55 protein-coding genes (2 of these 55 running past the window's edge) are annotated in these 57399 nt (G+C 67.0%); 30 read left to right on the top strand and 25 right to left on the bottom strand.

Going from position 1 to position 57399, the window contains the following annotated elements; all coding sequences use genetic code 11:
* A protein-coding gene (locus tag DMB37_RS37830) for a long-chain fatty acid--CoA ligase (protein ID WP_240771978.1) crosses the window boundary here: on the bottom strand, positions 1 to 1345 show its 5' portion. It extends 347 nt beyond the left edge of the window; only the first 1345 of its 1692 coding nucleotides appear in the window; it begins with the start codon at positions 1343 to 1345; its stop codon lies beyond the left edge, outside the window.
* Positions 1346 to 1433: 88 nt separating this feature from the next.
* Entirely contained in the window at positions 1434 to 2366 is a 933-nt protein-coding gene (locus DMB37_RS37825; protein ID WP_135236813.1) for a LysR family transcriptional regulator, read from the bottom strand.
* 356 nt (positions 2367 to 2722) lie between these two features.
* On the opposite strand from DMB37_RS37825, the gene DMB37_RS37820 reads away from it, so the two are divergent.
* The 6 genes from DMB37_RS37820 (at position 2723) to DMB37_RS37795 (ending at position 8893) form a co-directional block, all read left to right on the top strand.
* Positions 2723 to 3847: a BTAD domain-containing putative transcriptional regulator gene (locus DMB37_RS37820; RefSeq protein WP_135236812.1), complete on the top strand. Its 1125-nt coding sequence runs from the start codon at positions 2723 to 2725 to the stop codon at positions 3845 to 3847.
* A 98-nt stretch (positions 3848 to 3945) separates the two neighbouring features.
* Complete coding sequence (locus tag DMB37_RS37815) at positions 3946 to 4650, top strand: hypothetical protein (RefSeq protein ID WP_135236811.1); 705 nt, start codon at positions 3946 to 3948, stop codon at positions 4648 to 4650.
* Between the two features lie 124 nt (positions 4651 to 4774).
* Positions 4775 to 5008, top strand: coding sequence for a hypothetical protein (locus DMB37_RS37810; RefSeq protein WP_135236810.1), 234 nt, complete (start codon positions 4775 to 4777; stop codon positions 5006 to 5008).
* 773 nt (positions 5009 to 5781) lie between these two features.
* Complete coding sequence (locus tag DMB37_RS37805; protein WP_135236809.1) at positions 5782 to 7269, top strand: HNH endonuclease signature motif containing protein; 1488 nt, start codon at positions 5782 to 5784, stop codon at positions 7267 to 7269.
* Positions 7270 to 7578: 309 nt separating this feature from the next.
* Positions 7579 to 8247, top strand: a complete 669-nt coding sequence (locus DMB37_RS37800; RefSeq protein WP_370465438.1) for a class I SAM-dependent methyltransferase — start codon at positions 7579 to 7581, stop codon at positions 8245 to 8247.
* 346 nt (positions 8248 to 8593) lie between these two features.
* Positions 8594 to 8893, top strand: coding sequence for a hypothetical protein (locus DMB37_RS37795; RefSeq protein ID WP_135236808.1), 300 nt, complete (start codon positions 8594 to 8596; stop codon positions 8891 to 8893).
* 289 nt (positions 8894 to 9182) lie between these two features.
* On the opposite strand, the gene DMB37_RS37790 is transcribed toward DMB37_RS37795, so the two are convergent.
* The gene (locus tag DMB37_RS37790) at positions 9183 to 10442 is read right to left on the bottom strand and encodes a CdaR family transcriptional regulator (protein WP_135236807.1); all 1260 of its coding nucleotides are present in this window, start codon (positions 10440 to 10442) and stop codon (positions 9183 to 9185) included.
* A gap of 127 nt (positions 10443 to 10569) precedes the next feature.
* Between DMB37_RS37790 and pruA the strand changes: the two genes are divergently transcribed.
* The 7 genes from pruA (at position 10570) to DMB37_RS37755 (ending at position 18400) form a co-directional block, all read left to right on the top strand.
* On the top strand, positions 10570 to 12207 hold the full coding sequence (pruA, locus tag DMB37_RS37785) for an L-glutamate gamma-semialdehyde dehydrogenase (RefSeq protein ID WP_135236806.1): 1638 nt from the start codon (positions 10570 to 10572) through the stop codon (positions 12205 to 12207).
* On the top strand, positions 12207 to 13175 hold the full coding sequence (locus tag DMB37_RS37780; RefSeq protein WP_135236805.1) for a proline dehydrogenase family protein: 969 nt from the start codon (positions 12207 to 12209) through the stop codon (positions 13173 to 13175). The genes pruA and DMB37_RS37780 overlap by 1 nt, the downstream gene beginning before the upstream one ends.
* Positions 13176 to 13340: 165 nt before the next feature.
* Positions 13341 to 14777: an amino acid permease gene (locus tag DMB37_RS37775; protein ID WP_135236804.1), complete on the top strand. Its 1437-nt coding sequence runs from the start codon at positions 13341 to 13343 to the stop codon at positions 14775 to 14777.
* Between the two features lie 109 nt (positions 14778 to 14886).
* Positions 14887 to 15696 carry an NAD(P)-dependent oxidoreductase gene (locus DMB37_RS37770; protein WP_135236803.1) on the top strand — a complete coding sequence of 270 codons (810 nt, stop codon included), beginning with the start codon at positions 14887 to 14889 and terminating at the stop codon, positions 15694 to 15696.
* A gap of 192 nt (positions 15697 to 15888) precedes the next feature.
* Positions 15889 to 17283, top strand: a complete 1395-nt coding sequence (locus tag DMB37_RS37765) for an amidase (RefSeq protein WP_135236802.1) — start codon at positions 15889 to 15891, stop codon at positions 17281 to 17283.
* 29 nt (positions 17284 to 17312) lie between these two features.
* On the top strand, positions 17313 to 17795 hold the full coding sequence (locus tag DMB37_RS37760; protein ID WP_370465275.1) for a pyridoxamine 5'-phosphate oxidase family protein: 483 nt from the start codon (positions 17313 to 17315) through the stop codon (positions 17793 to 17795).
* Positions 17796 to 17875: 80 nt separating this feature from the next.
* On the top strand, positions 17876 to 18400 hold the full coding sequence (locus tag DMB37_RS37755; RefSeq protein ID WP_135236800.1) for an Lrp/AsnC family transcriptional regulator: 525 nt from the start codon (positions 17876 to 17878) through the stop codon (positions 18398 to 18400).
* A 43-nt stretch (positions 18401 to 18443) separates the two neighbouring features.
* Here the strand turns inward: DMB37_RS37755 and ald are convergent, their stop codons facing one another.
* The gene (ald, locus tag DMB37_RS37750; RefSeq protein ID WP_107656112.1) at positions 18444 to 19550 is read right to left on the bottom strand and encodes an alanine dehydrogenase; all 1107 of its coding nucleotides are present in this window, start codon (positions 19548 to 19550) and stop codon (positions 18444 to 18446) included.
* A 416-nt stretch (positions 19551 to 19966) separates the two neighbouring features.
* On the opposite strand from ald, the gene DMB37_RS37745 reads away from it, so the two are divergent.
* The 4 genes from DMB37_RS37745 to DMB37_RS37730 all read left to right on the top strand — a co-directional run bounded on the left by DMB37_RS37745 (position 19967) and on the right by DMB37_RS37730 (position 23004).
* Positions 19967 to 20608 carry a GntR family transcriptional regulator gene (locus DMB37_RS37745; RefSeq protein WP_135236799.1) on the top strand — a complete coding sequence of 214 codons (642 nt, stop codon included), beginning with the start codon at positions 19967 to 19969 and terminating at the stop codon, positions 20606 to 20608.
* On the top strand, positions 20608 to 21831 hold the full coding sequence (locus tag DMB37_RS37740) for an MFS transporter (protein ID WP_135236798.1): 1224 nt from the start codon (positions 20608 to 20610) through the stop codon (positions 21829 to 21831). The genes DMB37_RS37745 and DMB37_RS37740 overlap by 1 nt, the downstream gene beginning before the upstream one ends.
* 377 nt (positions 21832 to 22208) lie before the next feature.
* Positions 22209 to 22583: an RNHCP domain-containing protein gene (locus tag DMB37_RS37735; RefSeq protein ID WP_107656109.1), complete on the top strand. Its 375-nt coding sequence runs from the start codon at positions 22209 to 22211 to the stop codon at positions 22581 to 22583.
* Positions 22584 to 22593: 10 nt separating this feature from the next.
* Complete coding sequence (locus DMB37_RS37730; protein WP_107656108.1) at positions 22594 to 23004, top strand: RNHCP domain-containing protein; 411 nt, start codon at positions 22594 to 22596, stop codon at positions 23002 to 23004.
* A gap of 57 nt (positions 23005 to 23061) precedes the next feature.
* Here the strand turns inward: DMB37_RS37730 and DMB37_RS37725 are convergent, their stop codons facing one another.
* The 3 genes from DMB37_RS37725 to DMB37_RS37715 form a co-directional block, all read right to left on the bottom strand.
* Positions 23062 to 23934: a hypothetical protein gene (locus DMB37_RS37725; protein WP_135236797.1), complete on the bottom strand. Its 873-nt coding sequence runs from the start codon at positions 23932 to 23934 to the stop codon at positions 23062 to 23064.
* Positions 23935 to 24086: 152 nt separating this feature from the next.
* Positions 24087 to 25457 (bottom strand): HAMP domain-containing sensor histidine kinase, encoded by a 1371-nt coding sequence (locus tag DMB37_RS37720; RefSeq protein ID WP_206055113.1) that lies wholly within the window; start codon positions 25455 to 25457, stop codon positions 24087 to 24089.
* Positions 25454 to 26125: a response regulator transcription factor gene (locus DMB37_RS37715; RefSeq protein WP_135236796.1), complete on the bottom strand. Its 672-nt coding sequence runs from the start codon at positions 26123 to 26125 to the stop codon at positions 25454 to 25456. The genes DMB37_RS37720 and DMB37_RS37715 overlap by 4 nt, the downstream gene beginning before the upstream one ends.
* Positions 26126 to 26215: 90 nt before the next feature.
* Here DMB37_RS37715 and DMB37_RS37710 point away from each other — a divergent pair, with 90 nt between their 5' ends.
* Entirely contained in the window at positions 26216 to 28177 is a 1962-nt protein-coding gene (locus DMB37_RS37710) for a glycoside hydrolase (protein WP_135236795.1), read from the top strand.
* Between the two features lie 56 nt (positions 28178 to 28233).
* Here the strand turns inward: DMB37_RS37710 and DMB37_RS37705 are convergent, their stop codons facing one another.
* The 4 genes from DMB37_RS37705 to DMB37_RS37690 all read right to left on the bottom strand — a co-directional run bounded on the left by DMB37_RS37705 (position 28234) and on the right by DMB37_RS37690 (position 33475).
* Positions 28234 to 29499, bottom strand: coding sequence for a cytochrome P450 (locus tag DMB37_RS37705; protein WP_135236794.1), 1266 nt, complete (start codon positions 29497 to 29499; stop codon positions 28234 to 28236).
* A 109-nt stretch (positions 29500 to 29608) separates the two neighbouring features.
* A complete protein-coding gene (locus DMB37_RS37700; RefSeq protein WP_240771964.1) occupies positions 29609 to 30988 on the bottom strand; it encodes an FAD-dependent monooxygenase in 1380 nt (459 codons plus the stop codon).
* Positions 30985 to 32205, bottom strand: coding sequence for a cytochrome P450 (locus DMB37_RS37695; protein WP_135236793.1), 1221 nt, complete (start codon positions 32203 to 32205; stop codon positions 30985 to 30987). Before DMB37_RS37695 ends, DMB37_RS37700 begins: the two co-directional genes overlap by 4 nt.
* A 31-nt stretch (positions 32206 to 32236) precedes the next feature.
* Positions 32237 to 33475 carry a cytochrome P450 gene (locus tag DMB37_RS37690; RefSeq protein WP_135236792.1) on the bottom strand — a complete coding sequence of 413 codons (1239 nt, stop codon included), beginning with the start codon at positions 33473 to 33475 and terminating at the stop codon, positions 32237 to 32239.
* A 268-nt stretch (positions 33476 to 33743) separates the two neighbouring features.
* Between DMB37_RS37690 and DMB37_RS37685 the strand changes: the two genes are divergently transcribed.
* The 6 genes from DMB37_RS37685 to DMB37_RS37660 are packed head-to-tail and all read left to right on the top strand — an operon-like array spanning position 33744 to position 38769.
* Positions 33744 to 35411: a fatty acyl-AMP ligase gene (locus tag DMB37_RS37685; protein WP_135236791.1), complete on the top strand. Its 1668-nt coding sequence runs from the start codon at positions 33744 to 33746 to the stop codon at positions 35409 to 35411.
* 40 nt (positions 35412 to 35451) lie between these two features.
* Positions 35452 to 36240 (top strand): ferritin-like domain-containing protein, encoded by a 789-nt coding sequence (locus DMB37_RS37680; RefSeq protein ID WP_135236790.1) that lies wholly within the window; start codon positions 35452 to 35454, stop codon positions 36238 to 36240.
* A gap of 4 nt (positions 36241 to 36244) precedes the next feature.
* Positions 36245 to 36826, top strand: a complete 582-nt coding sequence (locus DMB37_RS37675) for a PaaI family thioesterase (protein WP_240771962.1) — start codon at positions 36245 to 36247, stop codon at positions 36824 to 36826.
* Positions 36823 to 37080 carry an acyl carrier protein gene (locus tag DMB37_RS37670; protein ID WP_135236789.1) on the top strand — a complete coding sequence of 86 codons (258 nt, stop codon included), beginning with the start codon at positions 36823 to 36825 and terminating at the stop codon, positions 37078 to 37080. Before DMB37_RS37675 ends, DMB37_RS37670 begins: the two co-directional genes overlap by 4 nt.
* The gene (locus DMB37_RS37665; RefSeq protein ID WP_135236788.1) at positions 37077 to 37910 is read left to right on the top strand and encodes a cyclopropane-fatty-acyl-phospholipid synthase family protein; all 834 of its coding nucleotides are present in this window, start codon (positions 37077 to 37079) and stop codon (positions 37908 to 37910) included. Before DMB37_RS37670 ends, DMB37_RS37665 begins: the two co-directional genes overlap by 4 nt.
* A 16-nt stretch (positions 37911 to 37926) precedes the next feature.
* Positions 37927 to 38769, top strand: a complete 843-nt coding sequence (locus tag DMB37_RS37660) for an acyl-ACP desaturase (RefSeq protein WP_135236787.1) — start codon at positions 37927 to 37929, stop codon at positions 38767 to 38769.
* A 63-nt stretch (positions 38770 to 38832) separates the two neighbouring features.
* On the opposite strand, the gene DMB37_RS37655 is transcribed toward DMB37_RS37660, so the two are convergent.
* From DMB37_RS37655 to DMB37_RS37635, 6 genes are all read right to left on the bottom strand, one after another.
* The gene (locus DMB37_RS37655) at positions 38833 to 39342 is read right to left on the bottom strand and encodes a PaaI family thioesterase (protein WP_135236786.1); all 510 of its coding nucleotides are present in this window, start codon (positions 39340 to 39342) and stop codon (positions 38833 to 38835) included.
* A gap of 135 nt (positions 39343 to 39477) precedes the next feature.
* Positions 39478 to 40605: an acyl-CoA dehydrogenase family protein gene (locus DMB37_RS37650; protein ID WP_135236785.1), complete on the bottom strand. Its 1128-nt coding sequence runs from the start codon at positions 40603 to 40605 to the stop codon at positions 39478 to 39480.
* Between the two features lie 148 nt (positions 40606 to 40753).
* Entirely contained in the window at positions 40754 to 42031 is a 1278-nt protein-coding gene (locus DMB37_RS37645; RefSeq protein ID WP_167769199.1) for an ABC transporter permease, read from the bottom strand.
* A 307-nt stretch (positions 42032 to 42338) separates the two neighbouring features.
* On the bottom strand, positions 42339 to 43028 hold the full coding sequence (locus tag DMB37_RS41785; protein WP_255508337.1) for a cation:proton antiporter: 690 nt from the start codon (positions 43026 to 43028) through the stop codon (positions 42339 to 42341).
* Positions 42995 to 43912: a sodium:proton antiporter gene (locus tag DMB37_RS41780; RefSeq protein ID WP_255508335.1), complete on the bottom strand. Its 918-nt coding sequence runs from the start codon at positions 43910 to 43912 to the stop codon at positions 42995 to 42997. The genes DMB37_RS41785 and DMB37_RS41780 overlap by 34 nt, the downstream gene beginning before the upstream one ends.
* A 78-nt stretch (positions 43913 to 43990) precedes the next feature.
* Positions 43991 to 44845, bottom strand: a complete 855-nt coding sequence (locus DMB37_RS37635) for an alpha/beta fold hydrolase (RefSeq protein ID WP_240771960.1) — start codon at positions 44843 to 44845, stop codon at positions 43991 to 43993.
* Between the two features lie 131 nt (positions 44846 to 44976).
* Here DMB37_RS37635 and DMB37_RS37630 point away from each other — a divergent pair, with 131 nt between their 5' ends.
* Both DMB37_RS37630 and DMB37_RS37625 read left to right on the top strand, forming a co-directional pair.
* Positions 44977 to 45894 (top strand): AraC family transcriptional regulator, encoded by a 918-nt coding sequence (locus DMB37_RS37630; RefSeq protein WP_135236784.1) that lies wholly within the window; start codon positions 44977 to 44979, stop codon positions 45892 to 45894.
* 281 nt (positions 45895 to 46175) lie between these two features.
* On the top strand, positions 46176 to 47303 hold the full coding sequence (locus DMB37_RS37625; RefSeq protein ID WP_135236783.1) for a glutamate--cysteine ligase: 1128 nt from the start codon (positions 46176 to 46178) through the stop codon (positions 47301 to 47303).
* Here the strand turns inward: DMB37_RS37625 and DMB37_RS37620 are convergent.
* The gene (locus tag DMB37_RS37620; protein WP_135236782.1) at positions 47290 to 47664 is read right to left on the bottom strand and encodes a VOC family protein; all 375 of its coding nucleotides are present in this window, start codon (positions 47662 to 47664) and stop codon (positions 47290 to 47292) included. The genes DMB37_RS37625 and DMB37_RS37620 overlap by 14 nt on opposite strands.
* 196 nt (positions 47665 to 47860) lie before the next feature.
* Here DMB37_RS37620 and DMB37_RS37615 point away from each other — a divergent pair, with 196 nt between their 5' ends.
* Positions 47861 to 48673: an SAM-dependent methyltransferase gene (locus DMB37_RS37615; protein WP_135236781.1), complete on the top strand. Its 813-nt coding sequence runs from the start codon at positions 47861 to 47863 to the stop codon at positions 48671 to 48673.
* Positions 48674 to 48798: 125 nt separating this feature from the next.
* Here the strand turns inward: DMB37_RS37615 and DMB37_RS37610 are convergent, their stop codons facing one another.
* From DMB37_RS37610 to DMB37_RS37585, 6 genes are read right to left on the bottom strand one after another with little or no spacing between them, the layout of a single operon-like run.
* The gene (locus DMB37_RS37610; RefSeq protein ID WP_135236780.1) at positions 48799 to 50028 is read right to left on the bottom strand and encodes a cytochrome P450; all 1230 of its coding nucleotides are present in this window, start codon (positions 50026 to 50028) and stop codon (positions 48799 to 48801) included.
* A 10-nt stretch (positions 50029 to 50038) separates the two neighbouring features.
* Complete coding sequence (locus tag DMB37_RS37605) at positions 50039 to 51280, bottom strand: cytochrome P450 (RefSeq protein ID WP_135236779.1); 1242 nt, start codon at positions 51278 to 51280, stop codon at positions 50039 to 50041.
* Complete coding sequence (locus DMB37_RS37600; RefSeq protein WP_107656088.1) at positions 51277 to 51882, bottom strand: ATP/GTP-binding protein; 606 nt, start codon at positions 51880 to 51882, stop codon at positions 51277 to 51279. The genes DMB37_RS37605 and DMB37_RS37600 overlap by 4 nt, the downstream gene beginning before the upstream one ends.
* On the bottom strand, positions 51857 to 52210 hold the full coding sequence (locus DMB37_RS37595) for a DUF742 domain-containing protein (protein ID WP_135236778.1): 354 nt from the start codon (positions 52208 to 52210) through the stop codon (positions 51857 to 51859). Before DMB37_RS37595 ends, DMB37_RS37600 begins: the two co-directional genes overlap by 26 nt.
* Complete coding sequence (locus DMB37_RS37590; RefSeq protein ID WP_135236777.1) at positions 52207 to 52632, bottom strand: roadblock/LC7 domain-containing protein; 426 nt, start codon at positions 52630 to 52632, stop codon at positions 52207 to 52209. The genes DMB37_RS37595 and DMB37_RS37590 overlap by 4 nt, the downstream gene beginning before the upstream one ends.
* The gene (locus DMB37_RS37585; RefSeq protein WP_370465273.1) at positions 52632 to 54023 is read right to left on the bottom strand and encodes a sensor histidine kinase; all 1392 of its coding nucleotides are present in this window, start codon (positions 54021 to 54023) and stop codon (positions 52632 to 52634) included. The genes DMB37_RS37590 and DMB37_RS37585 overlap by 1 nt, the downstream gene beginning before the upstream one ends.
* A 678-nt stretch (positions 54024 to 54701) precedes the next feature.
* On the opposite strand from DMB37_RS37585, the gene DMB37_RS37580 reads away from it, so the two are divergent.
* Complete coding sequence (locus tag DMB37_RS37580; RefSeq protein WP_135236775.1) at positions 54702 to 55133, top strand: SRPBCC family protein; 432 nt, start codon at positions 54702 to 54704, stop codon at positions 55131 to 55133.
* A gap of 28 nt (positions 55134 to 55161) precedes the next feature.
* Here the strand turns inward: DMB37_RS37580 and DMB37_RS37575 are convergent, their stop codons facing one another.
* The gene (locus DMB37_RS37575; protein WP_135236774.1) at positions 55162 to 56076 is read right to left on the bottom strand and encodes a LysR family transcriptional regulator; all 915 of its coding nucleotides are present in this window, start codon (positions 56074 to 56076) and stop codon (positions 55162 to 55164) included.
* A gap of 143 nt (positions 56077 to 56219) precedes the next feature.
* Here DMB37_RS37575 and DMB37_RS37570 point away from each other — a divergent pair, with 143 nt between their 5' ends.
* Together DMB37_RS37570 and DMB37_RS37565 are read left to right on the top strand one after the other, a co-directional pair.
* On the top strand, positions 56220 to 57326 hold the full coding sequence (locus DMB37_RS37570; protein WP_135236773.1) for a tartrate dehydrogenase: 1107 nt from the start codon (positions 56220 to 56222) through the stop codon (positions 57324 to 57326).
* Positions 57323 to 57399, top strand: the start of a protein-coding gene (locus tag DMB37_RS37565) for a 2-hydroxycarboxylate transporter family protein (protein ID WP_135236772.1). The gene runs 1222 nt beyond the window's last position; 77 of the gene's 1299 nt are visible here — the first part of the coding sequence; its start codon is at positions 57323 to 57325; the stop codon falls past the right edge of the window. Before DMB37_RS37570 ends, DMB37_RS37565 begins: the two co-directional genes overlap by 4 nt.

Here is a 57399-nt window from a genome sequence, read left to right as displayed (position 1 = left end):
GCGGTGCGGGCGCGACGTTCTTGCCGCCGGAGGTCACCAGGATCTCCTTCTTGCGGCCGGTGATGCGCAGGTGACCTTCGGCGTCGAGTTCACCGATGTCGCCGGTGTGCAGCCAGCCTTGCGCGTCGACGACGGACTGGCCGGCCGCCGCGCCCCAATAACCCGGCGAGACGTGCGGGCCGGCCACCAGCACCTCACCGTCGGTATCGGCGATCGCCACGGACGTGCCGGGGATCGGCCTGCCCACCGTGCCGAGGCGGTTGGTCTCCGGTGCGCTGACGGTCACGGCGGTCGCCGCCTCGGTGAGGCCGTAGCAGTTCAGCAGCAGCACACCGAAGCCCGCGTAGAAGCCGGTGGTCGAATCGTCGAGCGACGCGCCACCGGAGATGACGTGGCGCAGCCTGCCGCCGAGTGCGGCCGCGACCGGATGGTCGGACGGCTCGGGGGTGCCCTGCCCGCGCAGGACATCCAGGCCGCGCGCCACGGCCTCCTGCTCCTCGGTGCCGGACAGCATGGTGCGGCAGTATTTGCGAATCTTCTCCAGCCCGAACGGAATCAGCGCCAGGAAGGTCGGGCGCAGCGTCGGCAGCACCGGGACCAGGTCGGGAATGCCGGGCAACAGGTGGGTGCGGCTGCCGCCCGCCAGGCAGGCGAACAGGATGGTCTGGCCGAACACGTGCGACAGCGGGAGGGCCAGCACGGTCGTCCCGTCGAACATGGCGCCGGTCTGGCGCACCGTGTTGACCGAGGAGACGAACATGTTGCGGTGGGTGATCAGGCAACCCTTGGACACCCCGGTGGTGCCGCTGGTGTAGACGATCATGGCCAGGTCGTCGGCGCGCACCACGGCGATGCGGTCGGCGAGACCGGGGTCTACCGCACCAGCGGCCCAGGTGGCGAGTTGTGCGAACGTCCACACCTCCCCCGCGCCGGCCGCTTTCAGTCGCACGGCGTCCGTCTCGTCCTCGGCGGCGAAGAACGCGCTGCCGCTGTCGGTGAGGATGTGCTCGATCTGGGCCGCTGAGGAGGTCGGGTAGACCGGAACCACGACGGCGCCGAGTGCGAGCAGCGCGCCATCGAGCAGCGCCCACTCCAGGCTGGTGCGGCCGAGGATCGCGACCCGATCCCCCGCCGCCACGCCGCGCGCCGCCAGCGCCGAGGCCAACGCGCGGGATTGCCGGTCGACATCGGCACAGGTGAGTTGCGTTCCGTCGGCGCCGCACAGCGAAAGTCGTTGCGGGTGTTCGGCGGCCGCACCGGAAATCACCGAGTACAAACTCGCGTCGTCCGGAAGGTCGATTCCATTCTCGGTGCTGGACACCGCGGTGACAGACAGTGTGTTCACAATGTTGAATTGTGGTCGCCCGCACCGAATTACCGTCCGGACGATATCGTGGTTCCTACCGCGCGAATGTCATGGTCTATCGACGAGACTAGGCCGACAACGCGCGGGCAATATCGATGCGTGCCGGTTCCGGGGATTCCACACACTCCAGGAAAAGCGAGACCGCCGGATTCGTCTCGTCCGCACGCCACACCGCGAACAAATCCAAGGTGGGTACCGGATCGAGCAGTTTGACCGCCACCGAGCTGCTGCCCGGCGCACCCATACCCATCGAAATCGCCCGGGGCAGCGAAGCGAAGCCGACCAGCGGGCGCACCGAAACCATGTGCGCGGTCGCGCCGGGATCGTCCGCGGTCTGCGCGACCGAGAGGGTGATCCTGGTGTCCGCGGCCGCGCGGAAGATCGAGTCGTACATGGCCGGACACTGTTCGCGAGCGAACAGCACACACTCCTGGCCTTCCAGTTCGGCGAACGGCACGCCGGGCCGGTCGGCCCACCTATGCCGTCGGCCGACGACGGCCACCAGCGGGACCCGGTGCAGCAGCCGGCGATACCGGAAATCCGTGGTGCTCGGGTGGCCGTACACCAGTGCCAGGTCGAGTGAGCCGTCGGCGAGCGCGGCGAGCTGCGGCCCGGTGCGCTTCTCCCACAGCGACACCCCGATGTCGGGGTGTTGCTCGGTCATCTTGATCAACGCTTCCGGCAGCACGTGTCTGCTGGCAGGCAGGTTGTAACCGATGTTCAGGGTGCCCGCTCGCCCCTCCGCGGTCGCCTTGGCGACCTGGGCTGCCCGGTCCATCTGGGCCACGATGATCCGGGCTTGACTCTCGAATTCCCGTCCCGCCGGGGTCAGCTTGACCTCGTGCGAGTTGCGTGCGACCAGTTGCACGCCCAACGACTTCTCCAGCTTCTGCAGCTGGGCACTGAGACTGGGCTGAGTGAGGTGCAAGCGCTGCGCTGCGCGGCCGAAATGTAGCTCTTCGGCAATCGTGATGAATGAAACCAGATGTCGGAACTCCATGCCGCCGGCTCCTTTTCCGCGTACCCCGAAAGGTAAGCGGCGTCGGGTAACCCCGGATGAACCGCGATCGCACAGATGTTGCCGGGACCGTTGCGGGCAGGTGAACCGACCCCGGTCGCGAGGCAGGGTGTGCTATCGCGAATCCCGTGACCATCCAGCATCCCCGATCGGACACCTGAGAGCAAGCCCCCGATGCTCCAGGTGGTGCCGGAAAACGTTGCGGGCCAGGCATAACACCGCGCACGGACGGGTGTCGGGACGCGCGTTTCTTGCGTGATTGCCGCTCTGATTGTCGGGTTGGCTCGGTACGCTCACAGGCGACGTGTGGACGGTGTCACGTCGTGAGGAGTGCCGCTATGCCCGAAACTCGCGCGCGGTTCGGCGTGCTCGGCGCGGTGGAGCTGACGATCGACGGTGTCGGACAGTCCCTCGGTGGTCCGAAACAGCGGGCAGTACTGGCGTATCTGGTGTGTAACGCGAATCGGCCGGTGTCGGTGGAGTCGCTGGCGCAGGCGGTATGGGAGGACAACCCGCCGCCGGACATCAGGGTGAGTCTGCATACGATCGTGTCGAATCTGCGGAAGCCGTTGCGCGACAACGGACTCGACGCGCGCGCGATCCTTGCTCAGGTGGGTGCGGGCTATCGGGTCGCGGTAGCCGACGGCGCCAGTGATGTGCAGCGGTTCCGGGTGCGCAAGGAGGCGGGCGTGCGGGCGCTGAGTGCGGGACGTTTCCGGGCTGCCAGCGAGTTGCTGTCCAGCGCGCTCGGCCAGTGGCGCGGACCGGTGCTGGCGGATCTGCGCGGGCTCGGCTTCGCCGATTCCTATGCGGCGGCGCTCGACAACGATCGGCTCAGTGCCATCGAAGCGCGGGCAGAGGCCGATATCGCGGAGGGGCGAGCGGAAGCCGTTGTCTCCGAGCTCGCGCTGCTGGCGGCGGAGTATCCGCTGCGCGAACCGCTGTGGGAGCAGCTGATCACCGCGTTGTATGTGGACGGCCGTCAGTCCGACGCGCTCGACGCGGCGCGGCGGTTGCGGGCCACGCTCGCCGACGAGCTCGGCATCGACCCCAGCCTGCCGATCCGGGAGCTGGAGGGGCGCATTCTCCGGCAGGAACCCGTGGATATTCGCGCGAAGGCGGCCGTTGCATCGTTGCGTGCGACGACGATCGTCGACCAGAGCTCCGGCGGGCCGACGGCACTGTTGCGCGAACGCTCCGGTGACACCTTCGCGATCATGGGCACGATCACCCGGATCGGGCGGCTGCCGGACAACGACATCGTGCTCGAACACGGCAAGGTCAGCAGGCACCACGCGGCGATCCTGCACAACGGGCTCACCTATGTGATCAAGGATCTGCTGTCCTCGAACGGAGTATTCGTCGACGGCATGCGCATCGTGGACAGCGTCGCGCTCACCGATGGTTCGGTGATCCGGATCGGCGATTACGCGCTGACCTTCACGCTGGTGCCGACGGACTGAGGTCGGCCGTTGGTGCGTCGTTAGTGGGCCGTTGGTACGTGCGGCGACAGTGGTTCTCAGCCGAAACCGGCTGGTCAATGCCTGAAAGGACCACAGATATGCTCCGCACCTCCGTACCTCGCCCCCTGCGCGTACTGCCCATCGCGCTGGGAATCGCGGCGGTGGCCGGTTTCGGCGCCCTCCTCCCGGCGCCGGCGTCCGCGCTGCCCTACGGGCCCTACACCTGCCAGCAAGGATTCGTCTGGCGGGATGCCTACAGCGGCGACACTGTGTGCGTGCGCCCCGGCGACCGGGACACCGCGCACGCCGAGAACGCTCAGGCCGCTGCCCGGCGTTCGCCGAACGGTGGCGCTTATGGTCCGGACACCTGCAAACAAGGGTTCGTTTGGCGCGAGACACGGCCTGCCGACCACGTCTGCGTGACACCCGATCGCCGAGACCGCGCCAGGGCCCAGAACAGCGAGGGCGTACAGCATTTCGCCGACGCGTCGCAGTTGCCCGTTGGCAAGGTGCACGTGCGTACGCAGAAGCATCAGCTCGGCGGCTGGCTCTTCGTGGACAAGGCCAGCGGGCTGTCGCCGAACGCTCGCCTGGAGTTCTATGCGGCGGGAGTGAACACCAATGGTCTGCGGGCGCTCGGCAACCGGCAGGCCGATGGAAACGGCAACTTGGCCAGGGAAACCGCCGCGTTGGCCGATGTACGCTGCCAGATCCCGCGGGATCGTGCGGCGACGGTGGTCGTCGTCGACACTCGGACCGGGATTGCAACGTCGGCTGGTACGACCTACGCGTTCAGCTGCTGAATTCGGTTGTTGCGCAACTGATGTGATGGCCTGCGGGTTTGGACCGCGGGCCATACGCCGGGTTGTAGCTCAGCGGCGTGGCGTGGTGGGTTGGGTCGTTTGCGTTGGTCGGGTGGGACTAGTTGTGACAGTGGATGTTCGGGACGGACTGGGCGTTGTCGAGGTCGTCGTCGCCGTGGGGTGGCAGGTTACGTTCCGGCTAGTTGTCGGTGTCGTCGAGCGGCTGGACCCGATCGACTGCTTCGTAGTAAATCTTGTTGTCGTGGTCGATGTTCGGGGCGTAGTGGTGGCCGATGCTGATGGCGTGGGGCGCTGTGTGGTCGACTGGGGTGAGGTGGACCGGCAAACCTCCGGCTGACGGGAAGTCGATGAGGTGGACAGCGGTGGGCACGTGACGCAGGGGACCGGCCTGCCTTGGATATCGATCGTCACCTCGATCGACAGCTCCAGGGGGCTTCTCGGGAATTCCGTTGTGGTCGTGGGCGTCTGAGTCTCTGTCGTGGTCGAAGAGGGTGGATCGGTGGTGGTCGGCACCTCTGCTGTGGACGCAGCGTCCAGCGGATCGGTGGACGTCGCCACAGGATCGATGGGTGGCGCAGGGTCCACGGGCTCGATGGGCGTCGAGTCCACCGGTTCGATCGGCGCGGAGTCCAGCGGATCTGTCGACGGTATGGAATCCAGCGGCTCGATGGGTGGGTCGAGGGCCAGCGGGTCTTCTTCGGCTGTGCCCGTGCCGGTTTCGCCGAGGTCGCCGCTGTCGGTACCCAGGTCGGTTTGCGGGAGTTCGACCGATTGATCAAGCGTCGGATCAGGCAGGGTGACGGTGAGCGAGGAATCCTCCGGCGTATCCGGTCGCGCTGTGGTCTGCGCCGCCGAACCCGAGATCATCAAACCGGCGGCTAGTACCAAAGATCCAGTAATCGGACCGGACCTTCGCATCGTCCGTGCTGTCTGCCACCACTTTCCGAACATCCCTCGAAGCATGGCACGACAGGCCTCTACCGTTGCTCCCCAGTCGAAATGGGGAATAGGTCGCCGACGCCGGGATGTTCACACACATTTTGTGAAAACCCGCAGATCAGATGGGGTTTTCTCTGGAAATCGTTGGCTCGGGTCGATAGGGTCTAGTACATGAGTTCGAGCGGTGGAGAGCATCAGGGACGGGTCGCTGATCCGCTACTGGGTGCTGTTGCTGATCTTCTCGAACGGCCGTTGACCGCTATGCCGGACGACAAGATCATCGAGTTGTTGCGTGATGTCGAGCAGGCCACTCGGAAGCTGGTGGCAGTCGGGCATCGGCTGATCGTGGAAGCCTCGGACCGAAACCTGCCCAACCAGACGGGAACCGGCACCGCTAAGAAGTTCCTGATGCACACGCTGCGCCTGTCGAACGCCGAAGCGGGCGCGCGGGTTGCTGCGGCATTGTCGCTGGGTTCGTGGCATGACATGGCGGGCGAGGTGCGGGCACCGCGCTTACCACACACCGCATCCGCGCAAGTCGATGGTGAGATCTCGGCTGACCATGCGCGTCAGATCGCAGCGGTGATGAAGCGCGTGCCGGGTTCGACGGCGAATGCGGAATTCGAAGCTGCAGAACAACTTCTGGCAGACTTCGCTCGGACTGGGTCGCCCGATGACATCGCCAAGGTGGGTGAGGCCGTTCTTGCCTATCTGGACCCGGACGGGGTACGCACCGACGATACCGACCGGGCCCGCATGCGGGGGATCACCATCGGCCGTCAGCGTGCGGACGGGATGTCGCCGATCAAGGGTGAAATAACCCCGACGCTGCGTGCACTGCTGGACCCCTGCCTGGCGAAACTTGCCCGACCCGGCATGAACAACCCCGATGATCCCGAAAGTCTCTCGGGGGAAGACGGGTTCGTGGATCAAGATCAACTTGCTGCCGCCGCTCGGCGCGACGCACGCAGCGCTGCGCAACGCACCCATGACGGGTTTCTCGCGTTGCTGCGGCACTGTGTCGCACCGGAGAAGCTGGGATCACATCGCGGACTTCCGGTTTCGACGATCTTGACGATGAGCATCGCGGATGTCGAGAAAGCCGCCGGGGTCGCGACCACCGCGACCGGCGGCATGGTTCCGATCAGCGATGCGCTGAAACTGGCTGCGGAGTCGGAGCCGTTCTTGATGGTGTTCGACACCGACGGTCTGCCGTTGCATCTAGGACGCACCAAACGTTTGGCTTCTGCCGCACAGCGATTGGCGTTGATCGCTGCCGTACGCGGCTGCTCGCGTCCCGGTTGTGATGCGCCCGCGAGTGTGTGCGCCATTCACCACGTCACGGACTGGAACAAGGGTGGGCCGACCGATATCGGCAACGAGACGCTGGCTTGTGACCAGTGCCATGCGTTGGTTCATGACGGGCCGGGCGGTTGGAAAACAGTTGTCCTCGGACCGGAATCGACGCACCCGGGGCGGGTCGCGTGGATCGGTCCACCACACATCAATCCCAGTGGACAGCCACAAATCAACAATCGTCACCGCCCGGGCGAACTCCTCGCCGAAGCGCTCTCGCGTATCCATGAGCGAAAACAGCACGAGAAGAACGACAAGCATGAGCGGACGCGACAAGGGCAGCGGTTGATCGGCGCTGCGTGAGCCACTCGGGGCTGGCGTCAATGGGACGCCAGCCGGGACGGCCGTGCCGTCATGGCGGCCCGGCTGGGACCCACAATAACCGACCCCTACCTGGCTACAGCGCAAGCTATTTCGGCACTGTGCTCCACAGGCCTGCAGGTTCTATCCCGTCGTATTCGACGAGCATCAGGGTTGCCGACGGCCTGTCATTATGATCCTATGTCTTCGGATATGCCGTGCGATCCGGCTCTGTCGTCCAGTACAGCTCTATCATCCGATCCAGTTGCGCATGCCCGCCACACCCGTGCGGAGTACGACCGCTTGGCGCCGGTGTGGTCATCCGCGACCGACGCGGGGCCCTTCAACGGAGGACTGGAACGGCCGGTTGTCCGTGAATTGGTGCCCACCCCTTTGGACGGAGCGGCGGTACTCGACGCCGGCTGTGGCTCCGGCGCACAATGCGAGTGGCTGCTCGATGCTGGTGCGGAAGCGACCGGAGTCGACGTAAGTCCACGAATGCTCAAAGAGTCCGAGCGGCGGTGCGCAGGGCGTGGGGGGCGCTTCTTTGTGGCTGATCTGGCCGAACCCCTTCCGGTCGACCCGAATTCCTTCGATGGAATCACATGCTCGCTCACGCTGCACTACCTGCGGGATTGGACGATTCCGCTGCGATCGTTCGCGGCTGCACTACGTCCGGGAGGTTGGGTGGTGCTGTCCTCAGATCATCCGTTCGGGCCGCCGCTACCGACCCAACATGGCGGGTATTTCGATACCGAACTCGTCAGCGATACCTGGACCAAGATCGGCGTCGAAGTCACCCAATATTTCTGGCGCCGCCCGCTGTCTGCCGTCGTCACGGACTTCAGCCGCGCCGGTTTTGTCGTCGACCGAATAGCCGAACCTCAACCGAGCAGCGAGGCGCTCGAGCGCTGGCCCGACGAACTCGCTGGACTCGTCGGAGTGCCGACCTTCATCGTGTATCGCTTGCTGAAGGCCTGACACAGCAGTGAAACACGTCAAAACTCTTGCGACCTATCCGTATCGGCGCAAGTTCTGCCGGTAACTCACAAGCGCAGTTTTCGTGTTTCGCAGGTCGGCCTCCGCTTTCGCCAACTGTTCCTGCGCATGTTGGCTGTCGAGACGGTTCCGCGCTGCGCCTGAACCCGCTGTCGTCTATTCACCCGAGTCTGGCAACCAGCAGGTACGGTGTCTGTCCCCTGAACATTCGACGTGCGACAGACCGACTCCGCGACGGTCATGCACTGAACGAGAAGCGAGCTCACGGTCGCGTGGACGCGGGCGATAGGGCCGGGTAGGGTCTCCCCATTCTGATGAGGAGATCGTGATGAAAAGCATTGCCCTGCTGGCCGTCGGGGTTGCGCTGGCGTTGTCGGCGTGTAGTTCTACGACAAGCACGGATGCCGCGCCGACGACCGCGATGAACGACGTCGTGCGGGGTAAGACGTGCGAGAACTACCTGCCGGTGTTGAGCAAGTTGAGGGCCGCCAGCGAGGAGTCCGCGAACAGGACGGCAGAGGACACGATCGCGCTACTCCCCCAGTCCCCGCAATGGTCGACTCTCAGCGAGGCGGACCGCCAGGCGACCATTGCCGGAATCCGGGACGCGGCCAAGGGAAAGTGCTAGTTCCTCCGATCTGACCGCCCAGTGAATGAATGCCGATTTCGCTTCTCCGGAAGCAGTATTCGCAGGGCCGCTAGTGCGCGGCGGCCACGCTCGGCATCGCTGGTACAGACGGCCGCACTGCTGACGAACTCCAGTCGCTCGTTGTGCGGCAGGCCGTGCTCGTGCGCGAACGAACGGTGCGTCAGCGCTCGATCGAGCAACTCCGCGTCCAGCGAAACTCCCAGCACGGCCTCGAAATACTCCCCCCTTGGCCATGCGCGGCAACTCGCGCATTTCGAATCACCTCCGATCAGCGAGTCGAAGACCCGCCTTCGCGACCGTGTTCACGGCGGTGCAGGGCGAGCTGAATTTCCAGCAGTAGCCGGTCGGCGGGGTCGGTGAGGTCGATGCGGAGGATTTCCTCGACGCGACGAATGCGGTAGCGCAACGTGTTCGGATGGACTTGGAGTGCGGTGGCTGCGTTGCGGACGTCGCCGTGTTCGCGCAGGTAGATGTCGACGCTTTCGCGCAAGCTCGCGGAATGCTTACGGTCATACTCGGATAGGGTGCGCAAGCGCGGGTCATGCAGCTCGGAGCGGGTACCGACGAGGTCGAGGATTTCGCCGAGCAGCACTGCGGTGCGAGATTCGGCGAGGGTGGTGACCCGACCGCGGGGGTATGTGGCGATGGTGCTGTCGAGGACCCGGTCGACCTCGCGCCTGGCCCCGGCGACGCTGCTCAGGTCGGCCACCGGGCAGGCGATGGCCGCGCGAAGCGCCAGCCCCCGTTTGGATTCGAGCTGCTCGACCAGCTGGCGCGTCCAAGCCGTAACGGCGTGTGCGGCTTTGTAACTGGGCAACAGCACATACACCCGTTCGCCGAGGGTGGCCGTCACCGAGTCGTTGCGAAATGAGCTGGCGCGCAGGCGAAGCATGCTGCCCAGTGCGGAAGGCTCAGTGGCGAGCGCGCTTTCGGTGGCGGTGAGCGCGAAGCCGACCACCGCGGCAGGCCCGGTCATCGGAAGGTTCAGCGCACCCGCCACGGACGCGACATCGACGGACCCGCCCTCACCGAAAAGCCGTTGCACGAGCAGCGCTTCGGTGGACGGCGCGTCGAGGCTGCGCGAAATGAGGCGGCCTGCGATGGCCGAGGCACCGCGCAGAATCTCCGCCGCGTCCGGCTTGAACGGCCGAGCACCCTGCTGCAGCCAGATAGTGCCGAGCACCCGCGGCGCACGCGCGGCTCCGTCGGCGGGATGCCGGATGCTCACCGCGAGCCTGCGCTTGATGTTCAGTTCCTGGTGCTCCGGCACATCGATGACCTCGTCGGTCCGCCGCAGCCGGTCGAACACTCCCCACTTCCGCAGGACCGCCAAGTATTCGCGCGGCCCTTCCCTACCCAAGATCGACATCACCCGCAATTGATCGGCCGCCTCATCGGAGGCCGAATACGCCAGCACATGAGACTGCGGGTCTTCGATCGACACCATGCCACCCGCGTTCTGGGCAACGATCTGCGCCAAACCGAACAGGTCGATGTCCGCGGCAACAAGCCCACTATCAACAGCCACGTCTACGCCTTTCGGCCAACTCGACAACACACTCATCCCATCTTTGTCCTTTCGGCCCATTTCCCGGGCACTTTTCCGGTGTTGACTTCGGCTGACCTCACAAGTGCCACATCCAGCAGGAGGAACCATGGACGCCATCGTGTCCACACCGCGGCCGGTGAACGAGCCGGTCGGCACCTTCGCCCCCGGTAGTGCGGAACGTACACGGTTGCAGGCGAAACTGGCCGAACTCGGCGCGACCCAGACCGAGGTGCACCACGTAATCGGCGGTGAGCACCGGCGCAGCTCGGGCAAGACGATCAAGGTTGTGCAGCCGCACAAGCACGCCGCCGTGCTCGGCACCCTCACCACCGCGAAGCCCAGCGACGTCGAGGACGCCATCGCCGCGGCCACCGCCGCCGCCCCCGCCTGGCGCGCGCTGTCGTTCGAGGATCGGGCCGCGGTGTTCCTGCGGGCCGCGGATCTGCTGGCCGGACCGTGGCGCGAAACCATCGCCGCCGCAACCATGCTCGGCCAGTCGAAGACGGCGTACCAAGCCGAGATCGACAGCCCGTGCGAGCTCGTCGACTTCTGGCGCTTCAACGTGCATTTCGCGCGCCAGATCCTCACCGACCAGCCGATCTCCTCCCCCGGCGTGTGGAACAAGGTCGAATACCGCCCGCTGGACGGCTTCGTCTACGCGATCACCCCGTTCAACTTCACCGCCATCGCGGGCAACCTGCCGACCGCGCCCGCGCTGATGGGCAACACCGTGGTCTGGAAGCCGGCGATGACCCAGTCGGTCGCCGCGTACTGGACGATGAAGCTGCTCGAAGCCGCCGGCCTGCCGCCCGGTGTGATCAACCTGGTGAACGGTGCAGGCCCGAAGGTCTCGGACGTGGCCCTTGCGGACCGTCGACTGGCCGGCATCCACTTCACCGGCTCCACCGCGACGTTCCAGCACCTGTGGCGCTCGGTCGCCGCGAACATCGCCGACTACAACGCCTACCCGCGCCTGGTCGGCGAGACCGGCGGCAAGGACTTCGTCGTCGCACACAGCTCCGCCGATCCCGACGTGCTGACCACCGCCCTGATCCGCGGGGCGTTCGACTACCAGGGCCAGAAGTGCTCGGCCGCTTCCCGCGCGTTCATCCCGAAGTCGGTGTGGGCCAGGATGGGCCGCGATTTCCTCGACAAGGTCGCCACCCTGAGCTACGGCGACGTCACCGATTTCAGCCACTACGGCGGCGCACTGATCGACAAGCGCGCCTTCGACAAGAACGCCGAGGCCATCGCCCGCGCCAAGGCCACGCCGGGCCTGTCGATCGCCGCAGGCGGACACGCCGACGATTCGGTCGGCTACTTCGTCGACCCGACCGTCCTGCTCGGCGAGGACCCCACCGACGAGGCGTTCCACACCGAGTACTTCGGCCCGATCCTGTCCGTGCACGTCTATGACGACTCGGTCCGCGGCTCCTTCGAGCAGACCCTCGACCTCGTTGACAAGGGCTCGCCCTACGCGCTGACCGGCGCGATCATCGCCGACGACCGCGCGGCGATCGCCACCGCCACCGAGGGCCTGCGCTTCGCGGCGGGCAACTTCTACATCAACGACAAGCCCACCGGCGCCGTCGTCGGCCAGCAGCCGTTCGGCGGGTCGCGCGCCTCCGGCACCAATGACAAGGCAGGCTCGGCGCAGAACCTGCTGCGCTGGACCTCCGCCCGCACCATCAAGGAGACGTTCGTCCCGGCCACTGATCACCGCTACCCGCACCAGGAGCTCTGATGGCCTTCTCCGCTCTGCTGCGGCCCGCCATGCTGGCCGCGTCCCGTTCGCCGCGCATGGAGCGCACCATCACCAGGATGCCGACGACCAAGAAGCTGGTCGACCGGTTCGTCGCGGGCGACTCCGCGGACCAGGCGGTGGCCGCGGTCGAAACCTTGCTGGGCTCCGGCCGCTACGTCACCATCGACTATCTCGGTGAGGACACCACCGAGATCGAGCAGGCCCGCACCACGGTCACGCACTACCTGCACATGCTGTCCGCACTGGCGCGCCTCGATGTCACCGCGAACACGGAATCTGTTCGGCCGCTGGAGGTTTCGCTCAAGCTGTCCGCGCTCGGCCAGTCTCTGTCCCGGGACGGGCACGCGATCGCGCTGGAGCACGCGCACCGGATCTGCGCGGCGGCCCAGGAGGCCGGCGTCTGGGTGAACGTCGACGCCGAGGACCACACGACCACCGACTCCACCCTCGGCATCGTGAGTGCACTGCGTGCCGACTTCCCCACTCTCGGCACGGTCCTGCAGGCCTACCTGCGCCGCACCGAGGGTGACTGCCGCGACCTCTCGGGCCCCGGCTCCCGAATCCGGCTGTGCAAAGGCGCCTACAAGGAGCCGGCCTCCGTCGCGTTCCAGAGCCGGGCCGACGTCGACGAATCCTACCTGCGCTGCCTGCGCCTGCTGATGCTCGGCGACGGCTACCCGATGGTCGCCACGCACGACCCGGCACTCATCGAGGCCGCGCGCAACTGCGTCGAGACAACGCATCGCAAACCCGACGAGTTCGAGTTCCAGATGCTGTACGGCATCCGCGACGCCGAGCAGCGCAGGCTGGTCGACGAGGGCAACCATCTGCGCGTCTACGTGCCCTACGGCGACCAGTGGTACGGCTACTTCATGCGCAGACTGGCCGAGCGTCCGGCCAATGTCGCGTTCTTCTTGCGCTCGCTGAAACCCGGTAGCCAGCGCTGACGGGCGGCGCGGTCGCACCGCGCCCGTCCGGTTGGCCAACCACGCTGAACAATATTTGGCCAACTCGCCGATCACAGTCGCGCTGTGGTCGTATTTAGTAACCACAGCTCGAAGTGTGATCTGCGTTACGCATCGTTGCGGAGCGCGGAGGACGAAAGGAAGCACATGTCCATTGCGGAGTTGCGCAGTCAAATGCTGCGCCGCAAACCCATGGGGCAGATCGATGACGACAGCCCCGCCGATGAGCAGCTGGCCCGGTCGCTCGGCCTGTGGCAGCTCACGGCGATCGGCGTCGGCGGCATCATCGGCGCCGGTATCTTCACCCTCGCCGGCGCGGTCGCCAACTCCGTCACCGGTCCCTCGGTGCTGATCTCGTTCCTGATCGCCGGTGTCGCCAGCGCCGCCGCCGCGCTCTGTTACGCCGAGTTCGCCGGCATGGTGCCGAAGGCGGGTTCCGCCTATACCTACGGCTACGTGTCACTGGGCGAGCTCGCGGGCTGGTTCATCGGCTGGGATCTGTTGCTGGAGTACATCGCCGTGGCGGCGGTGGTCGCCATCGGCGTCTCCGGCTACTTCAAGTTCCTGCTCGAGCAGGTGAACATCGATCTGCCCAACTGGATGCTGGGCGCCAGCGGCACCGGTGACGGCCATGTGGTCGACGTGTTCGCAATGCTGTTCTGCCTCGGTACCGCGTGGCTACTGTCGCGCGGTATCCGCAGCGTCGGCCGGTTCGAGGCCGTCGCGGTGGCCATCAAGGTCGCCCTGGTCGTGCTGATCATCGTGCTCGGTGTCTTCCACATCGACAGCTCGAACTACACCCCGTACTTCCCGTTCGGTGGCGCCGCGGTGTGGACCGGCGCGGCCACCGTGTTCTTCGCCGTGTTCGGCTACGACGCGATGAGCACCGCCGCCGAGGAGTCGACGGACGGCAAGAAGCACCTGCCGAAGGCCATTCTCTACTCGCTGGCCATCGCGATGGTGCTGTACGTGCTGGCCACGCTGGTGCTCACCGGTATGCAGAAGTACACCGAGATCAGCCCGACGAGCGGTTTCTCCACCGCCTTCGAGTCGGTCGGCATGCCCGGCATCGCCAACATCATCGCGATCGGCGCCATCGTCGGCATCGTCACCGTGGTGCTCACCTTCATGCTCGGCGTCACCCGCGTCTGGTACGCGATGAGCAGGGACGGGCTGCTGCCCGAGTGGTTCGCCAAGACGCATCCGGTCCGCAAGGTGCCCACCAGGGTGACTTGGATCGTCGGCATCGGCGCCGCGGTGATGGCCGGCCTGCTGGATATCACCGTGGTCGCCGAGCTCACCAACATCGGCATCCTGATGGCCTTCATCGTCGTCTCGATCGCCGTGATCGTGCTGCGGCGCACCAGGCCCGATGAGCCGCGCGAGTTCAAGCTGCCGCTCATGCCGGTGGTCCCGCTGATCGGCATCGGCTTCTCGCTGTACCTGATCTGGTCGCTGCCGTGGGAGACCTGGGCGCGGTTCGCGGTCTGGCTGGTCGTCGGACTCGCCGTGTACTTCGCCTACTCGCGCACCCACTCCAAGCTGGAGCGCACGGGTTCGGCGGAGACGGCCGAGGTGCTCTGAAGGAACTCCGAGGGGCACCGACGCCAGCTCCTCGGGCCGGTTGGGTGGGTTGGCCGTATGGCCACCCACCCAGCTGGTTTCTCGGCGACGTATCGGACGGAGGTACCGCTTGAGTTCGCAGAGGATTCTCGTCACCGGTGCGGGTGGCGGTATCGGCACTCTGCTGCGATCGCGCCTACGTCGCCCCGATCGCATTCTGCGCCTCTTGGATCTAACCGAACTCCTTACTCCCGCACCGGAAGAGCGAGTGGAGATCGTCACCGGATCGCTCACCGACGCCGACACCATGGCCGCCGCCTGCAGTGACGTCGACGCGATCATCCATCTCGGCGGGATCAGCCGCGAGGACAGCTGGGAACGCGTGCTCGCGGCGAATGTCGATGGCACGCATACGGTTCTGGAAGCCGCACGAAAAGCGGGTATCTCCCGCATCGTGCTGGCCTCCAGCAATCACGCGGTGGGCTACCGTGTAGTCGGCGAGGCAGGCCCGGACGGTATTGCCGGCGAGGCCCCACCGCGGCCGGACACCTATTACGGATTCAGCAAAGCGGCGATCGAGGCACTGGGCAGCCTCTATCACTCGCGGTTCGGCATGGATGTGCTGTGCATCCGGATCGGGTCGTGCTTCGAGCGGCCGCATGATGTGCGCGGACTGTCGCTGTGGCTGTCTCCCGACGACTGCGCCCGATTGTTCGAGGCGTGCTTGAGCGCGAACAGCCCCGGCTTCCGGGTGCTGTGGGGCGTCTCGAAGAATTCGCGCGCGGTCGTTTCCCTGCGCGAGGCCGAGGAGCTCGGCTACCGCAGTCTCGACGATGCCGAAAAGGTCGCTCCGGAAATCCTCGCCGCGGGTGCGACCGCGCCGCAACACATCGGCGGCGCCTTTCTGGAAACCCCACTCGGCATACCGAATCCCCCCTGACCTGGCTTTCCGTCGCTGGTCCAGCTACCGATCCGGCATCTCACGCACCCAATTCGCCGAAACACTGAACTCTTTGTGATTCGCATCCGTATTGATTGCGAAATGGTCATACGACTATCTACTGTCGGGGCTGCAACACGACGGCTCGGTCGTGCTGGTCACGCGCGGCGTGACCGAGAGGAGCGGTGGCAGATGGATCTCCAGGACGTCGTATCCGCAGGCGTGCTCGAACAGCGCACGCTCCTGGAGCAAGGCGCACTGTCCACGCATGAACTCGTCACCGCCACGCTGGACGCCATCGACGCGGCCGCGGACCTCAATGCTTTCACCCACGTCCGCCACGAACAGGCGCGCGCCGAGGCGATCGAGCGGGACCGGGAGCGCGCCGCAGGCGCCGTCGGCCCGCTACACGGCATACCTATCGCGATCAAAGACGAGATCGACGTCGCAGGTTCGGTGACCTCCTTCGGCACCCGGGCCAACTCGACCCCGGTGCAGGCCGACGCCGAAGTCGTGCGCCGGTTGCGGGCCGCAGGTGCCGTCATCGTCGGTAAAACCGCGATGCCCGAGTTCGGCCAGTGGCCGTTCACCGAGTCGAGTACATACGGCGTGACCCGCAATCCGTGGGATCGAACCCGGACCCCCGGCGGCTCCAGCGGTGGCTCCGCCGCGGCGGTCGCGGCGGGCCTGGTTCCGGTCGCGATCGGCAGTGACGGCGGCGGCTCCATCCGCATCCCGTCGGCCTGCTGTGGGCTCTTCGGCCTCAAAACTCAGCGCGGACGCGTGCCGGTCGCCCCCTTCGAGCATCTCTGGTGGGCGTTGGGCGTGACCGGGCCGTTGACCCGTGGCGTGCTCGACTCCGCGGTCGTCAACGACGTGATCCGCGGCAACACACCCGGCGACCGGTTCACCGCCCCGGACCCGGTGATGTCGTTCGAACAGGCCGCGCGGCAAACCACCACCGGTCTGCGGATCGGGTACAGCACGAAATCGCCTTCCCCACTGGCGAAGCCGGACCCGGAACATGTACGCGCGGTCCTCGATACCGCGAGACTCCTTGCCGATCTCGGTCATTCCGTCTTCGAGGTGGACCCGCACTATCCGGAGTCCCTGCACGCCTTCTTTCCGCAGTTCTTCGGTGGGGTCCGTGCCGAAATCGACCATGTCGAGCATCCGGAGCTGCTCGAACGCCGCACCCGCCAGACCGTCACGCTGGGTACCTGGGCCCGGCGGCCCGTCGTGGAATGGGCGATCCGGCAGGGAGACGCCTTGGCGCACAAGGTCGATCGCGTCTTCGCCGACTGCGACCTGCTGCTCACCCCCACCCTCGCGGGCCGCCCGCCGCGCATCGGCGTGCTCGACGGTGCGAATACGGTTCGGGCGCAACTGCGGTCCATCCCAATGGTGGCCTACACGGCGCTGTGGAACGTGACGGGTCACCCGGCGGCGTCCCTGCCCGCAGGTGTCGGCACGGACGGCTTGCCGCTGGCGGTTCAGCTGATCGGCCCGAGCAACGGCGAAACGACCATCCTCACGGTCGCCGCTCAGCTCGAACAGGCTCGGCCACATCCCCATCCGCTGGGCTGAAACCCGGTTCGGCGGCTATGGTGGCCGATGTGACCGAATTGGGCGATATCGCACCGGCTTTCGTGGAGATCGCGCACAGCATCGTTTGGTGCACCGTGTCCACGACCGATCCAGCCGGGCGGCCGCGCAGCCGCGTCCTGCATCCGATCTGGGAGTGGGACGGCCAGGAGCTGACCGGCTGGATCTTCACTGGTCAGACCCCCGCCAAGCTGGCCCACCTCGCGCATAGCCCGTATGTGTCGTGCAACTACTGGGTCCCGACGCACGACACCTGCCTGGCGGAGTGCGCCGCCGAATGGGTGGGCGACCTCGAGACGAAGACCAGATTGTGGGAGCTCTTCCGCAGCACACCCCCGCCGCTCGGCTACGACCCGGGCGGCATCGGCGTTCCCGGCTGGAACGGGCCGGATTCACCCGGTGTCAGCCTGTTGCGCCTACGCCCGTGGCGCCTACGCGTGCTGCCCGGAAAAGACTTCTTCAACGGCCTCCCCGCCACCTCGTGGCGCGAGTGAGCACAGTAACATTTCAGATTTATCGAAGATAATTCAGGACTAAGGCAGGATTTACGAACAAGATTCTGTACCGTCGAGGAATGCGGAAGAATGATTCATCAGGCGGCTCGACTCCACCCGCACCGCCGATCCACCCGCCCGCCGGTGTTCCGATCGATGATATCGACCGGATCCTGCTCGACCAGCTCGCGCGCGACGGCCGGATGACGAACAACGCGCTCGCCGCCGCGGCAGGCATCGCGCCGTCCACCTGTCTCGGCCGAGTGCGCGCCCTGGTGGAGCGCGGCGTCATTCGCGGGTTCCATGCCGACATCGATCCGGCGGCGCTCGGCCGCAGCCTGCAGGCCATGATCGCGGTGCGGCTGCGAGCCAGCGCCCGCCAGCACCTGGCCCAGTTCGGCGAGCAGATGTCGGAGTTCGAGGAGGTGCTCAACGTGTACTTCATCGCGGGCGCCGACGACTACCTGATCCATGTCGCCACCTCGCACACCGACGAGCTGCGCCGGTTCGTGCTGAACAACCTGAGCGAGCATCCGGCGGTCGCATCCACCGAGACGATCCTCATCTTCGAGCACATGCGGCCGCGGACGAACACCACGACATGACAGGGGCGGCCGACCCACCGGTCGGCCGCCCCTGCGAAACGTGTTACGCAACCAGGCTTTCGGCCGCGTAACCGTGCGCGGCCGCGACGGAAGCGGACAGCAGCACACCACCATGCGTACTGAGACCGCTCGCCAGGCCCTGATCCGCCGCCACCGCCTCGCGCCAGCCGTGCTCGGCCAGCGAAACAACGTACGGCAGAGTGGCATTGGTGAGTGCGACGGTCGAGGTGTACGGCACCGCGCCGGGCATGTTGGCGACGCAGTAGAACACCGACTCGTGCACCCGGTAGGTCGGGTCCGCGTGCGTGGTCGGGCGCGAGTCGGCGAAGCAGCCGCCCTGGTCGATGGCGATGTCGACGAGCACCGAGCCCGGCTTCATCTGCGCGACCAGATCATTGGACACCAGCGTCGGCGCCTTCGCACCGGGCACCAGCACCGCGCCGATCACCAGATCGGCTTCGCGCACGGCCTTTTCGACCTCGAGCCGGTTGGACATGATGGTCCGCACCTGACCCTTGTACTGCGCGTCGATCTCGCGCAGCCGGGCGATGTTCAGGTCGAGCACGGTCACCTCGGCGCGCATGCCGTGCGCGATGGCGATCGAGTTGCCGCCCGCGACACCCGCGCCGATCACCACCACGCTGGCAGGCGGGGTGCCGGGCACGCCGCCCATCAGCACGCCGCGGCCACCGCCGTTGCGCATCAGGTGGTAGGCGCCCGCCTGCGGCGCCAGCCGGCCCGCAACCTCGCTCATCGGGGCGAGCAGCGGCAGCGATCCGTCCCGGCCGGTGACCGTTTCGTAGGCGATCGAGGTGATGCCCGAGCTCAGCAGCGCGTCGGTGCACTCCTTGGAGGCCGCGAGGTGCAGGTAGGTGAACAGCACCTGACCTTCCCGCATGCGTGAATACTCCTCGGCCACCGGCTCTTTCACCTTGAGCACCAGTTCGGCGGTGCCCCAGACCTCGTCGGCGGAGTTCAGCACCCGCGCGCCTGCGACGGTGTATGCCTCGTCCTCGAACGCCGACCCGCGACCGGCACCGGTCTCGATGTACACCTCGTGCCCGCGGGAGACGAGCTCGTGCACACCGGCCGGGGTAATCGCAACCCGATACTCGTGGTTCTTGACCTCGCGGGGGACCCCGATCTTCACCTGCGCTCCTGAATGTCGATGGATGTCGATAGTCGATCCGCATAATATGGACCGTTACAGGTCAAATTATGAAGATCATGCAAGATCAGGTCTAGATATATGAAGATAATTCTTCGAACTGGCTCATGCGCGGTTGAATCCTCGGAACAGGTCCGGACTGACGGCCCTCGCCCGCAAGATGTTCGACCAGCTGGCCGCAGCCCCAGCCAACTGAAGGTTCGCCGCGCACCTCCCGCCGGCCTCACACAAGTCCCTCAGCCTCACGCACGGCCCCTCGGCCCTTACACCCCCTCGAACCTCGCGCACGTATTCGCTGGCCAGTTCGACCGCACATCCGTCGCTGCCGAATGCGCGCAACCGCAGCGGTAACAAACCTCACAGTCGGTTCGCGATGAACCCTACCTAAGATACAACTTGTGTCTAAGACGTATTCATCAGCTGAGCATGCCTACCGCGAGGTCAAGGAACGCATCCTGACCGGCGGTTTGTCCGGTGGCGAACTCATCAGCGAAGGCGAGATAGCCGCCGAGCTCGGCACGTCGCGGACCCCCGTGCGCGAGGCCTTCCTGCGGCTGGAAACCGAAGGCTGGATGAAGCTCTACCCCAAGCGCGGCGCGCTGGTGGTGCCGATACCGCCCGACGAGGCCGAGCACGTCGCCTACGCCCGCTATGTCGTCGAGGCGGCCGCAGTCCGTGCGCTGGCCGGCACCGACCGGACGGCACTGACGTCGCTGTTCCGATCGTCGCTCGACCGGCAGCGCGAACTGGCCGCGGCAGGCGACCTCGACCAGTTCGCCTTGGTGGACACCGACTTCCATCGCTCGTATGTGATCGCGGCGGGCAACCCACTGCTGGCAAGCTTCTACGACTCGTTGCGCGAGCGGCAGCGCCGAATGAACAGCGTCGCACTGCGCCGCGGCCCGATCGACATCGACCGGATCATCGAGCAGCACGCACACCTGGCCGGTCTGATCGAAGCCGGCGAGGTCGACCGCTTCGCCACCGCACTGGCCGAGCACCTCTCCGGCGTGCACCAGCTAGAGCTACGGGGGCTGTGATGACGACGCTGACCACCGCGCTCCGGCCCACCCTCACCGAGCCCGCAACGAGGGCGTGGTGGGGTGTCGCCGCCGCGATGTTCGCCATCGCCTGGGGCGGCAACGAATTCACCCCGCTGCTGGTGATGTACAAGGACCACGGCCTGCCGGTCACGACGGTGGATCTGCTGCTGTTCTATTACGTCCTCGGCATCGTGCCCGCGCTGCTGATCGGCGGGCCGCTGTCGGACCGGTACGGCCGCCGCGCGTTGCTGCGTCCGGCCCCGCTGATCAGCGCGGCGGGCTCGCTACTGCTCGCCTTCGGATCCGCTTCTGTGCCTGCACTTTCCGCCGGCCGGGTGCTGTGCGGGATGGCGCTCGGACTGGCCATGGCGGTCGGCAGCAGCTGGCTGAAAGAACTCGCGCAACCACCGTTCGGTCCTGCACTGCCCGGCGGCACCGGGGCGCGTCGCTCGGCCATGAGCCTCACCGGCGGCTTCGCGGTCGGCGCCGGCTTCGCTGGAGTGCTCGCACAGTGGGCGCCGTGGCCCAACACCCTCGCCTATCTGATCAACGTCGCGCTGTGCCTGGTCGCCGCGCTGTGGGTGGCGCGGGCACCGGAAACGGTAGTCCCCCAGGAGAACCCGGGTCGCCTGCGCGATGACCTGAAGGTGCCCGCAGCCGGGCACCGCCGATTCCGCTGTGTCGCACTGCCGGTCGCGCTGTGGTTGTTCACCTCCGCCGGCACGGCGTACGCGGTCATGCCGACACTGATGGCGCCGCATATCCACGGCGCACCGATCGCATTCTCGGCACTCGTCGGAGTCATCACGCTCAGTTGCGGTTTCACGATCCAGTCCGTGGCCCGACGAATCGACAAACCCGGCACCGCACGCGCAGCGGTCGTCTCACTGGCCTTCGTCACCTGCGGAATGATCACGGCGGCTTGGGCTTCCGGCGCACTGACGCTGTGGGCGACCCTGGCAACGGCCGTCGTACTCGGCGCGGGTTACGGCATCGGCCTGGTCGCCGGACTCCAGGAGATCGAACGCATCGCCACCCCAGCCGATCTGGCCGGACTGACCGCAGTGTTCTACTCGGTGAGCTATCTGGGCTTCGGCGTGCCCGCCCTACTGTCGTTCCTGCACGAGGACGTGGGTTTCAGCTACCCCTCGATGTTCGCGGTGGCGGCGCTCGCGGCAGCAGGCAGCCTGACGCTCGTCATCCGGAACTACCGCGCTTGAACCCCAGGCGACCTCCCTATAGGTAGGCCCATACCCGCCCCGTCGCCGCGCACGGTCGCCGGGCGGTCGGCCGCGATCGCCATCACCGACAAGACAGCGAGGCCGCCAGCAAAATCAGTGGCGACCGCGACCGACCCGTTGCTACGGTTGCCGCCGCGCTGGTAGAGCGCCCGAGAGATCGGTTTGCCCGGGCCGACGGCCCACGGAAGAAAGAGTGTTTATGACCCGGACCGCGCCGAGCGCGCCTCACCGCGTGGCGCCGAGCCGCACCGGTTCCGCCCACGCCCGCACAGCCAACCGCCGCTGAATATTTTCCGAGGCGCGCTCGGCCTGCTCCTGCTGTCACTGCATCAAGCCCTCAGCAAAGGAGTATCCGGGTGTCAGACAACACCTCTCACGGTCCCAGCGCATCGCTGCGTACCGACACCTTCACCTGCGTGCGCTGCGGCCTCGTCGTGGCCACGCTCGCGCCGGACAACAGCTGGCGTAACCACTGCCCGAGCTGCCTCAACTCACGGCACACCCACGACCACGTCGAGGGTGGCACCTCCGACTGCCGCGCCAGAATGGCGCCGCTGTCGATTGCCGTGCTGCGCACCGGCGAATGGGCCGTGGTGCACCGCTGCACCCGCTGCCACGAGCTGGCGCTGCACCCCGTGTGCGGCGACGACAACCAGCTCATCCTGATGCGCATGGCGGTCCGCCCGCTCGCCGAACCTCCGTTCCCCCTCGAAGTTTTCGGCGATCTGTAGGGGGTGCGGCATGCCACGAAGAAAACCGGCGGTCCGCCGTCCACAACGCACCAAGGACGTATTGCACGGTCGCGCAGGCGAATCCGGCGACGCGTTCCGCTGCGTCGGCTGCCGCATGGACGTGCCCGTCACCGCGCCGGGCACCGCCCACCGCAACCACTGCCCGCACTGCTTGTCCAGCCGCCACGTGGACCGACGCGTCCCCGGCGACCGAGCCGAGCAGTGCCGTGGCCGGATGGAGGCGGTGAGCATGTCCGCCCGCGACAACGGCGAATGGCAGCTGGTCCACCAGTGTCTCGCCTGCGGGGCACTGAAAGCGAACCGCATCGCAGGCGACGACAACGCCCTCGCCCTGATGCGAATCGCATTGCGCCCGTTGGCCGATCCACGCATCGGCCACCGAGCGCTGCTCGCGCTGTGAACCAGCCCGGTGCCTGCCGATCGCCCGGTAGGCACCGGAACAGCGCGGCACGCCCGGCTACTCGCCGTCGCTCATCGACCCGGCTTCGGCCTCTTGGTTGTCGGCTTGGACCGCACGCCGCACCTGGGCGGCCTCCGCGTCGAGCGCCGCGGCCTGCAGGTACGCGGCGGTGGTTTCGGCGAGCAGAGTCGTCCACCGGGCGAGACGTTCGGTGCGGCGCAGAACTTCACGCTCGGCAGTGGCCAGTGCCGCGTCGTCCCCGCCTGCCTCCGCCTCCACTGCGGCTGCGTGCGCCGCACGCAGCTTCTCCTCGGCACGGAATCGGAGTTCGCGGCAGTGGTCGGGATCGAAGACCTCGGCGCGAATGTCGGCGGCTTCGCCTTCCAGTTCGGCGATTCGAGTCAGCCGCGGGTCGGTCTGATCGATCGTTTCGTCCGGAATCCATTCCTCTTCGGTGGATTCCCATGGCAGGTCGAAGGTTTCGTCGCTCAGCGCTTTACGCTGGAGAAAGCGCCGGTGGTCTTCTTCGGCCCACTCCAGGTATTCGCGGTACTCCGTCATGTCCTTGTCGGTGATCGGCCGATGCCGCGGATGGGCCGTCATGGATATCGCGACGCTGCCGTCGGCATAGCGCAGCAGCACGGTGACCACGGTGACCGGGCGCGGTTCCGGGTTCCCGTCGACGCGCGCCATCATCACCTCGTACCGGTGTTCCTCCACCACCGTGTCGCAGGCTTGCTCGAACAGTCCGCACGCGACCTCGTAGTACTGCCCCGCGGTGCTCCCGGTCAGCGGATGCGGTTCGCCTAGTCGGCTCTCCCCCGAATCAACGGTGACCCCGTCATGGACGATCTCCCAGGTGTAGCGCTCCGAGAGCTCATCCGCGGCCGCACCGGCCGGCGCTTCAGGGGTATCGGTGACGTCGTGCACAGTCCGCTCCCATCTCGTGGCGAACAGCGGACGCGGCCCGGCTCGGAAACGCCGCTCCCGCTGGCGGTTGCACGCCTATATTTCTCCTTCCGAGCCCAGCACGCCAGCGGCAAATCTGGGGATTTCCGAAGGAACGGAAATACTCCGGTGGCTCAGTCCGCCGACGGAAAGGTGAGCCGGAACAGCGCGCCACCGCCCGGAGCGGATTCGGCGGCGATATCGGCCCCGTGCAGAGCCGCTACCTGTTGGACAATGGCCAGGCCGAGACCGTGCCCGGGTTTCGCCCGCGCGGCGGTGGAGCGATAGAAGCGATCGAAGATGTGCGGGAAATCTTCCGGCGGTATCCCCGGCCCGTGGTCGCGGACAGTCAATGCGTTGTGCCGCAACACAATGCGGACAACACCTCGCGGTGGACTGAATTTGGCGGCATTGTCGAGCAGGTTGGTGATGGCGCGGACGAGCCGAGCGTGCACGCCGCTGATCGTGACGGGCTGGAGCTCGGCCTCGAATGTCAGTGTCGGCCAGTGCCGCTCAGCGGCGCGCAGGCAGTCCGCCACCAGCAGGTCGAGCCGTAGATCTTCGAAAGATTCCGGCGCGGCGGCCGGATCGTCGGCGCGCGCGAGGTCGATGAGATCGGTGACCAGACCGGAGAGTTCCTCGGACTGAATGCGCAAGGCGGACACTGTTTCGTCGAGTTGTTCACCACTGAGGCGAGCGGCCCGGCGCAGCAGATCGATATTGGTGCGCAATGCCGTCAGCGGTGTGCGCAGTTCGTGCGAAGCGTCGGCGATCAAACGGTGCTGGGCCGCACGGGAGTTCCGCTCGGCGGTCAGCGCCTGATCGAGCTCGTCGAGCATAGTGTTGAAACTGCTTGCCAGGCTGCGCAATTCGCCGGGCCCGGTGACGGTGATGTGCTGGCGCGGATCCCTGGTCCGCGCGATCCGTTCGGCAGCCCTGGTCAGCGTGGTGACCGGCGCGACGGCGCGACGGGCGACAGCGAACCCGACTCCGATGGCGAGCAACGTCCCGGCCGCCGCCGCGGCCAGCAGGGCGTAGGCGACACGGCGAAGGCTGGTGTCCACGGGATCAGCGCGCTGCGCGATCTGCACCGCACTACCGGAACGCAATGGCGCGGTGTACATCCGGAGCGGATATCCATCCAGCCGGATATCGCTGAAGTACGCCGGTCGCGTGCCTGCCGCCACCGCCGCGGTAGCGGCATCGACCGGCAGCGGCTGGTTCGGGTCGTGCTCGGATTCGATCCGCCCGTCCGCACCCACCACCTGCACACAGCTCGGCGCGGTCAGATACCGGCACGGCCCGGACGCGGTGGCCACTTCGGGGTCGGTGGCCACCGTGCGGCTGATACGGGTCGCTTCCCGGCGCAGTCCGAGGTCGAGTGAACGGTCGAGTTCGTGCGCGACCACGGCGTAGGCCGCCACCCCCATCCCCGCCAGCGCGCACGCGATCGCGACCACGCAGAACAGCGCGACGCGGGCGCGTAGCGAACCAGGCAGCCTCACGGCGGAGCCAGCCGATAGCCGATACCGCGCAGGGTGTGGATCAGCCGGGGTTCGTTGTCGGCCTCCAGCTTGCGCCGCAGATACCGTATGTAGACCTCGAGCGAGTTCGACGTCGAGCCCACCCCGGTCCCCCAGACGCGTTCGATGAGCGTCTCCCGCGGCAGCGCCTGGCCTTCATTGCGCAACAGCACCTCCAGCAGCGCGAACTCGGTGCGGCTGAGTTCCACGAGCCGGGCACCCCGTCGAACCTCGTGCGCGGTGGTGTCCATCACCAAATCAGCGCAGGACAGCACGGCACCGTCATCGGGGTAGGTGCGCCGAACCAACGCGCGGACCCTGGCCAGCAGTTCATCCAGGTCGAAGGGCTTCACCAGGTAGTCGTCCGCGCCTGCATCGAGTCCGTCCACCCGATCGGCGACCGCATCGCGAGCGGTGAGCATCAAGATCGGCGTGCGATCCCCGCGCGCCCGCAACTGCCTGCACGCGGTCAGTCCGTCCATGAACGGCATCAGCACATCCAGCAGCACGACCTCCGGCTGCCACCGCTGGATCTCGGCGAGCGCGGCCGCACCGTCCCCCGCGGCGCGGGTCTCATAACCCTCGCTGTCCATCGCGCGCACCAGCGCCGCCCGGACCGCGTCCTCGTCGTCCACCACCAACACGCGCATCTTCCGGATACTACGGATCGGATCCGCGCAGGCCGGGGACCCTCATGTCGTCTCATCCAACTCTCATCCGGCTTCGGCAACGTGCCGGGCATGAGACGCCGGAGCATCGAACACACCTACCGAGGTATCGCCTTCACCACCGTGCTACTGATCGCGGGCCTCACTATCACCGCCTGCGACAGCAACCCCGACAGCACGCGACCACAGCAACGCGGCGATCACGTACTCGTGCCGATCGCCGGCGGCCGGGCGGACGTGGACACCGCATCACTGGCGATCACCGGACTCGTCGACGACGGCGCGCGCATCACCATCTCCGAAGGCGCGCCCGGCCTAGGCGCCGCAGGTCCGATCCGGATCACCGGCGACCTGGCCACCTGGACCTACCCCGACAAGGGCTTGACCGCCTCCGCCGACGCCGCCGGCGGCCGCCTCCGCGTCGTCCTGCACAGCGACCGCGACGAGCGCCTGGCCTGGCCGGTCACCGGCACCGACCCCGCCGCGGCCGCGCTCCAGCTCCCCCGCGGCGAGGGACTGTCGCTCCCCGTCGACGACCCGTTCTGGAACTCCCCCGACGCCACCCTCGTCGACAACCCCCTCGACCTGACCTCCGGACTGACCATGCCGTTCTGGGGCTACCGCATCGGCGACCGCGGCGTCAGCTACCTCGCCCCCACCGACATCGGCACCACCTTGACGGTCAACTCAGTCGGCGGGAAACTTCACGCAACAGCCGAACACGACTTCACGGCCAGAGCCGATACCCGCGACTACACAGTCACTTTCGCGCTGACCGACGCGTCACCCGTCGCCGCGGCCAAGGACTACCGCGCCTGGCTCATGCAACACGGCCAGTTCCGTTCCCTGACCGACAAGATCCGGCAGAACCCCGCGATCTCCCAGCTCCTCGGCGCTTTCCACGCCTACCTCTGGGGCGACGGCCGCACCCCCGACGCGATCCGCACGATGCGCGACCTCGGCTTGACCCGCATGTGGCTCGGCTACGACGCGGGCGACGACCCGATGACCCGCGCGGCCATCGACGCCGCGAAACAGGCCGGATATCTTGCCGGACCCTACGATTCGTACGCCAATGCCCAAGACCCGGCCACCGCCGACAACCCGAGCTCCCGCTGGCCCGACCCGATATGGCCGACCGGCTGCGTGCACGACGTGGACGGCAAGCCGCGCACCGGCTTCGGCAATCGCGGCTGCTACCTGAGTTCCCAAGCCCTGGCACAGCATCCGCGCCTGCTCGACGACAGGTACGCGAGCATCACCGCCAACGGCGCGAACACCTACTTCCTCGACGTCGACGCCGCAGGCGAGTTCTTCGACGACTACAGCCCCGACCACCCGATGAACCAGCAGCAGGACCGCACCAACCGGCTCGCCCGCATGCGCGCCCTGGCCGAGGACCGCAAGCAGGTGCTCGGCTCGGAATCGGCGGGCGCGTGGGCGAACACGGTGCTCGCCTACAACCACGGCTCCCAAACGCCGGTCTCGGATCTGCTGTGGAAGGCGGAGCGAGACAAGGAAACCTGGGGCGGCTGGGCACCGGCACGCGCCCCACGCAACTTCTTCCAACCCGCTGAACTACCCGCAGCAGTAGCGAAGGCCATGTTCGACCCGGCCTACCGAGTCCCGCTCTACGAAACCGTGCTGCACGACTCGGTGATCAACCTAGACCGCTGGGAGTTGCCGTACTACAAACTGCCGCAACAACAAACAATGCGGGCGCTGACTTCGATCTTGAACAACACCCCGCTGAACCTCGTACTGGACCAGGAACAACTCACCACCCACGGCGTCGAGATCGCCCGCCTGCAACAGTATTTCGCACCGCTGCACGAAGCAGCCGGCACCGCACCGATGACCGAATTCCAGTGGCTCACCGCAGATCATCTGGTGCAACGCAGCACATTCGGTGACGGCACACTGACGGTCACCGCCAACTTCGGTACGCACACCTACGCAGACCTTCCCGCAGGCTGTGTCGACGCGAAGCTCGAGACCGACAACGCACCGAAGCGACTCTGCCCCGGGGCATGAGCGAGCGAACCCGGTGCCCCTCCGGCACCGGGTCTCGCATCTCGACCAGAGACCGACTAGACAGGCGTGACTCGCGTCGGCAAGGACTCCAGCCCTCGGATCACGACATTCGGTTTGTACGGCGGTGTGTCGGTCAGCACCTCGATATCCCGCACCTTGCGCAGCAACACCTCGAGCAGCACCTCCATCTCCAGCAGGGCCAGCGGCGCGCCCAGGCAGTAGTGGATGCCGAGGCTGAACCCGAGGTGCTTCTTGGCCGGATTCATCGGATCGGAGTACCGCGCCACGTCCACCCGATCCGGGTCGGTGTACGCGTCATCGTCGCGATTGGCCGAATTGATCAGCACCACCACGCCATCCCCCGGCGCGAAGTCGTGGCCGGCCACCGTGATCGGCTTGGTCGCGGCCCGGGTGGTGATCTGCACCGACGGCTCGAGCCGGAGCAGTTCGTCCGGCGCCGCGGCGCACAGGTCGGGACGCGCACGCAACGCGGCGATCTGATCTTGATTGCGCATCAGCTGCAGCATGCCGGTGCCGATCAGATTCGCGGTGGTCTCGTGCCCGGCCACGAACGTGGTGATACAGGTGGCCAGCAACTCCTGCTCGGTGAGCACATCGCCACGGTCCTCGACCTGCGACAGCACGCTGAGCAGATCATCCTTCGGGTCCTTGCGCCGCTCGTTGAGCAACTCCCGGAAGTAACCCATGAATCCGCGCGAGGCAGCGCTGCGGGCCTGCAACGCTTCCTGGGGCAGCGTGTAGTCGTGATCGAACCCGCGCGCCAGATCCTGCGACCACTGGTGCACCTGGTCGTAGGCCTCCGGCGGAACACCGATCAGCTCGCACGCGATGATCAGCGGCAACGGGTAGGCAATGAACTCGACCAAGTCGAATTCACCTGCCTCCAAAGCCTTGTCGACGAGTTGCTCGGTGAGCTCCTCGATGCGCGGCCGCAGCCTGGTCACCATGCGCGGAGTGAAGCCCTTGGTCACCAGATTGCGCAGCCGGGTGTGGTCCGGCGGCTCCATCCAGAGGAACGAGGTGGGCAGTTCCTCGGGTGCGTCTTCGGGCGACACCGTCGGGTGCATCATCGCGGCCTCTTCCGCGTGGCTCCATGCGGTGGTCGACAGCACCGCGACGCAGTCCTCGTAGCGGGTCAGCAGGTGATGGCCGAGCGGGGTCTGGTGCAGTCGCCCCGCCTCGCGCAGCACCCGCGCGGGCGTATATGGGTCGGCTCGGCCTTCCGGGCCGAACAAGTGAGCGATCGCGGTCTGTACGGAATCCTGTTCCGCGACAGCCGTGCTCGCGTGCGACGAATCCATGTCGAGTGGTCCCTCCTGTACGGTGCACCGACCAGGTGCCGCCGGTCGTTCGGAATGCGTCAGCGTTCGGAATGGATAGGGAGGTGCCTGCCCGCGACGATGCGGTGCGTCACCTCGTCGGCTCGATGAGGATCGGGGAACGGTCGGCGAACGTCTGCCCGCCAAGTTCGGCGACGGCGGCAGCTTTGCCGTTGCCGCGCAGGATGATTCGACGCAACATGCGTGGATGCAGCAGCGCGGTCGACGGCTCGACCAGGTTGGCCACGCGCAGAAACGTCCGCGCGACCAGCGGATCGACATGCGCGGCGCGGTGCACTCGCGCCACGTAAGCATTGGTGAGGCGGGTCCGTAGTGTGCGCGGACCGAGCACACCGGGGTGGCTCAGATCCGCGCCCGCGGCGAGCTGCCAGGCGACGTCCACCACTTTGCCTGCGGCGCAATAGAACCTGGCAGGCAACTCGTCCGCCTCGGCGCCATCGGCGAGGCAATCACGCAGAGCGAGCGCCTGCTGGGCTGCCACCGCCATTCCTTGGGCATACAGCGGATTGAAACTGCACAGTGCGTCACCGAGCACCAGAAACCCCGCAGGCACTGCGCCGAGCCGCTCGAACCGGCGCCGCACCGGCGCCCGAAAGCGATGCGGCACCGCATCATCGAGCGGCTCGGACGACGTCACGAGGTCGTGAATATCCGGCGCCGCAATGCTGCGCGCGAACGCCGCGAACCCCTCCTGATCGGTCGGCGGATGGTCGCCGAGCATCCCGGCCAGCGTGACGTGCCAGCGGTCGCCCTCGACCCGAACCGCCCCGCCGCCACGGCCATTCGCGCCGGTAGAGATGATCACCGACGAATGACCGTCCAGTTGCCCCGGCGTGCGCCGGAACATCCGCGACGAGTACCCCAGGTCAACCTCGATCCGCTCCTCCGCCGGTGCCTGCGCGCCTAAGGCGGTCAGCCACATCGGCGCCCGCGAGCCGCGCCCGGTCGCGTCGACTGTCAGATCCGCCGCGTGCGGCTGCGCGCCGTACGCACCGGAGACCGTCACCCCGCGCACCCGATCGGCATCGCCGACCAGCCCACCGGCCACCCCTTCGCACAGCCGAACGCCGGGCGTGGCCAGCGTGCGTTGCCGCAGCACGGATTCCAGTAGCGGCCTGGTCGCAATCACCGAGGTCAGTCCCGTCGATGTCGGCGCGACCCGCAATCCGCCGACATACCAGCGAGTTCCGACCAGCGCCTCCGCGGTGGTCGCGCCCCGCCCGGCCAGCTCGGAGGTGAATCCCGGATACAGCTGTTCGATGATGGTGCGCCCACGATCGAGCAGACCGTGCAGGTGCCGCGCCTGCGGCACACCACGTCGAACGCCCGCCCCCTCGACGCTGTCCCGCTCGACGATGGTCACCTGCGCGAAATGCTCGGAAAGCACACGAGCGGCCAGCAATCCGGCGATGCCCGCGCCGAGCACGACCGCGTGCCGTCCCTCGGTCACAGCGTCACCGGCAGCGCCATGATGCCGCGGTGGATCAGGCTCGGCTGGTATTCGACCAGCTCGGTGGCCAACGTCAGCTTCGGCGCCTCCGCGAGCAACTGGCCGATCGCTGCCTCGGCTTCGATCCGCGCGAGCGGCGCGCCGACGCAGTAGTGGATACCGAGGCTGAACCCGAGATGCTTACGAGCGGGCCGGTTTCCGACGTATCGGGTGACGTCGAAGGTGTCGGCGTCGGGAAAGACCCGCTCGTCCCGGCTGGCCGACGCGGTCAGTACGACCACGCCATCGCCCCGCTGGAACCGATGCTCGCCGACCATGGTGTCCGCCAGCGCGACCCGGATGGTGAACTGCGTCGGCGCGTCGTAGCGCAGCATCTCCTCCAGCGCGGGCCCGATCAGCGCCGGGTTGTCCCGAAGCAGCGCAAGCTGTTCCGTGTTACGCAGCAGCGCGAGCATGCCGTTGCCGATCAGATTGATCGAGGTCTCCATGCCCGCGACCAGCGTGAGCAGCGCGATGCCGATCACCTCGGGATCGGTCAGCTGCCCGGCCGCGCTCGCCGCGACCAAGGTACCGAGCAGATCCGAAGTCGGCTTCGCCTTCTTCTGCTGGATCAGCCGCGCGAAGTAACCCATGCACTCCATCGCCGCGGTGCCGCGCGCGGCCACCTCGTCCGCGCCGAGTAGCGAATCCGGGTCGCTGCCCCGGGCGATCGCCAACTGCCACTGCCGGAACAGCGCACCGTCGGCCGGGTCGGCGCCGAGCAGCCGCACCGGGACCATCGCCACGGCCAATGGCACGGCCAGGTCGTTCAGCACATCGAGCTCGCCGCGCCGCGCCGCCGCCGCGATCAGATCGTGCACCACCTGCCCGGCCAGCGGCACCATCTCCGCCATCACCCGAGGCGTGAACGCTTTGGCCACCAGCTTGCGATAGCGACCGTGTTCGGGCGGATCCATCCGGACGAACGAGCCGGGGATCGCGGCGGTGGTGTCGCGGAACGGGCTGATGCCCGCCGCGTACCCGTGCCCCCAGTCGGCGCCGGTCAGGATCGCGGCACACTCCTCGTAGCGGGTGACCAACGTGACCGGAACATCCCCGAAGGCATAGGGGAACAACGGCGCGGCGTCCCGCACCCGGCGATAGGCCGGATACGGGTCGGCCCGCTCGCTCGGCTCGAAGGCGTCGAAGGTGACATCGGCGGGAACAGCAGTGCTCATCGTGGCTCCTGTATCAGTGCGCGGCCGTGTCTCATCTGCCCTCCAGCCGGACGCGAAGCTGTGACATGCCGCGCACGACCACGTTCGGCCGGTACGGCGGTTCTTCGAGCAAGGTCATGACGCCGACTCGCTCGGTGAGCGCGCGCAGCACCACCTGCATCTCCAGCCGGGCCAGCGGCGCACCCAGGCAGTAATGCAGGCCTAGGCCGAACGACAAGTGCCGCTCCGACTTTCGGCCGCGCGCGTACCGCGCGATATCGAAGCGGTCGGCCTCGGCGAACGCCAGCGGATCCCGGTTGGCCGAGGCGAGCAGCACGATCACCGCGTCCCCCGGCGCGAAAGTGCGGCCGGCGAGAGTGATCTCGTCGTGTGCGGTTCTGGTGGTGAGGTGCACCGGCGCGTCGTAACGCAGCACCTCGTCCACCGCGGGCTCGCACAGTTCTGGATAGGCCCGCAGCCGCTCGAACTCGTCGGGGTTGCGGATCAGCGCGAGCACCCCGTTGCCGATCAGGTTCACCGTTGTCTCGTGCCCGGCCACCACCAGGATCAGCAGCGTGCCGAGCAATTCGGTGGACGTCAGCTGAGCGCCCCCGTCGTCGGCCTGCACCAGCGCCGTGATCAGGTCCGCGCGCGGGGCTTTGCGCCGCTCCTCCACCAATTCGCCGAAGAAGTCCAGGAAGGCGTACACGGCGGCCGTCCGCGCGGCCAGCTCGTCCGGCGAAAGCAGCACGTCCGGATCGAGACCACGCGCAATACTCGTGGAGATCTCCCGCACATGCTCATGCGCTTCCGCAGGCACGCCGAGCAGCTCGCACACCATGGTCAGCGGCAGCGGATAGGCCAGCGCGTCCAGCAGATCGACGTCCCGCTCGGCGAGCATCTTCGCCATCAGGTCCTCGACCAACTGCTCCGCCCGCTCCCGCATCCCGCTGATGGTCCGCGCGGTGAACGCCTTGCTCACCAGCCCGCGCAGCCGGGTGTGGTCCGGCGGCTCCATCCACAGGAACGACCCGGGTAGCTCGACATCGCTGTCGCCGTGCAGCAGTTGCGGCTCCTCCGCGTGGCTCCAACGCGGGTCCTGCATGATCGCCTGCGCCTCATGGTGGCGGGTCACCAGCTGCATGTCGTGCGGGCCCGGCACGAACGGACCCGCGCCGCGCAGCACCTCGTAGCTGCCATACGGGTTGTGCCGCAGGTGCGGTGCGACGCTCTCGATGACCGCCAGCTGGACCGGGGTCAATTCCTCGACCGCCGAATGGTCGGAACTCACCGGCAACTCCTGGATAGCTGGATAACTGAACAGAAAGGAACGATGCCGGCAAAAATCGGCGGCACGTGATTCCTGGCTGTGCAAGTAATTTCGCGTCCATCGTCGGCCTTCCCGACACCCTGAAGCCGCGGCGATCACCCGTTCCTATCGAGCAATAGTCGAAATCCTTTATCGTGCACTGTGATTGGTTGATCGCGCTTCTTTATCGAACACCGCAATTCACAATGAGTTCAAGGCGCCGTCACAATGCGCTGTTGTCGTGGCAGTCATGAATTCTGCGGAATCGGTCGAAACCCTGCACGGCCGCATGGCCGAGATCGCGGCCGGACACCCTGGCGTGCCCGCCACGTTCTGGTCGGTGTCGGAGACCGTGGATTATGCCGAGCTCGACCGGCGCTCGCGCACGGCCGCAGCCACACTGGTTCGCCGCGGCGTCTCGCGTGGCGAGCCGGTGGGCATCCTGTGCCCCAACGCGCCCGAGTTCCTGACCAGCCTGTTCGGGATCGCTGCGGCAGGCGGCGCGGCCACTCCCCTGCCGTTGCCCGCAGGTGCGCGGCACCTGGGTGGCTACCCGCAGAAATTGGCCGCCATCGTCGCGGCCGCGGGCATGCGCAAGGTGCTGATGTCGCATCGATTCGCGGACCTGGCCACGCTGCTCGAAGGCGCGGTCGACGTCGAATTGATCGACACTGCAACATTATTCAGCACAACCGACACTGAAGACGTTCCGCTGCCCGTACTCGGCGCGGACGACCTCGCCATCGTGCAGTTCACCTCGGGCAGCACCGCCACACCCAAAGGTGTTCGCCTGACCCACCACAACGTGCTCAGCGGTTTGGCCGCGATCCGTACCGGCATCGCACTGGACCTGGCCGACACCGGCGGTTTCTGGCTGCCGCTCTTCCACGACATGGGCCTGTTCGGCACCCTCTCGGCCATCCTGCGCGGCATCCCCGCGCACGTCTGGTCACCACTGGCGTTCGTCAAGGATCCGGCGCGCTGGCTCACTGAATTCGCCGCCAGCGCAACGACCATCACTGCCATGCCGAACTTCGGCTACGAGGCGCTACTCGCCGCGATACCGCCGGAGCGGGTGCCCGACTACGACCTGAGCAACTGGCGGATCGCATTCAACGGCTCCGAGCCTATATCCCGCGACGTAGTCACCGCCTTCTGTGAGCGTTTCGCACCCGCGGGCTTCGCACCGACGACCATGTTCGGCGTCTACGGCATGGCCGAGGCCACGCTCGCCGTCGCCTTTCCGCCCCTGGGCCGAGAACCCTTGTTCGAGTGGGTCGATCGAGCGACGCTCGCGGATGACGCACAGGCACAGCGTGTTTCCCCGGACGCACCTGGCGCGCGGGCGGTAGCGGGCGTCGGTTCCGCCGTCGACGGACTGCGGCTGCGCATTGTCGGCCAGCACGACGACCAGCACCGCGTGCTGCCCGACGGCGCGGTCGGCGAGATCCTTATCCAAGGCCCGTCGGTCACCGACGGCTACCTGACCGCGGCGCCGGAGACGGTCGCCGGGTTGTTCACCGACGGCTGGCTGCGCACCGGCGACCTCGGCTACCTGCGCGACGGCGAACTCTTCGTCACCGGCCGCTGCAAGGACATGATCACCGTGCGCGGCGTGAACTACTACGCCCAGGACGTCGAGGCAGCAGTCCGCGACCTCGACGGCGTCTTCAAAGGCCGCTGCACGGCCGCCACCGACCCCGACGGCGCCGACGTGATCGCCCTCATCGCCGAAACCGAACTGACCGGCCCGGCCGCCGCGGCACTCGCCGATCGGATCAAAGCGCGGATCGCGGCCGAACTCGGGTTGGCCGCGGTCGAGGTGTATCCGGTCGCGCCGCGCAGCATTCCCCGGACCAGCAGCGGCAAGCTGCAACGGCTCGCCGCACGCGAGCTCGTCGCCGCTCGAAAGCACTGACCACCAACGCTATTCGCCACCAACCGAACTGGAGTCACCGGTGCACAGCTATGAAGTCTTCCGCCATTACGAGCGTCTGCATTGGAAACTGGCCGATCTGAACCTCGACACCGTCGACCGCGCCCTGGTCCGACCGGAATACGTGACGCTGGCCAAGAGCGCGACGATGGGCGAGTCCAACGTCATCGCCGCCGTGCACGGCTTCATGAACGAATTCGTCGACGACTACGACTTCTCCACCTTCGCGGTCGTCTGGGGCTACCAGGAAGTGCAGCACCACTACGCGTTTCGCGCCTGGCTCGGCGCGGTCGGTGAGAGCGTCGACGCCAAGGCGGTCGACGCCATGCGCGAGCCGTACGCACCCGGCAGCACGCCGTCGGCCACCTTGGCGACCAACATCATCTCCGAGCTCACGGTGAACCACATCTATCGGGCGGTAGCCGCCTGGGTGCAGGAGCCCGTACTGAAAGGCTTGTTGCTCAGCGCGAGTCGCGACGAAGCGGGACACGCTCGCGAGTTCATCCACTACGCGACGAAGCGACTGGCACAACGGCCGGAGGAGCTGCCCTCGGTGCTGGAGACGCTGTATGTGTACAGCTCGGAGGCGAAGATCAAGCATCCGGTGAGCACCTTCAAGGCGGGCATCAGCGAACTCGGCGACCACGAGACCATCGACACCGGCTTCGAGCTGTTCCTCGAGCAGGTCGCCGCGGAAGGCGAGCTGGAAGTACTGCACGACAAGGTGCGCCGCACCTTCGCCAATATGACGGGATTGGATCTGTCGAGCAATGGCAAGGTCCGCCGCGCACTGGCCGACGCGATCGCTTAGCGCCATGGACCGCTCCCTTGCCGTCGAGGACTTCGACCTGCCCGAGCCCGCACCGCAGGCCGCGGCGACCGTCCAGGTCCCGTGGTCGGTGATCCCCGACTACCACTGCTTCGGCTGCTCACCACACAACCCGAGCGGCCTGCGGTTGGCGTTCAACCCGCACCCGGACGGGTTGCAGGCCGCCTTCCGGCTCAGCCGTGCGTTCGAGTCGTATCCCGGTGTCGTGCACGGCGGCTTGATCGGCGTGATCTGTGATGAGGTGATGGGCAATCTCATCGTGCTCGCGCGCAACTACCCGGCCTTCACGGTGTCCCAGCGCACCCGGTTCCTCACACCGCTGCTCGTGGACCACGAATACCGCTGTGTCGCAACACTGTCGGCACCGGCGCCGGACCGGCCGATCCAGGCCGCCGCTGAGATCCTCGACGGCAACGGCGCCGTCTGCGCCACCTCCACCGCCACCTACCAGCGGTTCACGCTCGACGACGTGCGCCACCAGCTGACCCTGGGCGACGACGAGGTCACCCTGCTCTCCGACGCGCTGTCCGCCGCGAATACCTTCTCTACGAATGGAGTTCACTCATGACGATTCCCGCCGACATCCTGCGCACCGTCACCGAGATCGCCGCCGCCGAGACCGGCATCGCCGAGGCCGACCTGCGGCCCGACGTCGACCTGCGCGGCATGGCGGGCGTCGACTCCGTGCGAGTGCTGCGCATGGTCGCCAAGATCGAGCGCACCTATGACATCGAGCTGGAGGACGAGGACGTCTTCGGCCTGTCCACCCTGAACGATGTCGTCAAGGTCGTGGACCGGACGCTGAGCGAGGCGGCCGCATGACCGTCACCGCCGACACCAACCAACACTACGATCTCGATCCGGACATCTTCGGCCAGTTCCTCGACCCGCTACGCAAGTACAGCTCCGCGCTGTACACCTCCGACACCGACACCTTGGAGCAGGCGCAGCGCACCAAGCTCCGGTTCGTCGCCGATCGGCTCGGCCTGCGTGGCGGCGAGCGACTCCTGGACGTCGGCTGCGGCTGGGGTTCGCTGATCCTGTTCATGGCCGAGGAGTTCGGCTGCGACACACTGGGTGTCAGCCCGGCACCGCGTCAGCACGAGTACATCGCGGAGCAAGCGGCGGCGCGTGGCGTCGCCGAGCGGGTCCATACCCGGGTCGGTCATTTCGAACAGCTCGACCTGCCGCACCGCAGTGTCGACGCAGTTACTCTGCTCGGTTCGATCGTGCACATGCCCGATCTCGGCGCGGTCTTCCGGCGTGCCCGTGCGGTGCTGCGCCGTGGCGGCACGCTGTATGTCTCGGAGAGTTGCTTCCGAAACGCCTCGGCGCGCACCGCTTTCGACAGCCGGATCGGCACCGAGTTCGTGCGCGAGGACATCTTCGGCTGGGGTGATCTGCGTCCGCTGTCGGACCTGGTGACCGCCGCCGAGGACGCGGGCTTCTCGATCATCGCGGTGGACGATCTCACCGAGCACTACCGGCGCACCATCGACGACTGGATCGCCAATGTGTACGCCTCCGCCGAGCGCATCGACGCGCACGGGCCGGGCCTGGCCGCCAAGCTGCGGCACTATCTCGAGATCGCCAACGCCGGATGGGGCTACACGACAAAGCATTACGCACTGACGTGCCGTAAGGCCCGCTGAGGGTCAGGAGAGGCACATGGATATCGAATCGACACTGATCCCGGTCGACGAGGTGGCCGCCGCGGTCGACGGCTTCCTCGCCGCGTCCCCCGCCGCCCGCGCCTGGGATGTCGAGACCGCGTTCGACTGGTCCCGCGCGGATGCCGGCAGGCTCACCGAAGGACAGCGGTCGGCGGTGCAGTTCGTCACGCTGATCGAGGACCACCTGCCCGGCTACTTCGAGGTGTACCACCGGTACTTCCCGGTCGACGACACCGTCGACCGGGCCGCCTTCATCCATAACCGCGAGCTGTACCACTTCACCGTCCGCTGGGCCTTGGAGGAGGACACGCACGCACGCGCGCTGACCCGCTATCAGGAGGCGGCCGGTATCGCCGAACGTAGCGCGCTGCGTGCGGAATTGGCGGTCGAGGGGCAGAAACCGTTCGACCTGCCCTACGACCATCCGGTGCAGTTCTTCGCTTATGCGCTGGTGCAGGAGAAGGCCACCCAGATGTACTACCAACATCTCCGGGACGTGGTCGACGACCCGGTGCTCGCCTCGGTCCTGGCGCGGCTGGCCCGCGACGAGGCACGGCATTTCAGCTTCATGGCCGACGTGGTCGGCCGGTACCTGCGGGTGCACGGTGACGCGACGGTGGAGCCGATTCGCGACGTGATCGCCAACTTCCGAATGCCGTTGGCCGATACCATGCGTGGGTATTGGCGCTGGGCATTGAAGATCGCCGACGTGGCGTCCTACGACCACACCGAGGCGTACGAGCACTTGGTGAAGGTGATCGATCGCGCGGTAGACGCCCGCACCGATCGGCTCGACGAGCTGGTGCACTTCATCGAGGAGTGCCGCACCGTCGCCTGAGCTCAGTAGCGAAATGGCCCTGCCCACCGAGTACGTCTCGGGGGCAGGGCCATTCGGCGCAGCTCACTGCTCCGGGTTGAGCACCAGAATCGTGGTGGAGCCGTGCGCGATCAGCTTGCCGTTGCCGTCGACGATCCGGCCCTCGGCCGTCGCGGTCCGCCTGCCGACGTGAATCGCGTTGGCCTCACAGGTGAGTCGCGAACCGTCCAGCGTGACCGAACGAATGAAGTTCACCTTGAGCTCCAACGTCGTATAGGCCACACCGTCACCGAGTTTGGTGAAGACGGCACTGCCCATGGCCGTGTCCATCAGGGTCGCGATGACCCCGCCGTGCACGGTGAACATGGCGTTGATGGTGGCCGGGTTCGGATCCAGGTAGTACTGGGTGTAGCCGTCCCCCGCGGTCTCCAATCGAATCCCCAGCGACGCGCCGACGCCCAGGTTCTCCTGCAGACCACGCTCGAATACCGTGGTCAGTTCGTTGACGCGGGACGCCACGGTGGCGTCGGCCCGCGTGCCTGCGCCGTTGGTGTGTGTGGCCGGCTCGTTGGCATGTGTGTCGATGCTGGTCATGACCTTGTCCTCCCTGGCGAACGATGCCAGGCCATTCGACCAGCGCCCGATGAACACCAGCAGGCTTGCCGCCCTTGCATTTTCAGCTTCGATCGGCTGATCGAAACGCCGATCGGAAGCAGACGTGGATCCCGGCTACTCGCCTTCCGGCACCCCGAGCACCGACCTGCCGATCTCACCGGCGATCACCTCGGTCGAGTACGCCATCAGCTGCCCCGCCTCGGCATCACGCAGATGACGTTGAATAGGTGACTTTTTGAGATAACCCGAGGCACCACCCACCCGCATACCCAATTGCGCGACATCCACGGCGATCTTGTTGGCGAGATACTTGGCCCGCGACAGATTGGGAAAGAAGCTCGGCACCCCGTTGTCGGCCTCCCACAGCGCCCGCTCGTACAACGCATGCGCCGCCGCCAGTTTGGTCTGCACGTCGGCGACCTCGTACTGCACCCACTGCTGATGCGACAGCGGCTTGCCGAGGATCACCCGCGACTGCGCGTGCTCCACCAGCGCGTCCAGCGCCGCGTCGGCGATGCCGAGCGAGATGGCGGGCAGTCCGGCCGGAATCACCGCGAAATCCCCGAACCCTGGTGCCCGGCCCCGATATTCGGCCCGCAGCAGCGTGTTGTCGAACGACAGCAGCTGGCTGCGCGTCGCCCGCAAACCGAGGGTGTCCCAGATCGGGATGGTCGACACCGTCTCGTCGGGCACCACCCCGAAGAACGCGGGCACGTCGTCGACCCGCGCGTTCACCAGCAGGTACTCCGCGATCTCACACCCGGAGACGAATCGCTTGGCCCCGGTCAGCGACCAACCACCCGCGACCGGGAAGGCGTCCTGCTGCGGATTGAGAAACCGGTTCCCGCTGGCGGGTTCGGACAGCGCGTTGGCGAAGCGCTTGCCCGCGAGGAACTCGTCGGCGAAGAACGAGCCGAGCGTGTCCTTGGTGAACTCCGCGAGCGCGACCCCGGCCCCTGCGTGCATCGTCCAGATCGTCGCCGTCGACGGATCCGCCTTCGCGAGCACGCACACCACGTGCCCGAACGCCGAGTAGCTCAGCCCGAGTCCGCCTACGTGTTCCGGTAATGCCGCCCGATCGACGTCCGCGTCGTGTAGCGCCGTCAGGTGCGCCACCGCGATCTCGGCCCGCTCGTCGTACTCGGCCGCGACGGCCCGAAACCCCTCCGCCAACTCGGCGACTCGATCGAGCACCTTGCGCTCGACATCGCGGACCGGAAATGAAAACTGGACAGTAGTCACGAAACGCTCTCTGGTCGAAGGGATTCGGCTGACCTGCGGTCGGCGGACGACTCGCCGACCCAGGGTACGCAGATCCCCCGCCCATCGAGGCAGGAACGGACAAGCCCGGCACCACCGCTGCGCCGGCCCGGAATCCCCGCCTGACGTGCTACTCCGCTACGGGACGACCGGTTCCACTGCGGCGCAGGCCTTTATAGTCGTACCACCGGGTGATCACCACGCCGAGCACGAGACCGATGGCCAGTCCGAGCGCCGACATCCAGACGCCCCTGCTGAGCCCCGCCGGACCGCTCGCGTCGAAGTAGAGAATCGCGCGCACCCCGAGGAACACCTGGTGCATCGGCTCGAAGGACGCCAGCCAGCTGAAGTATTTCGGCGTCGCCTCGATCGGCACGGTGCCGCCGGAGGACGGCAGCCCGAGAATGATGAACAAGATCAGGTTGATCAGCAGGCCGGCCGACCCGACGGCCGCGAGCACGGACAGCCCGGTGACGCCGACGGCGATGATGGCCAGCGCGCTGTAGAGGAAAAGCCCGAGCGGATGATCGAGCGGCATGCCGAGCGCCTTCGCGACGAGAAGGAACACCCCCGCAACAACATTGGCGGTCACCACCATGACGCCCCACTTGATCAGCAGCGTGTGGAAACGCGAGATCGGCGTCGGCGGGAAATGCACGAACCACGGCCCGTACTCGGTGGGCACGAAGCCGAGTTGCGCGTCGATCATCGTGTGGATCGTCATCGAGCCGACCAGCCCGGCCAGCAGGAGCAGCAGCGCGTAGAAGAACGCCGTGAGCCCCTGACCCGTGCCGCTGGGCAACGGATGGAACGGTTCGGTGACGATCTGCAGCGGCTCGGCGAGCGCCACCCGGCTGGCACCGCTCAGTTCGGGCGCGGGCGGCCCGCCGGGTGGGGGCGTCAACTGCGCCCGCACCTGCTCGGTCAACTGCTGTCCGACCTGCGTGTTCACCTGATCGAGCGCCTGCGTACCGATCTGCGTGACGATCTCGGTCACGAACGCGCCGCTGCGCGGATTGGTCTGCAACGCGATGATCGGCCGCTCGATATCACCAGGGATCACGCTACCGACCCCGAGGATGCCCAGCCGTTTGCTGAAGTCGCTCGGGATCAGGATCGTGCCGTACACCTTGTTGTCCTGCATGCGCAGCGACGCCTCATTGGCGGAGACCACCTGCAAGTCGATCTTGTCCGCGGGCACCGCCTTCTTCAGCCCCTCGGCGACCTCGTCCCCGAAGACCACCCGCCGCTCCTGCCCCGGCGCGCCGATCGTGTCACCGACGTCCTGATTCACCAACGCGATCGGAAAGTCGTGCATGTTCTCTTCCGGATCGACCACGTAGGCCAGATACATCGTGCCGAGCAGCGCCATGAACACGCCGAGCACAGCCACCGGCAGGAACCACATGCGCAGGCCGAGACGACGGTCCGATCGGGCTGCCTCCACGCTGTCCGAAGTCACGGTGTCGGACGGTAGCAGCAGACCGCGCCGACGTTCGGGAGCTTCGCCGGGCTGTTTGCTACAGCGATGCGAAGGCGGCCCACACGCCTGCACCAGCCGAAGCCCGCGTGTCGCATCACCCCGAGGACGCGACCCCACCGACGGAGCCCTTTCCTGAACTGCGCCCCGATCGATGCGGGAAACCGCGACTGTCAGCAATGTGCGGTAGCGGCCCATCACCATGACCACGCAGAGCCGGTAGCACCGCGCAGCGCTACGGCGAGCGCAGATCGAGCCGCCGCATCACCCGGTCGACCAGATCGGGCGGCACCCCCGGTTCCCGCCGCGCGGCCATCGCTTCGGTACGCCCCGCCGCCAGCACCTCCTGATTGATCCGATCGAGCTTGCGATTCAGCCCGAAACTACCCTCGGCCGCCGCCTTTGCATCATCGGCGGCCTCGGGATCGGCTCGGGCCAAGCGTCTTTCGATCCCGACATGCAATCGGTCGTACACCTCGTCGGGCAGATCCTCGGTCTGCGCGACCTGTTGCAGCCGGGTCAGCTCCGCACGCAGAATCCGCGTCCACAGCTGCCGCTCCATCAACCGCTCCGACTCGGTATCGACCCGGACTCCCGTCGCACGCACCACAAGCGACAGCGTCGGCCCCTGGATCAGCAAGGTGAACAACACCAAGGCGAATGCGGTGAACAAGATTCCGTTGCGCCACGGGAACGCCGCCCCCGACTCGGTGGTCAACGGCACCGCCAAGGCCAACGCCACGGTGGCCACCCCGCGCTGCCCCGCCCACCAGGTGACCATGGTCTCCCGCCAGGTATACGGCTCATCCGCCTCCCGCCGCCGCCACCAGCGACCGAACACCGCCCAGGTCCCCATCGACCACACCAGCCGCACCCCGACGACGGCGCCGATCACCGCACCGGAGACCCAAGGAAGCGTGGCCACTCCGGCCCCACATCGCGCAGCACGGTGGCCAACTCCAGTCCGATCAGCCCGAAAGCGATCCCGGTGACCAGCATTTCGATGATCGCCCAGAACGAGTCCCCGACCAGCCGATAATCGCTGTCACCGAAATCGCTGGCCGCGTCGGTCAGATACAGCGCGCACACCAGCACCGCGAGCACCGCCGACCCACCCCACGCCTCGGCCAGCCGGTAGGCCGCGAACGGCAGCGCCAAACCCAGCGCCACCTGCCACGCGGCCTCGTCCAGCCGCCGCATCAACCGGCTGCCGCCCCAGCCGAACACCAACCCGACCGCGACACCGACCACCGCCGACACGACGAAGTCCATCGCCGCCGACCACGCGGAGAACTGCCCGGTGACCACCGCCTGCACCGCGATCCCGTACAGCACGATCGCGGTGACATCGTTGAACAGCCCCTCCCCCTCCAGCACCGCGACCAGCCGCCGCGGCAGCCCGAGCCGACCGGCCAGCGCGCCGACGGCCACCGGGTCCGGCGGCGCCACCAGCGCGCCGAGCACGAACGCCACGGCCAGCGGCACCGCCGGGTGCCACAGGTGCACCACCACTGCGACCACGGCCGCGGTGGCGATCACCAGCCCGAACGCCTGCAGCGCGATCGCACTCCAGTTCTGCGCGAACGTCCGCCACGAGGTGCGCCGCGCCGCCGCGTACAGCAGCGGCGGAAGCAGCAGCGGCAGAATCAGATCCGGCGCGACCCGCACATCGGGCACCGCCGGGATCAAGGCAAGCACACACCCGAACACCGTCATCAGCACGGCCGGGGCCACGCCGAGCCGCCGACCGAGCGGCTGGGCGAGGATCGTGCCGAACAGCACGAGAAACGGCAACTCCAGATGACTCACGCCCACGCAGTCTGCTGACCAGACCTGAGAAACGCGAGTGCGTCACCCTGAGAAACGCTGATGCGTTCGCACCCGTGCTCAGGGCTGAATGGTGCCCGCCGCAGTCTCGATGAGCTCGGTCACCGCCGCAGACTGCGACAACGCGACCGCGTGACTGCCCGCCTGCTCGACGGTGGTCGCGTTCATCCGCTTGGCCATCTCCCGCTGCCCGTCGGCCGGGATCATCCGATCGTCCTTGGCCACCAGCGCCCAGCTCGGCAGCGACTTCCACGCCGGAACCCCGCTCGGCTCCATGAACGAGGTCACCGCGATCGGCCGCTGCGCCGCGGCCAGCACCGCCGCCTCGCTCGCCGCCAGATCCTGCGCGAAGTTGTCGTGGAACTTGTCCGGCGCGACCGTCAACTCCTGACCGACCCCGCCGCCGGGCAGCGGAAAGTCATGCGGCACTCCGATTTTGGTAGCCGGTCCACCGAACTTCGCATCCAGCGCGCCGACCGGCTCGCCCTGATCCGGCGCGAACGCCGCCACGTACACCAGCCCCGCCGCCTTCGCCGAACCCGTTGCGGCATTGGTGATCAAGGCTCCGCCGTAGGAGTGACCCACCAGAACCGTCTTGCCCGGCAGCCCGTCCAGCACGCTGCGAATGTAGGCCGCGTCGTAGGTGAGCCCGCGCAGCGGCACCGCCGCCGTCGTCACCTGATACCCGTCGCGCTGCAGCTGTGCGGCGACCTTGCTCCAGCTCGACCCGTCGGCGAACGCCCCGTGCACCAGCAGCACACCAGGCTTGTTCGCGCTCGGCGCGGGACTCGGGTCGCTCTCGGCGGCGGCCGTGCACGCCGTCGCGGTCATGCCCAGCGTGAGCGCGGCGACCGTCAGTACGGTGCCGCGCCAGCCACGACCTGCCGCACGAGCACGGGACCTGTTGTTACGCATACCTTTTCGAACCCTTCGATAATCGGACTACGGACTCTCGCGGCGAGCAAGCTCCAAGGTAGGTGGACAATCAAGCAAAAGCTATGCTTCAGAAGCCGAGATAGTTTGCCGAAACTCCAGGAGCGTCGACCGTGTTCACCCAGACCGAGGACCTCGACGCACTCTCGGAGATCTTGGAGACCGTCCGGCTCCACGGCGACACGGTCGTCCGTTTCGCGCCGCCGCCACCCTTCGAGGTGACCATCCCGGACGGAATCCGCCTGCTGCACATCGTGGAACGCGGCACCATCCGCCTGGGCGTCGGCGACCGCCCGCCGATCCTGCTCGGCCCGGGCGACCTGGTCCTGCTCGGCTGCGGCGACGGCCATTCACTCGACGCCGGCACCGGCGCGACCGCGCGACCGCTGCGGGACTCCGACACCTTCCGCCTCGACACCGAACTCGCCGACCCCGAAGCGCCACGCTGGGTCACCGGAACGTTCGCGGTCCAGGAGGCCATCGCGGCCCCACTGCTGTCGGTGCTGCCCCCGGCGATCCACATCCCCGCCGATCCCGGCGACCGGCCGTGGCTCGCGGCCATCCTGCCGGTACTGCTCATCGAGGTGACCAACCCGAATCCCGGTGCCGCGGTAATGATCTCGCGAGTACTCGACCTGCTCTTCATCCATACCCTGCGCGCCTGGTTCGCCGGCCACGACGCCGAACCAGGCTGGCTCACCGCGGCCATGGACCCCGCGCTCGGCCCGGTCCTGGCCGCCATCCACCGCGACCCGAGCAAGCCCTGGACCGTCACGACGCTGGCCAGGGACGCCAGGATGTCCCGTTCGGCCTTCGCCGAACGCTTCACCAGGCTGCTCGGGCGAGCCCCCTCGGCCTACGTCACCGAACGCCGCCTCGACCGCGCCGCCGAACTGCTGCGCTCCACCACCGACCCGGTGTCGCGCATCGCCGCCGACGTCGGTTACACCTCCAACGCCGCGTTCAGCCGCGCCTTCCACCGCCGCTACGGCGACGCCCCGCAACGCTGGCGCAAGCTGACAGTGCGGTGAACGAGTTGTCCGGTGGACGTCCGGTCGATCGCCGTTTGGGGCGCGCCGCGCTGCGGCAATCTGGTGCTTACGACGCAGTTCCGGCGAGGTGGTGAAAGGAGAGTCCGATGATTATCGGGATGGTCAGCCACTGGGTTCGTTTGATGCTAGACGTGATCGGTATCTGACCGACGACTCCAGCACGTACTGCTGCGGAGCACCGCGAGACCGCCCGGTCTCGCGGTGCTCTCCGCGACCTCCGCGACACGCGTACGACCTCGAATGATGGGTATTCCCCCGCCATGGACGCAGCCGCGGCGACAGTCGGCGTCGAAGAGGAGTTCTTGCTCGCCGATCCCGAAACCGGTGCGCCCGCCGCGAAGAACGTCGAGGTCGCACATACCGCGGCCGAACTCGGCATCGACCTGCAACTCGAACTCACCCGCTGCCAGGTCGAAACCAGCACCGGAGTGCACACCGACTCGGCCGAGCTGGCCAAGGAACTGCGCGAACTGCGCTGTGGCGTCGCCGCCTGCGCGGAGAAAAACGGGGCACTGCTGCTCGCGGTCGCCATTCCGCCGACCGTACCGAGCAAGTTCCCGGTCACCGACACCCCGCGCTACCAGCGGATCGCCGATTCCTTCGGCATGCTCGCCCATGAGCAGGGGCTGTGCGGCTGCCATGTCCACGTGGCGGTACCCGACCGCGATACCGCCTTGCAGGTCAGTAATTTCCTGCGGCCATGGCTGCCGCTGCTACTGGCACTCACCGCCAATTCGGCCATCTATCGCGGCGCCGACACCGGCTTCGCCAGTTGGCGCAGCATCCTGTGGCGGCGCTGGCCGAGCGCGGGCCCACCGCCCTATTTCGAGTCGGCACGCGACTACGACGCCATGGTCGCCATCATGCTGTCCAGCGGCAGCATCCTCGACAAGAAAATGGTCTATTGGGATGTCCGCCCCTCGTCCACGTTCCCCACCGTGGAGGTCCGGGTCAGCGATGTGCCCGCGACGACCGAGGAAACCGTCCTGCTCGCCACGCTGGTCCGTGCGGCGGTGCTGACCGCGCGAATGTCGTTGGCCCAGCACCGTTCTGCGCCGGCGGTCAGCGCGGAGATGCTGCGCGCGGCCTATTGGAAGGCGGCCCGCACCGGACTCGACGGCGACCTGCTCGACCCGATGTGCGGCCGCATCGTGCCCGCCCGCGACCTCATCGCCGAGCTCATCGACTACGTCGGTCCCGCACTCGACGAACTCGGCGACCGCAGGCTCGTCACCGACTCCCTCACCGCCGTCCTGGCCCGCGGCAACGGAGCCATGCGGCAGCTCACAGCGTTTCGTCGACGTCGCGAGGTGGGCGATGTGGTGGCCGAACTGGCGTCGGCCACCCTGACCGGCTGCCGCCGAACCCCGCGGGCTACAGCCACATGAGGCAGAAGATGTGCCCCACCGGGTCGGCGTAGACCCGGAACTGGTCGTTGTCGTTGGGCTGCACCAGTTTCGCGCCGAGCGCGAGCGCCTTCGGCTCCGCCACCTGGATATCGTCGACCAAGACATCGAAGTGAATCTGTTGCGACGCTTCGGGATCCGGGAACCGCGGCGGCTTGTACTCCGGCGAGCGCTGGAAAACGATCCGCCTACCGTCGTTGTCGACGGTGACGACCCACGAGTCGTCCTCGTCATCGGCCAGTTCGAGGCCGAGCAGGTCGACATAGAACTCCGCGAGCTTGCGTGGCTCCGGGCAATCCAGCACCACACTGCGCAGCCGACCGACGAAACTGTCTGAACTCATGGGTGACCTCCTTGGATTCGGGACCTTGATCGCCTACCCGCCACCCCGGGCAAGCAAACGTCCGGCGATGCCGCCGGAACCCGCCGCTGAATGAAACACGTTGTGGTCAAATACAATTCGCTGCCGAAGCCCTTACCCCGCCGCACCCGGACTCCTACGATGAGACCGACAACAGCATCGGACAAGGGGGCACGACATGACCGACCTGACGCACGTGATCGACCAATCCAAGCCGAGCATCGCCCGGGTATACGACTACCTGCTCGACGGCAAGGACAACTTCGCCGTCGACCGCGCGATCGGCGACCACTTCAAGAACAACCTGCCCGGCTCAGTGGCCATCGCCTTCACCAACCGGCATGCCCTGGTCCGCGCCGTCCGCGACATCGCCCGCGACGGCGTGCGGCAGTTCATCGACCTGGGTAGCGGCCTGCCCACCGCGGACAACGTGCACCAGGTCGCGCACCGCTACGCACCCGACGCCAAAGTCGTCTACGTCGACAACGATCCCATCGTCCTGGCGCACGGCCGCGCCCTGCTCGCCACCGACGCCGACACCACCGTCTTCCAGGCCGACCTACGCGCCCCGCAGTCCATCCGGGAGCACAGCGAAGTCGGCCACATGATCGATTTCGACCAGCCGGTCGCCGTCATCTTCAGCGCCATCCTGCACCACCTCAACGACGACGAGGACCCGGCCGCCGTGGTGCGCTACTGGTCCGAGCAGCTGGTGCCGGGCAGTCTGGTCTACATCTCGCACTTTCGTTCGGGCGGCAACCGGGAGACGGCCGTCGCCGAGGAGAAACTCCAGTCGACCTTCGGGCGCGGCCGCTGGCGGACCGACCAGGAAATCGCGGCCCTGTTCGGTGACCTGGAAATCCTCGAACCCGGCATCGTGCCCTGCGCGAGCTGGCGACCGGATCTGGCACCGGTCGACGAGGCGGCACCGGACCGTGCGCTGTCGGTCTGGGAGCAACTGATCGTCACCGGCTTGGCGCGCAAAGCCTAGGCCATGCGTCGAAGGCCGGACGGCGGCGCCGGACGGGACTTCGACACCGGCTTGACCACCCCGGAAATACGCGAGGGATGCCGCGATTACGGCATCCCTCCCTCGAATAACGTTGCGCCGCTCGACTACTCCCCAGGCTGCAAGATCACCGGCAGCTTGCCGTGACCGTTCGAGATGAAGCTCGCCACGGCGCCCAGCTCGGCCGGCTCCGCCGCCAACCGCATGTTCGGGAACCGCTCGAAGAGCGCGGGCAGCGCGATCGCGGCCTCCAGCCGGGCCAGCGGCGCACCGAGGCAGTGATGCACGCCGTGCCCGAAAGCCAAGTGGTCCTTGGTCGCCCGGGTCACGTCGAACTCGTCGGCGGTCTCCCCGTGCACCTTCGGATCCCGGTTGGCCGCCGCGTAGGCGGGCAGGATCGGATCACCCTTCGCGATCCGCACCCCCTCGATCTCGATGTCGTCCACCGCGAACCGCAGCGGCAGATGTGCGACCGGCGCCTCGAAACGCAGCGACTCCTCGATCAGATCCGACCAGCCGACCTTGCCCTCGAGCACCGTCGCCCGCTGCTGCGGCCGGGTGATGATCGCGTAGATCGACTGGTCGAGCAGGTTGACCGTGGTCTCGTGGCCCGCGCTGATCACCAGCAGCAGCGTGTCGATGAGTTCCTGCTCGGTGAGCTGCGAGCCGTCGTCCTCGTCGCGATGCGAGACCAGCAGGCTGGTCATGTCGTCGCTCGGGTTCTCCCGCCGATAGGCCACCAGCTCGGCGAGGATGCGATACATCTCCATGTAGTTGGCCTGCGACTGCTCCGGAGTCAGCGAGGTGTCGAAAATCCCGTCGACGCATGTGCGCAGGCCCGGGTTCAGCGACTCCGGCACCCCCATCAGCTCGGAGATGACCTCGATCGGCACCGGATACGCGAAACCCTCGCGCAGATCCACCACTTCACCCGCGGGCACCGCCGCCAGCTCGGCGATCAGCCGCTGCACGATCCGGGTGATCCGCGGCCGCATCGCCTCGGTGCGCCGGTGCGTGAACGCCGGCGCCACCAGCTTGCGCAGCCGCCGGTGATCGGCGCCGTAGGCGGTGAACATGTTGTTCACCGCCACCCAGAGGAACAGCGGCCAGTCCTGCGGCACTTCACCTTTGGCGAAGGCAGGCCAGTGCTGCCTGGCGTCTTTGGACACTTTCGGATCGACGAGCAGCCGCTTGAGCAGGTCGGCGTCGGTGATCGACCACGCGCGCACGCCGCCGGGCAGCTCCACCAGGGTCGCCGGGCCACGCTCACGCAACCGGGCGGCCTCGCCCTGGATGTCGGTGCCGGTCGGGTCCAGGACTAGCGGCTCGGTGTCCATCGGGGTCCTCCTAAAACACGTTCAACGGTGGTGACCTAGGGAAGACTACCGGGAGCGAGACCAGCGCTCGATGGAAAGGTCCTGGCCGCCAAGACAATTCATCTGCGGGAACGGCAAGGTCCAACTCGGGCAGTGCGTCGAGGAGTTGATCGATGGCGTCCTGCACGATCAGGTAGGCCATCGACCTGGCGGGACACGAGTGCGGCCCGACGCTCCAGGCCAGATGCGAGCGGTTGTCGACGTACTCGCCGACGCTGATGGACGGATCGTTGTTGCAGCCCGTCATGCTGATCACCACCGGTCGATGCGCGGGCAGCCACACGCCGTCGATCAAGATCGGCTGCCGCGGGTAGGACACGCAGTAGTTCGCCATCGGCGGGTCGGTGAACAGCACCTCGTCCAGTGCGTCGCGGGTCGAAAGACTGCCGCCGAGTACGTTTCCCGCGAACCGGTCGTCGGTGAGCATGAGCAGCAGCGTGTTCACGATCAGGTTCTGCTGTGGCTCGATGCCCGCCCCGTACAACGTGACCAGCTGGTGGATCATCTCCACGTCGTCGAGCCTGGCGGGGTGCGCGAGTAGTCGCGAGGTGATGTCGTCGCCCGGCTCCTTGCGCTTCGTGGTGACCAGTTCGAACAGCGCGTCGGTGAGCATCGCATTGCCCTTGTCCGCGTTCACGCCCTCGAAGATCGCGGCCATCCCGGTCGCGACCTGCTGGCCGATGTCCGGCGGGCAACCGAGCGTGGCGTTGAGCACCGCGAAGGTGAGCGGAAATGCGTACTGGCTGATCAGGTCCGCGGCACCGTCCGCACAGAACGCGTTGATCAGCGGGATCGCGATCCGCTCGACGGTGGCGTGCAGGCTGTGCAGGTCGACCTCGGCGATGGCGGCCACGTTGGCCTGCCGGTAGCGCTCGTGTTCCAGGCCCGCGCTGCGCAGCGCGTTCGGCCGCCACTCCAGCATCGGCAGAATGGGGCACTCACCGGCCACACCCTTCTGCCAGGTGCGCGGGTCGGCCGGAAAATGCTCGGGATCGTTGAGGATGCTCAACGCGGTGTGATAGCCGATCACCAGCGTGGCGGGTACGTCGGGCGAGAGGTTCACCGGCACCAGCGAGCCGTACTGGCGGCGCATCTCGCGGTAGGCGCGGTGCGGGTCGGCGGCGAACTCTTCCGAGTACAGCGAAACACGGGGACCATCGGTGTCGATCGGTGATCCGTGCTGGACCGGGCAAGAACGCGAAGGCGTGGTCAAAGACGTGACTCCTGACGATAGAACAGGAATTCGACGAGCGTGATCAAGGACCGTAAGCAGGTGCCTCGGTCACGCGCGTCCAGCGAAGTGAGCGGGGTGTCGGGCGTCAAGTCCAGCGCGTCGCGGACCTCGCCGAGCGGAAAGTGCTTGGCACCTTCGAACTGGTTGACCGCCACCGAATACGGGACCCCGCGCTCCTCGAGCACCGAGAGCACCTCGTCGGACTTCTCGATGCGCCTGGTGTCGACCAGCACCAGTGCGCCGAGCGCACCCCGGGCCAGCTCTTCCCACAGCGGCACGAACCGCTGCTGGCCCGGGGTGCCGAATAGGTAGAGCGCGAGTTGCGGGTTCAGCGTGATGCGCCCGAAGTCCATCGCGACGGTGGTCTGGGATTTACCGGGCAGGCCCATCATGTCGTCGACGCCGACGCTGGCCTCGGTGATCGTCTCCTCGGTGCGCAGCGGCTCGATCTCCGAGACGCTGCTCACGAAGGTGGTCTTGCCGACCCCGAAATTGCCTGCCACCAACAGTTTTACGGAACGGGTAACGGTCTCCGGCACATAGTCGACTGGACGATCAGACGGCGAGAGCACGGAGCCCATTAAGTACCTCCTCGAGCAGAGCGATCTCCGGCAGGTGTTCCGCCGGGGTAGGTGTGACCAGGTGTCCGCCGTCCATCAGATCGGCCGCGACGATCTTCACTACGGACGGCGGCAGGTCGAGGTACGCGGCGATCTCGGCGATCGATAGCGTGCCCCGGCGGCTACAGAGATTCATGACCCGGCGTGCATCGGGCGCGACACCGGGTGACGGGTCCTTTGCGGTACGGACCAATGTGACCAGGTCCAACTCGCGGGTGGGACGCGTGCGTCCCCCGGTGCGCACGTATGCCCGAACCAAATCGGGATCACGCCGGGACCGTGGTGTCATGGCAATTCGCCACCATCAACACGCCTGCGCGGCTGGCTCCCCAGCTCGTGCCCGACCCGGCCCGCGAGTTCGTTCATCCGGTGCGCGATCAGTGCCACGTCGATCTCCGGGGTGGTCGCCACGCCGAGGAGCGCGCCGTCACCGGCGGCGGTGATCAGGATCATGCCCTGGTCGTACTCGGTCATGTTCTGCCGCACACCGTTGTCGCCCTCGCCGCAGAACTCCCCGAGGGCCTTGCCCAGTGACCGCAGGCCCGACGCGGCGGCGGAGAAGCGCTCCGCCTGGTCGCGCTCGATGCCGGCCGAGTGCGCGATCCGTAACCCGTCTTCGGATAGCAGTACTGCGAATCTGACGCCCGGGACATTGAGGTCTTCGAGTAGCCAGCCCAGCTTGTTGCTGCTGTCGGTCACGGGTGTGGCCATCAGGATGTCATCCCTTCCGTGTGATCGGAGTTGTCGGACTGATCGGTGGCGGCTGCGCGGCCGCTCTTGGAACCGGTGTGCCAGGCCGCGGCTACGTCGGGGCGGGCCAGGCCGGGTTCGGTGCGCGGCCCGACCGGGGCGAGCGCGACCGTCCGGCGGCGCCGCTTCGGTAAGCCGCCGCTGGTGATCTCGTGCACGGCGAATGGCTCACTCTCACTGGGCTCTTCGCTCTGCGGTGCGCTGTGCGCGGGGCTCGCGTGGACCGCAGCGGGGACGGGTTCGGCGGGGACCTCTACCTCACGCGCGGGCGTGACCTCCTGGCCGGGCTGCGGGGTCATCAGCAGGGCCTCGGGGATGTAGACCATCGCCCGCATGCCGCCGTAGACGTTCGGTCCGTCGATGTAGACGGTGAAGCCGTAGCGACGTGCCAGTGCGGCGATACCCGGGAAGCCGACCTTCGGCGCGGGGCCGAGCTGGTGGATGTCGACCGAGCGCTCGTGCGCGAGCACCTGCCTGGCCTCCTCCATCTGCTCGGCGTTCATCCGCACGCCCGCGTCGTCGATGATCACGGTGACGCCGTGGTGCCCCTCCTGGAAGCTGACATCCACGAAAGACGTTGGCGGGGAATACCGCAGCGCGTTGTCGAGCAGCGTGGCCAGCGTGTGCACGAGCGGTTCCACCGCACGGCTGATGACCACCCGGTCGAGCTGGCCGGGGCGCACCCGCAGGTAGTCGCGGACGCGGCCGACCGCGCCGCCGACGACGTCGGTGAGCGACTGGGCGGGCCAGCGCCTGCCGGGCAGGCCACCGCAGACGATCACGTAGGACTGCGCCTGCCGGATCATCTGCTGCACGGTGTGGTCGATGCGCGTGAGGGTTTCGTACACCTCGTCCTTGCGGTGCTCGCGCAGCGCGGCGCTGACCACCTGGCTGACGTCGGCGCCGAGACTGACCACCGACGTGCCGAACGAGCGCACGGCCGCACTGGTCGCCTGTCTGGCCGCGTTGGACACCTCGGTGCGCACCGCCTCCTCGGCGGACTTGATCGCCTGCTGCGCCTCGTGGTTCGCGTGTTCCCTGGTCTCGGACCGCAGCAGGCTCAGGTCGTCGGCGTACCGCTCGGCGATCCACCGCAACACCTGCGCGATGCGCGAGTTCTCCAGGCCCGGCGGCACTTCGACCGTAGGGGCTGGGCTGTCGAAACGTCTGATCGACTCCGCTACCGATGGCATCGTGGTCGTCGCGAAGCGTTCGACGGCTTCTTCGGCGGCTCGTTGCTCTCTACTGAGTGCTTCGGCTCTGGTTCGCTGCTGTTTGGCGTAATGCACTGCGTACAACGCCACCGCTGTCACCACTACGAGAGCGGCGGCGAGGACCCATGAAAGCACCACGGCGATATCTTGATTCATCAGTTCTTTCGTCGTCGATTGGCGCCGAGGAATCGACTGTCGGTCATGGTGGTTCGTCCCGCCTTCCTCGCGACGCCGACCAGCACACCCTGGTCGGATCTGGTCCACGTCGGAGGACCGGCAACCGCCGAACAACAGATTGTGTCCGAACAGTTACCAGAACCCGACGGACCGACATTAGCAGCAATGCAACTAGTTCTCGCCAGATCCGGTCACATGATTGCGTTTGCAGACAACAGATGACGGGCGCCGCGCCATGCGGAATAATGCTGCGCCACTGGCGATCACGGCCGCTAGCCACGCGTTGACCAGCGACGTTTCCGAAGTCGCGGCAATGGACACATCATCCGATCTATCAATGGTGCCGCATATCACGTGCGCGGCGTCAACCACGCCTATCGACATGCCGTCCGGAAACGCCTGACAGAACAGGGCATTCGGTTTACTTCCGCTCGGAAGTTTGCTGGCCCGTCCAGTTTGTTCTGCGCCCGCGGCACCCGAGTCGTCCGCCGCGCCCCCACCCCGAAGATTGCCCACATGTCGCCGGACCGCCTTCGAAGGTTCCGCACACGGTACGCCAGCAGATGTCTGCAGGTGCGCAGACCGTCGTTCGCCCGCATCAAACTACGCCGAACCCCGGGTACCGGATACTATGCGGCCATGGCAAAGCTGAAGGTCTCCGTGGATGTGCCGATCTCGCCCGAGGAGGCGTGGTCGCACACGTCCAACCTGGCCGATCTCGACAAGTGGCTGACGATGCACGAGGCCTGGCGCAGCGAGGTGCCCGAGCAGCTGACCGTCGGTACCCAACTGGTCGGTGTCGCCTCGGTCAAGGGACTCCGGAATCGGGTGACCTGGACGGTCAAGGCGGCTGAACCGCCGCGCCGGCTGCTGCTCACCGGGGCGGGCAAGGGCGGCACCAAACTCGGTCTCGAACTGCTGGTGGCGCCGAAGGGCGACGGCTCGGAGGTGACCGTCGACATCGAGCTCGGCGGCAAGCCGCTGTTCGGGCCGATCGGTGCGGGGGTGGCACGGGCGGTGAAGGGCGATATCGAGCGGTCGCTGGACAAGTTCGTGGCGCTGTACGCCTGAACAAGGCTGCGCCACAGGAGCGCTTCAACTACCGCGCCGCACCGGTGATCCGACGGCCGAGCCCGGCCTTCAAATGATCGATGACAGCCCGGGTTCGGCGTGGCAGCGGTGCGGCTGCGGCGTAGAGCGCGGAGATGTCGGCGCTGGGCGTCTGGATCTCCGGTAGCACCTGGACCAGCGAACCATCGCGCAGCAGCGGCTCGACGTGCCAGAGCGAGCGCATCACCAGTCCGCGCCCCTCCAGGCACCACCGGGTGATCACGTCACCGTCGTTGCTGATCAGATTGCCCGCCACGCGGACCGCGAGTTCCTTTCCACCGCTGTCGAACCGCCACAGCGCGTAGTCGGATTCGTTCTCGCGCAGGATGATGCAGTTGTGCTGCTCGAGCTCGTCGAGCGTCGCCGGTGATCCGTTGCGCCGCAGGTACTCCGGGGATGCGCAGAGCACCCGGCGATTCACCCAGAGGCGGGTCGCGGTCAATCGCGAATCCGGCAGCACGCCGACCCGGATGTCGATGTCGAAGCCGGTGCCCGCGATATTGAGCGGCAACGCCGACAGTTCCAGATCCACCTGCACCTGGGGATTGCGCTCGACGAAATCCGCGAGCAGCGCCGAGATGTGCGCCCGCCCCAGGCCGATCGTCGACCGGACGTGCACCCGCCCGCGCAGTTCGTGCCGTTGCTCGGCGATCGAGTCCTCCAACTCCTCGAGCTGGGCGGCGATCACCGACGCCCCGGCGGCGTAGCGCTCCCCCTCCGGCGTCAGCGTCAGCCTGCGCGTGCTGCGCTGCACCAGCAGCACACCGAGCCTCGCCTCCATCTGCGCGAGCCGTTTGCTGACCGACGACACCGAGACGCCGAATTCGCGCGCCGCCTCGGTCAGGCTGCGGGAGCGGGCGACGATGTCGAAAAAGGTGACGTCGTCGGTGGACGCGCCGGGCACGGTGACCTCCTCGTCTTTTCCATTCCGGAAACAGTCTCTTTCGCGTTCCGCGCTTTTGCCGCGGAATGTCCGAGCCTACCGTTGTGACCGACCCCGAGACAACGAAAACAGGGGCGTTATCAAGGAGATCGGAGCACGCGACGATGGGTGCAACTCACCGAATTGCGGTCATTCCAGGCGACGGTATCGGCAAGGAAGTCGTGCCGCAGGGAGTCCGGGTATTGGAGGCGGCCGCCGCGGCATTCGACTTCACCCTGGATTTCACCGAATTCGATTTCGCGAGCGCGGAATACTACGTGGCGACCGGGAAAATGCTGCCGGACCGCTGGTTCGACGAACTGGCCGGTTTCGATGCCATCTTCTTCGGCGCCGTCGGCTGGCCCGAGGTGGTGCCGGACCACATCTCGCTGTGGGGCAGCCTGCTGCAGTTCCGGCGGCATTTCGACCAGTACGTCAGCCTGCGGCCGGTCCGGCTGCTGCGCGGTATCACCAGCCCCCTGGCCGGTCGGCAGGCCGGCGAGGTCGATTTCTATGTGGTCCGGGAGAACACCGAGGGCGAGTACTCGAGCATCGGCGGCAAGATCTTCGAGGGCACCGATCGGGAAACGGTGTTGCAGGAGACCGTGATGACCAGGACCGGCGTCGACCGAATACTGAAGTACGCCTTCGAACTAGCGCGCCGCCGGCCGAAGCGGCACCTCACCTCGGCCACCAAGAGCAATGGCATCTCCATCACCATGCCCTATTGGGACGAACGCGTCGCGGCGATGGCGGTGGACTACCCCGACATCGAGGTCGACAAGTATCACATCGATATTTTGACGGCCAATTTCGTGCTGCACCCGGACTGGTTCGACGTGGTCGTCGCGAGCAATCTGTTCGGCGATATTCTGTCCGATCTCGGCCCGGCCTGCACCGGCACCATCGGTATCGCCCCGAGCGGAAACATCAACCCCGAGCGCCTGTTTCCCAGCCTCTTCGAACCCGTGCACGGCTCGGCCCCCGACATTGCCGGACAGGGCATCGCCAATCCGATCGGCCAGATCTGGAGCGGGGCGATGATGCTCGAGCACCTCGGCGAGCAGGACGCCGCCGACGCCGTGCTGGCGGCGATCGAAACAGTGCTCTCCCGCGGCGAGTCGGCGTTGACGCCGGACATGGGCGGATCGCAGACGACGGAATCCGTTGGCGGACAGGTACGTGCGCAGCTCGAGTCCGCGACGTCGATGGCGCCCGTGAGCCGGTCATGAGTCTTGAAGCACGGCCGGCGCGGTCGTTCGCGCTGCCCACCCTCGACGGCATGCCGCTGATCGTCCCGGTCAT

This window comes from Nocardia sp. CS682 (genome assembly GCF_004634405.1).
Lineage (GTDB): Bacteria > Actinomycetota > Actinomycetes > Mycobacteriales > Mycobacteriaceae > Nocardia > Nocardia ninae.
Note: the sequence above shows the minus strand (reverse complement) of the source record. Positions and strands in the feature narration are given on the sequence as shown.

What these genes read in the sequence shown, in the direction of transcription:
- DMB37_RS37825 (WP_135236813.1), bottom strand. Translation starts at nt 2,366, where the DNA reads ATGGAGTTCCGACATCTGGTTTCATTCATCACGATTGCCGAAGAGCTA.
- DMB37_RS37820 (WP_135236812.1), top strand. Translation starts at nt 2,723, where the DNA reads ATGCCCGAAACTCGCGCGCGGTTCGGCGTGCTCGGCGCGGTGGAGCTG.
- DMB37_RS37815 (WP_135236811.1), top strand. Translation starts at nt 3,946, where the DNA reads ATGCTCCGCACCTCCGTACCTCGCCCCCTGCGCGTACTGCCCATCGCG.
- DMB37_RS37805 (WP_135236809.1), top strand. Translation starts at nt 5,782, where the DNA reads ATGAGTTCGAGCGGTGGAGAGCATCAGGGACGGGTCGCTGATCCGCTA.
- DMB37_RS37795 (WP_135236808.1), top strand. Translation starts at nt 8,594, where the DNA reads ATGAAAAGCATTGCCCTGCTGGCCGTCGGGGTTGCGCTGGCGTTGTCG.
- pruA (WP_135236806.1), top strand. Translation starts at nt 10,570, where the DNA reads ATGGACGCCATCGTGTCCACACCGCGGCCGGTGAACGAGCCGGTCGGC.
- DMB37_RS37780 (WP_135236805.1), top strand. Translation starts at nt 12,207, where the DNA reads ATGGCCTTCTCCGCTCTGCTGCGGCCCGCCATGCTGGCCGCGTCCCGT.
- DMB37_RS37775 (WP_135236804.1), top strand. Translation starts at nt 13,341, where the DNA reads ATGTCCATTGCGGAGTTGCGCAGTCAAATGCTGCGCCGCAAACCCATG.
- DMB37_RS37765 (WP_135236802.1), top strand. Translation starts at nt 15,889, where the DNA reads ATGGATCTCCAGGACGTCGTATCCGCAGGCGTGCTCGAACAGCGCACG.
- DMB37_RS37755 (WP_135236800.1), top strand. Translation starts at nt 17,876, where the DNA reads ATGCGGAAGAATGATTCATCAGGCGGCTCGACTCCACCCGCACCGCCG.
- DMB37_RS37740 (WP_135236798.1), top strand. Translation starts at nt 20,608, where the DNA reads ATGACGACGCTGACCACCGCGCTCCGGCCCACCCTCACCGAGCCCGCA.
- DMB37_RS37730 (WP_107656108.1), top strand. Translation starts at nt 22,594, where the DNA reads ATGCCACGAAGAAAACCGGCGGTCCGCCGTCCACAACGCACCAAGGAC.
- DMB37_RS37715 (WP_135236796.1), bottom strand. Translation starts at nt 26,125, where the DNA reads ATGCGCGTGTTGGTGGTGGACGACGAGGACGCGGTCCGGGCGGCGCTG.
- DMB37_RS37710 (WP_135236795.1), top strand. Translation starts at nt 26,216, where the DNA reads ATGAGACGCCGGAGCATCGAACACACCTACCGAGGTATCGCCTTCACC.
- DMB37_RS37705 (WP_135236794.1), bottom strand. Translation starts at nt 29,499, where the DNA reads ATGGATTCGTCGCACGCGAGCACGGCTGTCGCGGAACAGGATTCCGTA.
- DMB37_RS37695 (WP_135236793.1), bottom strand. Translation starts at nt 32,205, where the DNA reads ATGAGCACTGCTGTTCCCGCCGATGTCACCTTCGACGCCTTCGAGCCG.
- DMB37_RS37685 (WP_135236791.1), top strand. Translation starts at nt 33,744, where the DNA reads ATGAATTCTGCGGAATCGGTCGAAACCCTGCACGGCCGCATGGCCGAG.
- DMB37_RS37675 (WP_240771962.1), top strand. Translation starts at nt 36,245, where the DNA reads ATGGACCGCTCCCTTGCCGTCGAGGACTTCGACCTGCCCGAGCCCGCA.
- DMB37_RS37670 (WP_135236789.1), top strand. Translation starts at nt 36,823, where the DNA reads ATGACGATTCCCGCCGACATCCTGCGCACCGTCACCGAGATCGCCGCC.
- DMB37_RS37665 (WP_135236788.1), top strand. Translation starts at nt 37,077, where the DNA reads ATGACCGTCACCGCCGACACCAACCAACACTACGATCTCGATCCGGAC.
- DMB37_RS37660 (WP_135236787.1), top strand. Translation starts at nt 37,927, where the DNA reads ATGGATATCGAATCGACACTGATCCCGGTCGACGAGGTGGCCGCCGCG.
- DMB37_RS37655 (WP_135236786.1), bottom strand. Translation starts at nt 39,342, where the DNA reads ATGACCAGCATCGACACACATGCCAACGAGCCGGCCACACACACCAAC.
- DMB37_RS37645 (WP_167769199.1), bottom strand. Translation starts at nt 42,031, where the DNA reads ATGTGGTTCCTGCCGGTGGCTGTGCTCGGCGTGTTCATGGCGCTGCTC.
- DMB37_RS37635 (WP_240771960.1), bottom strand. Translation starts at nt 44,845, where the DNA reads ATGCGTAACAACAGGTCCCGTGCTCGTGCGGCAGGTCGTGGCTGGCGC.
- DMB37_RS37625 (WP_135236783.1), top strand. Translation starts at nt 46,176, where the DNA reads ATGGACGCAGCCGCGGCGACAGTCGGCGTCGAAGAGGAGTTCTTGCTC.
- DMB37_RS37620 (WP_135236782.1), bottom strand. Translation starts at nt 47,664, where the DNA reads ATGAGTTCAGACAGTTTCGTCGGTCGGCTGCGCAGTGTGGTGCTGGAT.
- DMB37_RS37615 (WP_135236781.1), top strand. Translation starts at nt 47,861, where the DNA reads ATGACCGACCTGACGCACGTGATCGACCAATCCAAGCCGAGCATCGCC.
- DMB37_RS37610 (WP_135236780.1), bottom strand. Translation starts at nt 50,028, where the DNA reads ATGGACACCGAGCCGCTAGTCCTGGACCCGACCGGCACCGACATCCAG.
- DMB37_RS37600 (WP_107656088.1), bottom strand. Translation starts at nt 51,882, where the DNA reads ATGGGCTCCGTGCTCTCGCCGTCTGATCGTCCAGTCGACTATGTGCCG.
- DMB37_RS37595 (WP_135236778.1), bottom strand. Translation starts at nt 52,210, where the DNA reads ATGACACCACGGTCCCGGCGTGATCCCGATTTGGTTCGGGCATACGTG.
- DMB37_RS37590 (WP_135236777.1), bottom strand. Translation starts at nt 52,632, where the DNA reads ATGGCCACACCCGTGACCGACAGCAGCAACAAGCTGGGCTGGCTACTC.
- DMB37_RS37580 (WP_135236775.1), top strand. Translation starts at nt 54,702, where the DNA reads ATGGCAAAGCTGAAGGTCTCCGTGGATGTGCCGATCTCGCCCGAGGAG.
- DMB37_RS37570 (WP_135236773.1), top strand. Translation starts at nt 56,220, where the DNA reads ATGGGTGCAACTCACCGAATTGCGGTCATTCCAGGCGACGGTATCGGC.